Source organism: Pseudomonas bharatica (genome assembly GCF_048586865.1).
Classification (GTDB): domain Bacteria; phylum Pseudomonadota; class Gammaproteobacteria; order Pseudomonadales; family Pseudomonadaceae; genus Aquipseudomonas; species Aquipseudomonas bharatica.
In genome coordinates, this window is the sequence record NZ_JBMAWR010000027.1 from 1 (window position 1) to 54,371 (window position 54,371).

A 54,371-nucleotide genomic window follows, 5' to 3' on the forward strand; every position below is an offset into this window, starting at 1 on the left:
CAAATGTGGGAGCCGGCGTTGCCGGCGATGCGCCGCGCGGGCGGCGCTCGATCTCGAGGACGCCAGAAAACTCATGACAAGCACCTGCCAGCCCTGATGCGATCTACTGACGGGTCTTCTTACCTCAAAAGATGTGTAGATACCCATCAGCGAAGAGCCGAACGACCGCTGGCGTACTCGCGTTGAACCCCGTCCTCGCCACGGTGCTCCACCCTGTAGGTAGAGGAGGACGGCGATGAATGCAATCGATGAGTCGGTGTGGTGCACAAGCAATGGGGCCCGAGCCCTGGATGCCTGGTTTGCGATCTACGACGACCATCGCTTGCGCCGCGAGCGTCCGGACGACTACCACGATGAGCTGCTAAGACGTGCCGACGAGATGGACCGCCAGGGGCTGGTCGGCTGGCAGCAATGGCGCGACCTCAGGACCCTGGCCGATCGCAGTTACCTGCGGGCCGTGGCGGGAGACGACTTCGTCGCTCCCGCTGCGTCGTGTCACGGCTGTTGATAGTGGCCTGGCGTGGTGCCGGGCTCGTGGTCATGTTCCAGGCGTTGCACCTGCACATCGCTGAACGAGGCCGCATCGCCGCGCTGCAGGCCCTGCAAGTGGGCGGCGGCCTGTTCGGGCGTCAGGGTTTCCTCCTCGCTGTACAGCTCGCAGGTGCCGGGCTGGTTGTTCTGGATATAGCTGATCAGGAAAAGATGCCGGGCCATTTCGCTTGCCTCCTGGGGTGAGTGGGGTTGCCGTTCGAGGGCGCCACGGCCCTGCAGGTTCAGCCTTTTCGATGACCGGGGCGCACGGTTACCGCCTGTCGTTGTCAAGGACCTGCGCGCCTGGCCAGGCCTCTCAATTACTCCACCCATGGAAACAGGAGTCTTCCTTATGACCACCACACCACAGGAACACCTGCTGGACTGGCTGCGTGATGCCCATGCCATGGAGCAGCAGGCCGAAAGCATGCTCAAGGCCCAGGCCGAGCGCCTGGAACACTACCCATTGCTCAAGACCCGGATCGTCAAGCACATCGAGGAAACCCGCGGCCAGCAACGCCAGTTGGTGGGCTGTATCGAACGCCTGGGCGGCAGCACCTCGACCCTCAAGGACCTGGCGGGCAAGTTGATGGCTTTCGCTCAGGGCGTAGGTGGCATGACCATGAGCGACGAGGTGGTCAAGGGCGCCATGGCCGGTTACGTGTTCGAGAATCTGGAAATCGCCAGCTACACCGTGTTGATCGAAGCCGCCGAGGCGGCGGGAGACGTGGCCACCGCCGAGGTCTGCCGCTCGATCATCAAGGAGGAGATCGCCATGGCCGACTGGCTGAGGGAACACCTGCCGGAAGTGACCCGGGCCTTCCTTGAACGTTCGGCCGATCCGGATGCCGAGGCCAAGCGCTAAGCAGAAAAAAACCGCGCCGGGCCCCAGGGCCCGGCGCGGTTTTTTACGCCTCGTCGTTATTGACCTTGCCAAGATCAGCCGCGGTGATCGGCTGCGCATTGGGGTTGGACATGGTCCTGAGCTTCATGCTTTCGAGGGTGCTTGCGGAAAAATCGTCCAGTTCAACCGAGGCCGAACCGTCGCCACCATCCACCGCCGGTTGCGGCTCTTCCACGTATACCCAGTCTTCGCCCTCGTTCCACGGCCCGCGCATTTCGCCGCCGCTGGAGAGGTTGAAGTAGGTCCGGTTGAATTCCGGATGGCCGGGCAGCTTGCCTTGCGGGAAGTTCGGCTGGATCGAGTGCAGGGCCTTTTCGAAGGACTGCTGGTGGGCGATTTCCCGGCTCATGAGAAAGCCCAGTGCATCCTTGATGCCTGGATCGTCGGTGACGTTGATCAGGCGCTCGTAGACGATCTTGGCCCGGGCCTCGGCAGCGATGTTCGAACGCAGGTCGGCGGTCGGTTCGCCGATGGTGTCGATATAGGCCGCCGTCCACGGCACACCGGCGGAATTCACCAACGGTGCCCCGGCGCCGTACAGCAGGCTGGTGATGTGCGAGTCATTGCCTGCGCCGGTCAACGAGCGATACAGCTCGCCTTCCGCTTCCACCCCCTCGGCAAGCCGGCCCTTGGCGCCCTTGTTGAGCATCACCACGATGGAGCCGATGACTTCCAGGTGGCTCAGTTCCTCGGTGGCGATATCGAACAGCATGTCCTTGCGTCCTGGGTCATCCTCGCTGACCGCCTGGGTGAAGTAGCGCATCGCTGCGGCGAGTTCGCCCTGGGGGCCACCGAACTGTTCCAGCAGCAGGTTGGCCAATGCCGGATCCGGTGCGCTGACGCGCACGGTGTACTGCAATCGCTTGTTGTGCATGAACATGGGATTTTTCCTCGGCGAGCAGCCGGGGCGATTGCCGCCCCGGCAGGTTTACACGGTCTTGCAAGCTTCACTACCTACGCTTCAAGCACCGGTCAGCGATTGTCGTCATCGCTTTTGCGGCCACCGCCATGACTGTGCTGGCCGCCGACCCGTCCGGCCTCGGAGGCTTTCTCACGGTCGTTGGCGAAATTGCCACCGGAGGCCTGTCCGCCTTTGTGGCCGGCTTCGGAGGCACGCTGCGGGTCATTCTTGAAGTTGCCGCCGGAGACCTGGCCGCCTTTATGGCCGGCTTCGGAAGCACGCTCCGGGTCGTTCTTGAAATTGCCGCCGGAGGCCTGGCCACCTTTGTGGCCCGCCTCGGAAGCCTTCTCGCGGTCATTGGCGAAGTTGCCCGGGTTGGTATTGGCGTTGCCGCCCTGGTTGTCGCGTTTGTCCTGATTGTCAGCCATGATCTTTCACCTCGTATCTGTCACACAGGTTGGTCTGTGTTCAGTAATGACCGAGGGCAAGCGGCGAGGGTTTTTACTGTGTTCGACACTAGTGGACGAAGTGCATTAAGAGCATCAAGGCTAATTGCAGGGACCTTTTCGAATGCATGACCAATAGTTGGCGTGCGAGCCTTTATGTATAACTTTCTGAATAAGTTATACAGCGAGCAACTTCAGGTATAACTTTGTTAGGCCCGTCGGTCTGGATTGCCGTTTATTTGCGCAATAAGTTTCCAGTCGCTCAAACAAAGGGCTACTGTGTCGAGTGTCGTTTCATCAAACTTCAGGAGGACCCGATGAGAATTCGAGGAGAGGTATTCTGGGCGTGGGCGGATGCCGGCCTTCACCATCGCTCCTACGACGAAATACTCGATGATGGCAGCCATATTGATGTTCAAGTCAGGCTGTCGCGTACTGGCAATACGCAATTGTTCATCGGCATTTATGCCGCCGAAGGCCAGGCGCTATATGAAGAAGCCTACGATTCGCGTCCTGGCGAATCCATGTCCAAGGCCCTGGCGTTCGGCGTGGTGCATGCCAAGCGCCTGGCCGCGACCCGTCTGGCACGCGGCGGAAGGTACGCCAGCGTGGGGAAGGCTTGAAAGAAAAAGCCCGACCTGAGGTCGGGCTTTTGCTGCGGGCTCCTTCAGTCCGGCAGCGTGCTGGTCTCGGCGAACTTCTTCGGGTCCACGGGTGGTGGCTGGAAGGCCGGTCCGTCCCCGGCCAATCGCCAGCGTACATTCTCCAGGCCATAGCGTTCTGCCATCGGTTTGCTCACTTTCTTGATCTTATGTTGACCGAAACGCGGAATAACGCCTATTCCCGCATCGCAACTTGCCCAATGCCAGGCTTCGGCATTATCCATGCGTTCCAGCCTGATGATGAAAGTGCGAGGTTCGCCGCGCAGTTCATAATCGATTACATACAGTTGGGGTCCCTTCATGGCGATCTCCTTCATCAGATACCGGATACATGGAGAGGCGCGGTTCGGAAAAATTCAATTCAATTGAATGAGTGGAAGTGTTGGGCGGATTTACCCGCTTCACCTAGTGATCCATGTCATTGCCGTTACGCTGGTGATGGGGCGAGTGCGTCGCTCGCTCCGGCGTTGCTTAATGTTTCACCTTGAGCGCTAATAGCGGTTTCACCCGACACTGGACTGCGCATGTTCTCCTCCGAACGGCTCAAGGGCATCGATGTATTCGTCGCCGTTGCCGACCTGGGCAGCTTTACCGCTGCGGCACAACGCTTGAACCTGACCGGCTCCGCCGTGAGCAAAAGCGTGGCGCGCCTGGAAGGGCGCCTGGGCACTCGCCTGTTCAGCCGGACCACCCGCAGCCTGGCGCTGACCGAAGCCGGGCTGACCTTCTACCGCACCTGCACCTCGGTGCTGGCGGACCTGGAGGAAGTCGAGCAGGCCCTGGCCTGTGAGGGCAACGAGCCTCACGGGCGGGTACGGATCGAACTGCCGGCCTCCTACGGTCGCTTGCACGTGCTGCCGTTGATCATGGACTTCCTGCGCCTGCATCCACTGTTGCAGCCACATGTTTCCTTCTCCGACCACTTTGTCGATCCCGTCCAGGAGGGCATCGATATTGTCGTGCGCATCGGCGGTGCGGACGTCTGGCCAGCCAGTCTCGGCCATCGTTATTTCGGTGCCCAGCGCCAGATCTTCTGCGCTTCTCCCGACTACCTGGAACGCCATGGGGTGCCATGCACCGGGCAGGACCTGGAGCAGCATCAGTGCGTGGTCTACGGGCACAGCAACGGGCTGGTCAGCCCCTGGTTCTTCAAGGGGCGCCAACCCGGCGAGATGGAACGTCGGACCATGCAGGCGCGCATCGCGGTGGGCGATGGCGAGGGCGAGGTGGCTGCGGTGCTCGCCGGCCATGGCATTGGCCAGCTACCGACCTGGCTGACCCAGCGGCATGTCGATGCGGGCACCCTGGTCGAGGTGCTGCCGGACCTGGCCCACGATGGCTTGCCGATGCACCTGGTCTGGCTCAAGAGCCGGGAAAACCTGCCGAAGGTCCGCGCCTTGCTCGATTACCTGCTACCGCGCCTGGCTCCCCACGGAACCCGCGCCGAACCCTGATCAGCGTGCTGGATCGAGCCTGCGCACCAGCGGCACCATCAGCAGGGCCAGCAGCGCGACCAGCGCGGCCATATAGCCGATCCATTCGACCCCAAGGGCCGGGATGGTCAGCCCACCGATCACCGCACCGATGCCGATACCGGCGTTCGCGGCAGACACGTTGGTGCTGCCGGCCAGGGCCTGGGCGTGGTTGACCGAAGCCATGACCCGCACCTGGCTGATCGGGTACAGCGCCGTATTGGCGATACCCCAGAGCCCGAGCGCGGCAGCGAACAGCACGCCTGCATGGGCCAATGGGACGATTGCCGCCATGCCGATCGCCAGCAGCGCCAGGAACAGCGCGGTGGCCTTGATCGGCGAGCGGTCCACCGCCTTGCCACCTATCCAGTTGCCCACCAGGCCGATCGCGCCGAAGCCCATCAGCCACCAGCCCACCTGCGCCGCCGGGACCCCTGCGACCCGTTCGAGGATATCGGCGAGGTAGGTGTAGCCGATGAACATGGCGCTGAACACCACGACCGACAGCAGCACGTTCGCCAGGAACAACGGCTCCTTGAAGATCCGTGCCTGTTTCAAGAAATCGACCTTGGCGGTTCGCGCGACGCTGGGGATGCACAGCGTCACCGCCAGCGCCATCAGCAGCGACAGGCCCGCCAGCATCCAGAATGCGCCTCGCCAGCCGATGGCGCTGGCGGCCACCGTGCCCAGCGGGATGCCCAGCAGCATGGCCGCCGAGATGCCGAGGTAGATCCTGGAAATCGCCTGGCCGGCTTTCAACGGGCCCGCCAGATGCCCGGCGGTTTCGCTGGCAGTGCCCCAGAACACCGGCAAGGCCAGCGCCGGGATGATCCGTGCCAGGGCCAGGACCACGAAACTGTCCGAGGCGGCCGCCAGTGCGTTGGACGCGGCGAAGATCAGCAGGATGGCGATGAACAGTTTCTTGCGGTCGACATGGGAGAGGGCGGCGGTCAGCGGCGGGCCGAACAGCATCACGGTGAAGGCGAACAATGTGACCAGTTGTCCGGCCATGGAAATCGAGATGCCCAGGTCCCGGGACAGGGCAGGCAGCAGGCCGACGATGAGGAATTCGGTAGTGACGATCAGGAAGGCTGAAAAGGCGAGTATGGCGATGCTGATCCCGGTGGAGCGGGTAGATGCCAAGCGAGGGACGGGCTGGTGGACGGACATGAACGAGGGGCTCCAATGAACAGCGTCCCAGTCTATTTGTTAAAAGAGGTCTTATTTCTGGTGTTTTTTCTCTTGTTTGAGGAAATGGATTCATTAATTCGTCATTGCTTGAGTGAAGCCACTACCGTAATCGCTGGCTTCACATGACGGAACCCGAACAGGTCCATGGACACGACCCGGCTGACTCCGTACTGTGTGCGACCGCCGTTCCAGCCGAGTACACCGCCATGAATCGTCAAAAAAAGCTCCAGCAACTGTTCAAGGCCAAGGCCAAGAAGGCCAGTGCCAAGCTGGCGCCCAAGAACAGGAACACCTACGTCTCCAAGGCGGACCGGTTGAAGCTGGCGGCCGAGTCCAGTGAAGAGGTGAGTGCTACCCAGGCCAGCGAATCCGTTTGACCGGCGACAGTCGTTGGCCGTCCGTCGCTTTCAAGGCAACCCGCCGACGATGGGCTACATTTGGCCTACCGATGCCGGCTGAGGGAGTGTCACGCTGAGAAGGGCTGTTCAGCATGGGAGCCAGGCATTCGTTTACGACTGCCACGCAAGTGACTCCAGAACAAGGCGATGGCTCGCTGCGCGGGCGGATGGTCGCCGCCCATGAAGACCAGGATTACTTCTACGATACCGCCGAAAGCCGCAAGAACGTGCTCTACGGCATCCTCGAGTACGACCTCGGCGACCGCACCACGGTGGCGGCCGGCGCCAGTGTCGAAGACCTGCACGCCGTGCCGTTCTTCAGCGGCCTGCCGCGCAACAAGGACGGCAGTGCGGTGAACGCCGGGCGCTCGACCTTCACCGGCGCCGACTGGAACACATGGAACAACAAGCAGACCACCTACTTCGCCGACATCACCCATGACTTCAACGATGACTGGCGGCTGAAGGCCTCCGGTAGCTACATGCGCGAAACCAACTACATCCTCTACAGTTTCGGGCGCGGGGCGGTCGATCCGGCGACGGGCGACGGCATGCGTTCCCGGGCCTACCTGTACGACTTCGAGAACATCAACAAGGGTGCCGATATCAACCTCACCGGCAAATGGCGGGCGTTCGACCTGGAGCACGAGGTGGTGCTGGGGGCCAACGCCAGCGACCTGCAAACCGACGACCTGCAAGGCGGTCTGCTCAATCTGGGGGCGATCAACCTCTACGATCCGGTCTCGCCGCCGCGGCCGACCCTGGAGCAGTTGCTGGGCACCACCTATGCCGGGACGTCCAAGGGCAAGATCAGCCAGAACGGTATCTATGGCGTGGCGCGCTACAAGCTGGCGGAGCCGCTGACCCTGGTGCTGGGAGGGCGCAGCAGCAACTACCGCTACGACTATGACCTGCACCGTTTCAACGCCGCCTCGCCGGACCCCGCCCGGTCGCGGGAGAGCGGCGAGTTCACGCCCTACGGCGGTCTGATCTACGCGCTCAACGATCAGTGGTCCACCTATGTCAGCTACGCCGATATCTTCAAGCCGCAGACCGAGTTGACCGCACAGAGCACCACCCTCAAGCCGATCACCGGCTCCAACTACGAGCTCGGGTTGAAGGGCGAACTGCTCGACGGGCGAGTGAACACCAGCTTTGCGCTGTTCCGCGTCGAACAGGAAAACCGCGCCCAGGTGACCAATAACCCGGCGTGCAACAACGATTGCTATGTCGCCGGGGGCAAGGTCCGGGCGCAGGGCTTCGATGCCGAGGTCAGCGGCGAGGTGCTGGCGGGGCTGCAACTGTTCGCCGGGTACACCTACACCACCACCGAGTACCTCAACGACCCGAACGATGACGTGTCCACGGCCGGTTCCACCTTCAACAGCTACACGCCGCGGCACCTGCTGCGCTTCTGGGCGGACTACAACCTGCCGGGCCGACTGGAGCAATGGACGGTGGGAGGCGGGGCGAATATCCAGAGCGGCAACTACCACACCAACTTCGGCGGCACCGACGGCGTGGGGGATATCGAGCAGGCGGGGTATGCGGTGTGGAATGCGCGGTTGGCGTACCGGATCGACAAGCACTTCAGCGTGGCGCTCAACGGCAACAACCTGTTCGACAAGAAGTACTACTCGACGATTGGCTGGCTGCATGCGGCGAACCACTACGGCGATCCGCGCAACTACACGGTGACCTTGCGGGCTGATTTCTGATTCGGACCAGCTTGCCGCAGGCGTCCGCCCAGCCTTTCAGGCTGCGCTGTCGCGTAGAGAACAGGTTCGAAAGCACGACGCGTACCCTGTGGGAGCGGGTTCACCCGCGATTGCTATGGTGAATTCACTACCGCAATCGCGGGTGAACCCGCTCCCACAGGGTACGCGTTTTGCTGCTTTCTACACCTCGATGGTAACCGGTGAGGCCGACAACGCCACGCCCAGCAGGGCTTTGGCAATCCTCATTTCCAGCAGGATGCTGCTCAGTCTGGCTTCGTTGCGCGGAGTGGGCGTGTCAGGCAGTGAGCCTGCGCCGTGGATGGCTTTTTCGAGATGCTCGGCAGCCCTGGCGATGGCTTCGTTGTGGTAGAGGCCGGGGCCGACGCAGAGGACGGGAGGTGGATCGGGAACGACTTTCTTCATGGCATTTCTCCTATTTTCATCGGAGTCGCCAGACGTCGCTGCTAAACGAAGGGTGGCGACCGTGCGTGGGTTAGCAGACCGAGGCATAGGAGAAACCCGGCGCACCCGAAGGTGCCCGCACGCACAGCCGCCATGAAAGGAAACTGTTGGTCTTCTATGCATTCGGACTGCTAAGTCCGTGTCGTCGATTTGCGACGACCGACGAAGACTAGGCACCGTTTCCACCAGACGCAACCAGTTGGCAGGGCTGGGGAGTATGCTTGGGAAATTGCCTACAAGAAAGTCGGAAGTCGGGGAAGTTTCGCCCTCAAATGCAACATCTTTTTCCGACGCATTCGAGGGACGCGGGTTTCAAGGCGTGCCGTTTCGTCCGTGCAGCAGGTACCCGCTGCGTTCGCTCAGTCGCTCGTAGTACTCGCTCACCGCCGGCAGGTGCGGCCGCTCGAAGGGCGTTCCGAACCAGCGGTTGACCGACAGCCCCACGGGGATGTCGGCCAGGGTGAAGCGTTCGCCAGCGACGAAGGCGCCCGTACGGGCCAGTTGCTGGTCGAGGATGCCCATGTACCGCGACCATTCCGCCTGCCCGGCGGCAAGCGCCTCGGGCGATTGATGCAAGGGCGAATGGCGCACCAGCGACATGAAGGTGTAGCTCCACGACCGGTTGAGATCGGACGCCTGCCAGTCGATCCATTGATCGACCCGGGCCCGGGCCTGCGCCTCCAGCGGATACAGGGCTTCTTCGCCATAGCGGGTGGCCAGGTAGCGGATGATGCTGTTGGATTCCCACAGGATGAAATCGCCGTCCTGGATCACCGGGATCATGGCGTTGGGATTGAGGGCCAGGTATTCCGGAGTATCGAGGGCCCGGAAGCCCGAGCCCCAATCTTCGCGCTCGAAAGGAAGGCCGATTTCGGCGCAGGTCCAGAGGACCTTGCGCACGTTGATGGAGGTGGCTTTGCCTAGAATCCGTAGCATTTGTTCGTCCTTGTACAGGGAGCGGCCATCATCCATGGTGGCGATTTGTTGGTCAATGTGCAGGACGTGAAACCAGTAAGTTGCAGGTCGCGGTCAAAACGCTCCCTGCACCGTGACCATGAAATTCCGCGGTTCCCCGTAGTAGTTCCCCCATCCCGGTGCACCGATGGTGGCGTAGTACTTCTTGTCGAACAGGTTGTTGCCGTTCAGCGCCACCGTCCAATTCTGGTCGACGCGATATTGCACGCGGCCACTCCACAGGGTGTAGCCCGGCTGTTCGATCTTCAGGGTGCGGTTGTAGCGCGAGTTCTCGCTCTGGCTGCTGACCCCGGCACCGAGGCTCCAGCGTTCCAGCGCGCCGTCGAGCTGGTAATCACCCCAGACCCGCAGCATGTGCCTCGGTACGAAGCTGGAACTGAAGGTCAGGTCGTTGCTGTCGACCTCGTTGATGCTCTTGAGGAATTTGGTCTGGGTGTAGGTGTAGCCGGCCAGCACTTGCAGGCGCTCGACCGGCGAGCCGCTGATTTCCGCCTCGAAGCCCTGGGCGCGGACCTTGCCGTTGTCGGTGTAGCAATACTGGTCGCCGGAGCCCATGCAGGTGCCGACATAGTCGGTTTCGGCACGATGCTCCTCGATGGTCCGGAACAGGTTGAACGCGGTATTCAGTTCGCCATTGAACAGCTCGCCCTTGATACCGATCTCGTAGTTGGCACCGGTCTTGGGTTGCAGCGTCTGGCCGTCGGCGGTGACCTTGTTGCTTTGTGGCTGGAAGATATCCGCATAGCTGGCGTAGGCGGTCCACTGCTCGTTCAGGTCATACAGCACCGCGGCGAACGGGGTGACCTGGCCGTTTTCCTGGCTGCGGTTGGGCACCCAGTAGTCATAGGCCTGGGTATAGGAGTCGCTGTGGTTGCGGTACCAACTGACCCGGCCTCCGAGCACCAGGGTCAGCGGCTCGGCCAGCTTCAGGCGCACATTGGCGTAGGTGCCGAACTGGCGGGTGAGGGAGTCGGTCGGCACGCTGCCGCCCCGGGTCGGGTTGACCAGGTAATCGGCCTTGGAGGGATGAGGGAAGTCCGACGACGGATCGAACGGGTTCTGCGAGCCGCTCAGGCGCATCAGGGCAAAGTAGTCGTGGTTCTTCTGGCGGCTGGCGTTCATCCCGACGATGACCTCGTGCTCCAGGCCGAAGGCGCGGAATTTGCCGTCGAGGTAGGTATCGAAGCCGTAGTCGGTCTGGTCGTAGTCGAAGCGCCCGGCGTAGCGGCCCATGGCGGCAGTGCTGGCGCCCACGGCAACGGCACCCTCGGAGTAGCCGTATTCGATGTCCTGGTCGTTATGGGTATAGACCGAGGCGAAGTTCAGCGACCAGTCGTCGTTGAAGCGGTGCTTGAGGTCGGCGAAGCCGGTGATGCGCTGGCTTTGCAGGTCGTTCCAGCTGGCGCCGAGGCAGGTCGAGCGCGACAGCTTGAGGTCGCTGCCGTCGGCGTAGCGCGGCAGGCCGTGGTAGCAGGGTGAGGCATCGACGTCCTCGTAGGCCAGGCCGAAGCCGAGGGTGGTGTCCGGGCTGATGTCCCAATCGAGTGCGCCGTAAAGCACCTGGTCCTGGCGCTTGGCGTTGTCGTAGAAATACTGGCGGTCCTGCAGGGTGGCCACGGCGCGGCCGCGCACGCTGCCGGATTCGTTCAACGGGCCGCCAACGTCGATCTGGCCGCGGTAATCGTCCCAGCTACCGGCGGACATCGTCAGCTTGGTCGCCGCGGTTTCCAGCCCGCGCTTGCGCACGAAGTTGACGCCGCCAGCGGAGCTGCCCGAGCCCTTGAGCATGCCCGCCGCGCCCTTGAGCACTTCGACCCGGTCATAGAAGGCCATGTCGCTGGAGAAGCTGTTGGCCTGCACATAGTTGCCCCCCACATCCAGCGGCACGCCGTCGTACTGGTACTGGCCATCCATGTTGAAACCGCGGGAGAAGAAGTACTTGCCGCCCATGGGCGAGTCGTAAACGGTGATGCCCGGGGTCTTTTCCAGGACCTTTTCCAGGGTGTTGAGGTTCTGGTCGTCCATCATCCTGCGGGTGATGACGGTCAGCGACTGCGGGGTTTCCTTCAGGGTATGCACGCCCTTGCCGATGGTCACGGCACGGGCGGTGTAGGAGTCGGTGCCTTCGGTGGTGGGGTCGAGGCGCTGGCTGCTGATGGTGGTGGCGTCCAGTTCCATCGAGCCCTGCTCGTTGTGCAAGGGGCGCAGCGCGTAGGAGCCGTTGCTCTGCGGCACCGCTTGCAGGCCGCTGCCTTGCAGGAGGATGGCGAAGCCCTGGTCGACGCTGTAGGTGCCGTCTAGCCCGCCGGACTGACGGCCCTGGAGCAACGCCGCATCGAACGACAGGGCCGTGCCGGACGCCGAGGCAAAGGTGCTGAGGACGGTGGCCAGGCTGCCGGCCGGGATGTGCCAGGATTGCATCGCGCCGGCTTCGGCAGCGTGGGCCAGCCCCGGCAGGCTGAGCGCGCCGAGTGTGCAAAAGCCCAGGCGAATGGCTACGGCTACCGGTGTCAGCAGGCGTGCGTGCGGGTACTTCATGGTGTTCCTCCCCAAATGAAACCGTGCAAAACGGCATCTACTGAGGATTGGCCGAGCAGGGCGGGCAAACAGTGCAACCTGAATCTAAGTATTTTTCGTTCGCATCTTTCGGCGGCAATTCATCCCTATGCCGCCTGTACGCTGACCCAGTAGGCGGTGCGCCGCACGATGCGCAGGCCGAAGCCGCTTTCCAGGGCGGCGAGGGCGCGGTCGGTATCGTCCAGGGGGAAGGCGCCGGAAATCTTCAGGTCGGCGATGGCGGGATCGCAGCGCAGCCAGCCATGGCGATAGCGCGACAGTTCGTCGAGCAGATCGCCGAGGGGGCGCTGGATGGCGATCAGGCTGCCGCTGCGCCAGGAGGCGACGCTGGCATCACTCTGCCAGGGCTCGCCGAGGCGCAGGCGGTCGAAGCGCACTTGTTGCCCGGCTTCGACGCGCATGACGCGCTCACCGGCAGCCGGGCGGACCTCCACGGCTTTCTCCAGCACCGCCACTTCGCAGAACCGGGCTTCGGTCTGCACCGTGAAGCGGGTGCCCAGGGCGCGGACCTGTCCTTGCGCAGTCTCCACCACGAAGGGCCGGGCCAGGCCATCGACCGCCGTCTCCACCAGCAGCCGACCGCTGAGCAGGCGCAGCAAGCGGCGCTCGGCGTCGAAGTGCACGTCCAGGGCGCAATGGCTGTCGAGCAGCACCTGGCTGCCATCGGCCAGGGCCAGGCGGCGTTGTTCGCCCACGGCGGTACGGTGGCTGGCCATCAGCGCCGCGCGCCATTGGCTGTCCCAGCCGTTCCAGCCCACCACGCCGACCCCGGCCAGCAGCAACAACTGGCGCAGGACCCGGCGCCGGGATTCCCGCGCCTGGCGCAGGGCCGAAGCCGCCACATCGCCCGGCACGCCCTCGACCATCTGGCGTATCGACTCGACCTGTTGCCAGGCCCGACGGTGCAGCGGATCGGCGTTGTGCCAGTGCTGCCAGCCGAGACGGTCGGACTCGGTCTCGATACCGGACGACAGGCGCGCATACCACTGCGCCGCACTGCGCAGGGCCGCGCGTTCGGCAGGGTCCAGGGCAGGGCGGGCGCTGCTCACAGCAAGCCCATGCGGATCAGGCAGCAGTGCTCGATGGCCTTGGCCATATGGTTGTTCACCGTGCGCAGGGAGATGCCCTGGCGCTCGGCGATCTTCGGGTAACTCAGGCCTTCGAACTGCGACAGGATGAAGGTCTGGCGCACTTTGTCGCCAAGGCTGTCGAGCATGCGGTCGATTTCCATGAGGGTCTCGAGGACGATGGCCTGGGTTTCCTGGGAAGGCCAGGTTTCCTCGGGCAGGGCGGCGAGGGCTTCCAGGTAACTGTGCTCCAGGGCGCGGCGGCGGAACAGATCGATCATCAGGCCCTTGGCCACGGTACTCAGGTACTGGCGGGGCTGACGAATGTCCGTGGCCTGCCGCGCCTTGAGCACCCGTACGAAGGTGTCCTGGACCAGGTCGGCGGCATCGCTGTGGTTGTCCAGGCGCTTGCGCAACCAGCCACGCAGCCAGCCGCTGTGACTGCTGTACAGATCATGGACGGCGGAGCGCAGGGCGAAATCGTCGACAGACATGGGAAAGAGTCGCTAATGAGAATTTTTTGCAATTTCACCTTTTTGCAGCAGGTTTGGCAATCCCCGGATAAAAGCGGCTGCTTTCGGCGGCCTCCCAGGCTGCGGCGGCTCTCATTGAGCAAGACATAACTATTTGATTTGCAAGGACCTTGTGGGAGCGGGTTCACCCGCGATTGCTATGGTGAATTCACTACAGCAATCGCGGGTAAACCCGCTCCCACAGGGTACGCGTCCTGCTTTAGAACTGTTCTCTGCGCGACTCCCAAAGGATTTGCGGTGCACGCGGTCCCTGTGGGAGCTGGCGTTGCCAGCGATGAGGCCATCAGCGGTAGCGGAGATCTTTTACTCGCCGAGCACCAACTGCCGCGCCAGCCGGTTGTGCCGCTCCAGCACCCGCGGCAGGTCCACCGTGGTGATGCGCCCGTCCTTCACCACCACCCGGCCGTTGATCACGCTGGTATCGACATGGGTCGGGGTGCAGAACACCAGGGCCGCCAGCGGGTCGTGCAGGGCGCCGGCGTAGGCTACATGGCCGAGGTCGAAGGCGACGAAGTCGGCCACCATGCCCGGGGCGAGGGCGCCGATGTCGTTGCGGTTGAGCACCTTGGCGCCGCCCAGGGTGGCGATCTCCAGGGCTTCGCGCGCAGTCATCGCATCCGGACCGAAGCCGACCCGCTGCAACAGCAGGGCCTGGCGCACTTCGCCGATCATGCTGGCGCCATCGTTGGACGCCGAACCATCGACGCCCAGGCCCACCGGTACACCGTGATCGCGCATCTTGCGGATCGGCGCGATGCCCGAGGCCAGGCGCATGTTCGAGCACGGGCAGTGGGCGACCCCGGTGCCGGTGCGGGCGAACAGCTCGATGCCGTGCTGGTCGAGCTGCACGCAGTGGGCGTGCCAGACATCGTGGCCGACCCAGCCCAGGTCTTCGGCGTATTCGGCCGGGGTCATGCCGAATTTTTCGCGGCTGTAGGCGATGTCGTTGACGTTCTCCGCCAGGTGGGTGTGCAGCGAAACCCCATGCTCACGGGCCAGCACGGCGGCTTCGCGCATCAGGTCGCGACTCACCGAGAACGGCGAGCAGGGCGCGACCACGACCCGCAGCATCGAGCCATGGCTGGCATCGTGGTAGTCCTCGATCAGGCGCTGCGACTCCTTGAGAATGTCGCTTTCCTTTTCCACCACCGAGTCCGGCGGCAGGCCGCCCTGGCTGCGGCCGACGCTCATGCTGCCGCGGGCGGCATGGAAGCGCATGCCGATCTCGCCGGCGGCGTGGATGCTGTCGTCGAGCTTGCAGCCGTTGGGGTAGATGTACAGGTGGTCGCTGGACGTGGTGCAGCCCGACAGGATCAGCTCGGCCATGGCGGTCTGGGTCGAGACCGCGATCATCTCCGGGGTCAGCCGGGCCCAGATCGGGTACAGGTTGGTCAGCCAGTTGAACAGTTCGCCATCCTGGGCGGCCGGGACCACGCGGGTCAGGCTCTGGTACATATGGTGGTGGGTGTTGACCAGGCCGGGGATGACCACCTTGCCGGTCATGTCGAGGATCTCGTCGGCCTGTTGCGGCAGCGCGTCGCTGGGGCCGACCTGCTGGATCAGGTTGTCGACGATATACAGGCCGCCACCTTTGATTTCACGGCGTTCGCCGTCCATGGTGACCAGCAGCGTGGCGTTCTTGACCAGTAATGTCTTGGGCATGGGTATTCCTCTCCTGATGGGAGTGCGGTTTCGATGGGATGCCTTGGCGGCGATTCGATCAATGCGAAGGGGGCGAGAAGGCGGTCGGGGCGCGGGGCCTCGATGGGTCCAGGCTTTCGCGAGAACGGAGTTCATCGTCGGCGGCCAGGCGCACGACAAGCGACATCGGGAGAGGGCGCCCGAGTGGTTCGGGCAGGATCAGGTGTTGCATGGTGTCAGACCGTCGCTATACGCATGGGCGATTGCCAATGTCGTAGGCGCCGGAGGATTGTAGTTGTATTTATATTTTTTTGTATACAGTTCCGGCGCTACGGTCCCTGCCGTTGCGCCGGGTGTTCAGTGGCCAGCGGCCCTGAGGCGTTTGGCATCGATCGCGCAGACCAGATTGCGCAGCTCCCCGAGGATCGATTGGCGCTGCAGGGGCTCCCACTGTGGGGTCTCGTCCCTGCGCGCGATCTCTTCGCCGCTGGCGAAATAGTCGGTGAAATAAACCCGGCCGAACTGGGCCGTTTCGTCCCGTTCGCAGTTGATCACCCGCAAGGCGCTCGAACTGCGCACATAGGTCTTGCCAGCGCCGATCTGCTCGGGCTTGCCGTAATTGTGAACCAGGTTGAACTGGCGCAACTGCGGCTTGCCCTGGTAAAGGGCGACGGAGTTGGCCGCGAAGAAAGTGGCCACTTCGGGCGTGGACATGATTTCGAACATGCCCGCAGGCTTGGCCGGCGGGGCAGCCGGCGTCGCTTCGGGTTTCGCCCCGTCATGGGCGCAGCCGGCCAGGAGCAGGGCTGCGGTCAGGCACAGGACAGGTTTCATTGCCCGGCTCCTGGTACGACATCCGGGCGCTCGCGCTGCAGCAACGCGGTATCGATGCTGCCTTGCAGCGAGCACAGCAGGCGGGTCTTGCCGTCCTCGGTGCTGAGCATCAGCAGCTTTTCCGCAGAGCCTGCCGCCGGCGCGATGCCCGATGCCGCGTTCGGGTTGTCCTGCCAGGCGTCACTGCCGCGCGGTTTGATCTGCGGCCGGGAAATGAAATATTCCCCGGCTTCTTCCCAGTGGGCCTGGGGCAGTTTCGCCATGACCTCCTCGCGGCTGGCCACGGTTTCGAAGCCCCAGAAGTAATAGGTACCTTGCGCGCCCAGGTCGAAGGCCCGGTCATACCAGGCGGTCAACGGCAGGCCGTTGTCATCCACGGGATGGGCAAAGGTCAGCAGCGCACCCTCCGGGCTCGTGCGGTCGGCGACCGATATCCAGGCCACGCCGGCCTTGTCGTCCTGGCTCAGCTTCACCTGACGGGCCAGTTCGCCACGTTGGGCATGCAGGTTCTTGAAGAACGAAGGCTGGCATTGCAGCAGCCCTTCGGCCAGGCCGGTCGCCAGCGAGTTGCCGGCCCACAGGCCGAGCAGCAGGGCGAGGGCGGGTTTGATCGTGCGGGGGGAAATGCGGGTCAGTTCCATTGAGACGGATATCCTGGACGGGTGGGAAACTACGGATGCAGGGCCGGGAAATCCACTTCGTAGATGCCTCGCTCGGCCCGCATCGGCACCGGTGCTGTGATCGCCCTCAGGTCGGTGAGTTCCCAGGCGAGCCAGCCTTCTTCGTGATAACTCGCACAGGCCGCCTCGATATCGCCGACTTCGAAGGGGCGAACCGCCTTTACCCGCACGATGGCGACGGCAACTCCATCGTCCTGCTCACCGTCGTTATGCAAAAAGCGCTTGTTCTCGACGATCAGCAGGTCCTCGGAGGGCTCAAGGCCAGGCTGCCAGCGACGGATTTCGAGGGTTTTCTGCCCGCAGGCGATCCTCGTGCCGCCGGGGCTGACGATGGACAGGGCTTTCATGCGCATTCCGGTTATTCCTCCAACGGGCCACCACGGCACTGCTGTCATGCCTGTGTGGCGGCCCGTGCCGGGATGGCGGCAAGGATAACTAGATTTGAACCCGCCTGCGCAGCTCTCGTGCCGCAGCCACCATGTTCACCAGTGCCGCTTCGGTTTCCGGCCAGCCGCGGGTCTTCAGGCCGCAGTCCGGATTGACCCAGAGTCGCTGGGCCGGAATGCGCCGCGCGGCCTTTTCCAGCAGCTTGATCATCTCGTCCTTGCCCGGCACCCGCGGCGAGTGGATGTCGTAGACCCCGGGGCCGATCTCGTTCGGGTAGTCGAACTTCTCGAAGGCGTCGAGCAGTTCCATGTCCGAGCGCGAGGTTTCGATGGTGATCACGTCGGCGTCCATGGCCGCGATCGATTCGATCACGTCATTGAACTCGCTGTAGCACATGTGGGTGTGGATCTGGGTTTCGTCGCGCACGCCAGCGGCACACAGGCGGAAGGCTTCGGTGGCCCATTCCAGGTAATGCCCCCAGGCGCTGCGACGCAGCGGCAGGCCTTCGCGGAAGGCCGCTTCGTCGATCTGCACGATGCGGATGCCCGCGGCTTCCAGGTCCTGCACTTCGTCGCGGATGGCCAGGGCCAGTTGCCGGGCCTGGACCTCGCGGCTCACGTCTTCGCGCGGGAAGGACCACATCAGCATGGTCACCGGGCCGGTCAGCATGCCTTTCATGACCTTGCTGGTCAGGCCCTGGGCATAGCTGATCCAGTCCACGGTCATCGCCTGCGGACGGCTCAGGTCGCCGAAGATCACCGCCGGTTTCACGCAGCGCGAGCCGTAGCTCTGGACCCAGCCGAAGCGGGTGAAGACGTAGCCGTCCAGTTGCTCGGCGAAATACTCGACCATGTCGTTGCGTTCGGCTTCACCGTGCACCAGCACGTCGAGCCCGAGGTTTTCCTGGATTTCCACGGCGTGGCGAATTTCGCTGTGCATGGCTTCGACGTAGTCGGCCTCGGTCAGCCGGCCTTGCTTGAAGGACTGGCGCGCCAGGCGAATGGCGGCGGTCTGCGGGAACGAGCCGATGGTGGTGGTGGGGAACGCGGGCAGGTCGAGGTGGGCGCGCTGTTTGCCGATACGCTGGGCGAACGCCGAATGACGCTGGCTGTCGGCCGGCTTTATCGCTGCCAGGCGAGCCTGCACGGTGGGCTTGTGGATGCGAGGCGAGGCAGCGCGGCTGGCCTGCACGGCGCGGCTCTGCTCCAGCGCACTGCGCACGTCGGCGGCGTCTGGCTGGTCGATGGCCTTGGTCAGCAGGGCGACTTCCCGGCATTTCTGCACGGCGAAGGCCAGCCAGCTTTTCAGTTCGGCATCCAGCTGGTCTTCACGCTCCAGATCCACCGGGCTGTGCAGCAGCGAGCAGGATGGCGCAATCCACAGGCGATCGCCCAGGCGCTCGGCGGCGTGACGCAGCACCTCCAGGGCTTTTTCCAGGTCGCAGCGCCAGACGTTGCGGCCGTTGACCACGCCCAGGGACAGGATCTTGTAGGCCGGCAGGCGGTCGAGGATGGTCGGGTACTGCTCGGGGGCGCGCACCAGGTCGATATGCAGGCCGTCCACCGGCAGGTTGGCGGCCAGGCCGAGATTGTCCTCCAGGCCGCCGAAGTAGGTGGCGACCAGCTTCTTCAGCGGTTCACGCTGGATCAGGTTGTAGACGCGCTCGTAGGCGTTCTTCCAGTCCTGGGGCAGGTCGAGGGCCAGGATCGGTTCGTCGATCTGCACCCATTCCACGCCTTGCGCGGCCAGGCGCTGGAAGATCTGGCCGTACAGCGGCAGCAGGCGGTCCACCAGCTCCAGTTTGTCGAAGTCGCCACCCTTGGCCTTGCCCAGCCACAGGTAGGTCAGTGGCCCCAGCACCACCGGCTTGACCGCATGGCCCAGCGCCAGGGCTTCATCGACTTCCTCGAACAGCTGTTCCCAGCTCAGTTCGAACTGCTGGTCGGCCGTGAATTCGGGGACCAGGTAGTGGTAGTTGGTGTCGAACCACTTGGTCATTTCCTGGGCATGGGCGCCGCAGCACCCTTCGCTGACGCCGCGGGCCATGGCGAACAGGGTGTGCAGGGTCGGCTTGCCGGTGTGGTTGCGGAAGCGCTCGGGGATCACGCCGAAGGTCAGCGAATGGGTCAGGACCTGGTCGTACCAGGCGAAGTCGCCGACCGGCAGCAACTCGATCCCGGCATCCTTCTGCACCTGCCAATGGCTGGCACGCAGCGCGCGGCCCACGGCGCGCAGGCCGGCTTCATCCAGCTCGCCTTTCCAGAAGGCTTCCTGGGCCTTTTTCAGTTCACGGTCGCGTCCGATGCGCGGGAAACCGAGGTTGTGTGCCAGTGCCATGCTGCAATCTCTCCATCGAAAAAATCAGTGGAGGGATTTTCGGGATTGCGCTGTGGTGAGACAAACTCATTTTATTCGCGAAGAACTTTAGGTTTGCTCATGGTCTTTAAGCCTGCCCGAACGCCGCTCCGCGCTCGGGAAGCTGCTGCGCCTGGATTTCCTGTGGCAGTGCCGTGACCTTGATCGCCCGCACCGGCACGGCGAACTTTGCGCCGATCCTGGAGAAGCGCTCGAGCAGGTGGAAATTGATCGCCTGCTGGATATCCATGTACAGGTTGTAGCCCGGGTCCTTGACGATATACACGCACTCGAACTCCAGCGCTTCCTTGCCGAAGCCGCGCAGGTGGGCACGGTCGAAGCGCACCTGGTCCTGCGCGCGAATGGCCTGCTCGACGATCTCCGGTGCCTGCTTCACTGCCTCGGTCGGGGTGTCGTAGGACAGGCCGAACTCGAACACGATGCGCCGCTCCTGCAGGCGCTTGTAGTTCTGGATGGTGCTGCTGATCATGCTGGCGTTGGACATGACGATCTGTTCGCCACCCAGGCTGCGGATTCGCGTGGTCTTCAGGCCGACGTTCTCGACGGTCCCGGCCAGCGGGCCGATGACGATGAAGTCGCCGACCTCGAACGGTTTATCCACGGCGATCGCCAACGAGGCGAACAGGTCGCCGAGGATGTTCTGCACCGCCAGGGCCACGGCGATCCCGCCCACGCCCAGGCTGGCGACGAAGGCGGTGATGTTCACCCCCAGGTTGGACAGCATCGCCAGCAGTACCACCGACCACAACAGCACCCGCGCACCCCAGGCCGACAGGGTGGCCAGGGCACCGCGCTGGTACAGGCCGTCGCTGCTCTGCCGGGCGAAGTAGCGCGACAGGCCGAGGGCGATGGCACGGTTGGCCCACAGGCCGATCTGCAACGCCGCGACCACGAACCACAGGCTGCCGACCCGGTTCAGCCAGCGCTCGGGCAGGTCGAGCATGCCCAGGCCGACCAGCAGCGAGGCAAGGAACAGCAGCAGGTTGCTGGTGCCGGCCAGGACTTTGGCCAGCACCTGGCTCAGCGCGCCGTCATGCTCCGACCAGCGCCGTACCCGGCGCAGCAGGAAGCTGATGGCGGCGCGCGAGACGAGGAAGGTCAGCAACGTCACGCACAGCGCCAGGAGCAGGTTGAGAAGGGAAATGCCGAACAGCGTGGTGTCGGTGAACAGTCCGATGATGCGCTCGTTCATGGGTGGTCAGCCTCCGGGTTGTCCTCGGGTGGTTTGCTCAGGGTCCTTCTTATGGGGTGCCCTGCGACCGTCACAGTTCGATCCGATTTCACAAACCCAGCATATTGGCGTGCACGTAGTACATGATCCACAGCGACAGCCCCACCAGCAGGGCGATGATCACCACGCTGAACACCAGCGCCACCAGGCTCCAGCGTTGCTCGCGGGCGGTGGTCAGGTGCAGGAAGAAGACCACGTGCACCAGGATCTGCAACACCGCGCAGCCAAGGATCACCGCGAAGGTGACCCGCCGCGACATGCTCGGGTACAGGGCCAGGGCAAAGGGAACGAGGGTCAGGATGGCTGCCAGCAGGAAGCCGATGTTGTACGACCTGGCGCTGGACTGGCTGGCGCCGGCGCTGCTGTGAACCTGGCTTTCACTGGACATCAGATCACCCCGAACAGATAGACGACGGTAAACACGCAGACCCAGACGATGTCCAGGAAATGCCAGAACAGGCTCAGGCAACTCAGGCGCGTGGAATTGACGCAGCACAGGCCGCGCTGCCGGACCTGGAGCATCAGCAGCGCCATCCACACCAGGCCGATCAGCACATGCAGGCCGTGGGTACCGACCAGGGTGAAGAAACCGGTAAGGAAGGCGCTGCGCTGCGGGCCGTTGCCCTCGGCGATCAGCGTATGGAACTCGTTGAGCTCCATGGCGATGAAGCCCAGGCCGAGGACGAAGGTCACCCCCAGCCATTGCAGGACCCGGCGCTTGTCCTTGCGGTGGTTGGCGAGCATGGCGTAGCCGTAGGTGATGCTGCTGAACAGCAGCAGGAAGGTTTCGCCGAGTACGTAGGGCAGTTCGAAGATGTCCGCCGCGCTCGGTCCGCCCGCCGTGGCCTGGCCCAGTACCGCATAGGTGGCGAACAGCGTGGCGAAGAGGATGCAGTCGGTCATCAGGTAGATCCAGAAGCCGAACAGGCTCAGCGAGCCGGCATCCTCGTAACCGTGCTCCTGCTGGTGGGCGGTCTCGTTCAGGACGATCTGCGACATGGTTCAGGCCTCCGCCATCAGTTGGCGCCGTTCGGTTTCCAGGCGTTCCACTTCCCCGGCCTCGACGTAGTACTCGGTGTTCTGGTCGTAGCTGCGCACGATCAGGGTTGCGACGGTCGCCAGCAGGCTTGCGATCACCAGCCACCAGATATGCCAGACCAGGGCGAAGCCCAGCACCGTGCTGAGGGCACCGATGACCAGGCCCAGGCTGGTATTGCACGGCATATGGATCTTGCGGAAATCGGCCTTGGCCAGGGTTTCCACACCGCGCTCCTTCATTCCCCAATAGGCGTCGATGCCATGTACCACGGGCTGTTCGGCGAAGTTGTAGAACGGCGGTGGCGAGGCGGTGGCCCACTCCAGGGTGCGGCCGTCCCAAGGGTCGCCGGTATAGTCGCGGTTCTCGTGGCGCTTGCGGATGCTCACCACCAGCTGCGCGACCTGGCAGGCCACGCCGCACAGGATGATGCACACGCCGAACATCTCCAACAGCAGCAGCGGGCGCCATTGCGGTACGTCGAAGTGGTTCAGGCGCCGGGTCATGCCCATGAAACCGAGGAAATACGACGGCATGAAGGCGAAGTAGAACCCCGCCAGCCAGCACCAGAACGCTGCCCGTCCCAGCGGGTCGTAGAGCTTGAAGCCGAAGGCCTTGGGGAACCAGTAGGTCAGCCCACAGAGATAGCCGAACACGGCGCCGCCGATGATCACGTTATGGAAATGGGCGATCAGGAACAGGCTGTTATGCAGCAGGAAGTCGGCGCCCGGCACTGCCAGCAGCACGCCGGTCATGCCGCCGATACTGAAGGTGACGATGAAGCCCACCGTCCACAGCATCGGCGTTTCGAAGCGTACCCGGCCGCGGTACATGGTGAACAGCCAGGTGAAGATCTTCACCCCGGTGGGCACGGCGATGATCATGGTCATGATGCCGAAGAAGGCGTTGACGTTCGGCCCGGCGCCCATCGTGAAGAAGTGGTGGACCCAGACGATGAACGACAACAGGGTGATGACGATGGTCGCCCAGACCAGCGAGTAATAGCCGAACAGGCGCTTGCGCGCGAAGGTCGAGGCCACTTCGGAGAAGATCCCGAAGGCCGGCAGGATCAGGATGTACACCTCCGGGTGGCCCCAGGCCCAGATCAGGTTGACGTACATCATCGGGTTGCCGCCCAGCTCGTTGGTGAAGAAATGCATGCCCAGGTAGCGGTCGAAGCTGAGCATGAACAGGGTCGCGGTGAGGATGGGGAACGCCGCGAGGATCAGGATCGAGGTGCACAGCACCGTCCAGGTGAACACCGGCATGCGGAACAGGGTCATGCCGGTGGTGCGCATCTTGAGGATGGTGACGAAGAAATTCAGCCCCGTGAGCAGCGTGCCGACCCCGGATATCTGCAGCGACCAGATGTAGTAATCGACGCCGACCCCGGGGCTGTAGCCGATCCCCGACAGCGGCGGGTAGGCCACCCAGCCGGTGCGGGCGAACTCGCCGATGCCCAGGGAGATATTCACCAGCAGCGCGCCGGCGACGAACAACCAGAAGCTCACCGCGTTGAGGAACGGATAGGCCACGTCGCGGGCGCCGATCTGCAGCGGGACCACGATGTTCATCAGGCCGACCACGAAGGGCATGGCCATGAAGAAGATCATGATTACCCCGTGGGCGGTGAAGATCTGGTCGTAATGCTCCGGTGGCAGGTAGCCTGGCGAGCCGTCGGAGGCCATGGCCTGCTGGGTACGCATCATCAGGGCGTCGGCGAAGCCCCGCAGGAGCATGACAAGGGCGACGACGATGTACATTACCCCGATGCGCTTGTGGTCCACCGAGGTGAACCACTCCTTCCACAGGTAGGTCCACTTGCGCTTCCAGGTGATCGCGCCCACCCCGGCGAAGCCGATCAGGCCAACGATGGCCAGGGTGTACATGATGATGGGCTCGTCGACGGGGATGGCGTCCCAGCTCAGCTTTCCGAACATATCCATTACTCCTGGCTGCCTTGCGCCGACGCGTTCCCGGACATATCGAGACGCCGCTCGACCTCGCGGGAGCGGTTGACGCCCTGGTATTTATCGATCAATGACTGGAACAGGTGCTCGTCCACGCTGGCGTAATGCTCTACCGGGTGGGCAACGCTGGGCCGGGCCAGGCGCGTGTAGCCGGCCTGGTCCAGGGTCTGGCCCGAGGCGCGCACCCTGGCTACCCAGGCGTCGAAGCCGGCCCGGTCGAGGGCCAGGGTCTGGAAGTGCATGTCGGAAAAACCCGGGCCGTTGTAGTTGGCGGCGATGCCGGTGTAGGTGCCGGCGTGATCGGCAATCAGGTGCAGTTGCGTCTGCATGCCGGCCATGGCGTAGATCTGCCCGCCCAGGGCCGGGATGAAGAACGAGGTGATGGCGCCGTCGGAGGTGACGCGGAAATCCACCGGCGTCCCTACCGGCATGGCCAGTTCGTTGACCGAGGCGATGCCCAGTTGCGGGTAGACGAACAGCCATTTCCAGTCGGTGGCGATCACCTGGACCTGGATCGGCGGCACATCGGCCTGCAACGGACGGTAGGGGTCAAGGGCATGGGTCGAGCGCCAGGTGACCACGCCCAGAACGATGATGATCGCCAGCGGTACGCCCCACACCACCGCCTCGATAACCCGCGAATGGCTCCACTCGGGCTCGTAGCGGGCCTTGTGGTTGGAGGCGCGGTAATGGATGGAAAACACCAGGGCCATGACCATCACCGGTATCACCACGATCAGCATCAGGGCCGTGGCAAGGATGATCAGGTTGCGTTGCTCGAGCCCGACCTGGCCCTTGGGGTTGAACAGCACCATGTCGCAGCCCGACAGCAGCAGGGCGAGGGTGCCCAGTACCATCAGGCCGGCCAGCCTGGCGAGGTTGCGGTATCGCTGCAGCATGTCCCTGTCCTGTAGTTGTATCCGGATGTTTACATCTGCAGGGTTAGAAGCAGGGCAAGCGGACAGGGGTTGCGCAAAGTTCCGAATAACGCGACGAATGGTCCAGGGAGTGAAAGGCCCCGCGCGGTTCGACAGCCGGGGCCGAGGGCTCAGGCCGGATCCCGGGTCTCGCCGGCTGCGCTGGAGGCCGTGCCGCCCGCTTCTTCATGCAAGGAGATGCGGCTGGTCTCCGGCAGCGCCAGCCCGCCGATCAATGCCACCAGGGCGATCACCACCAGGTAGAACGCCGGTGCCAGGCTGCTGCCGCTGAGGCCGATCAACCAGGTCGCCATGAGTGGTGCGGTGCCGCCGAACAAGGTGTAGGCGATGTTGTAGGTCATGGCCGAGGCGGTGTAGCGGGTGCGTGTGGGGAAGGTTTCCGAGAGCAGGGCAGCCGTCACCACGCCCGACGACACGGCGCCTACGGCCAGCAGGATCACGCCGATCACCGCCGCCGCCACATTGCCGGAACTGGCCAGCCAATAGGCCGGGAATACCGCGACGATCACCCACAGACAGGTCAGGCCGATGGTCCGCCGCCGGCCGAAACGGTCGGCGAAGGCACCCGCTGCCGGGCAGGCGCCGGCGGCGAAGAGCAGGGCGATGGTCGAGACCATCAGCGCCTGCGCCCGGGTCAGGTGGCCCACCACCTGCAGGTAGGTCGCGAAGTAGGTGGTGAACATGTAGAACGACAGCGCCGTCAGCGAGATGAACGCGCCCAGGCGCAGCATCGCGCCTTTCTGCTGGGTCAGGGTTTCCCGCAGCGGCGAATGGGCGTGCTCCTTCTGTTCCGCCAGGGCCAGGCGGAAGGCCGGGGTTTCTTCCATCCGCCAGCGCAGGTACAGGCCGACGATACCCAGCGGCGCGGCCACCAGGAACGGTACGCGCCAGCCCCACTGGGCCATGGCCTCTGGCGACAGGCTGGCTTCGACCAGATAGGCGATCACCGCAGCGCTGGCGAAGGCCGAGAAGGTCGATACCGGCAGGAAGCTGCCATACCAGGCGCGCTTGTGGTTGGGCGCGTGCTCCATCAGGTAGGCACAGGCGCCGGCGTATTCGCCACCGGCGGAAAACCCCTGGACGCAGCGGGTCAGGGTCAGCAGCACCGGCGCCATCAGGCCGATGTTGGCGTAGGTCGGCAGCAGGCCGATCAGGGTGGTGGCGGCGGCCATCATCAAGACCGTGGCCGACAGCACCCGCTTGCGTCCAAGGCGATCGCCCAGGGCGCCGAACACGATGCCGCCCAGGGGCCGCAGGGCGAACGCCACGGCGAATACGGCGAAGGTCTGCAGCAGGGCGGCGTTGGGGTCGTCGCTGGCGAAGAACTGCTTGGCGATGACGGTGGCGAGGAAGCCGTACACGGCAAAGTCGAACCACTCGACGAAATTGCCCACGGCGGCGGCGGCGGTGACCTTGCGCAATGTGGCGGGGGGGACGCTGATCGTTTCGTTCATGACCGATGCTCTCCTGGAACCTTTCAAGGGCAAAAGGGAAGGGCAGTGGAGGAAGGGGCGCCGTGCGGCGAATGCTTTTTTCCGCACGATGCAAGGCGCACGTGGCGGTCGGCAAGGCAGGTGTCTTGATCGGAAAGGTGGGGGTCGTATTCGGTGAGGGTGGGGCGTTTTTTGCTCTCGCCGCCGCTTGCAGGGACGTAGCGGTTGATATGGTTGCTTTTAGCAACTATATTTTTGCCAAAAGCAATTAACCGGATTTCTCACCATGAATACGACCTTGCAAACCGCCGACGCCATCCGCCGTTTCAACCGCTTCTATACCCGGCAGATCGGCGCCCTGGACGAGCACCTGGCGCGCACCGAGTTCTCCCTGAGCGAAAGCCGCATCCTCTACGAGCTGGGCAGCGCGCCTGGCCTGACCAGCGCCGAGCTGCGCCAACTGCTGGGGCTGGACGCCGGCTACCTGAGCCGGATCATCGCCGGATTCGAGCGCAAGGGCCTGGTCAGCAAGTCGCCTTCGCCCAGCGATGCGCGGGCCACGGTGCTGCGGCTTACCGAACAGGGCTCGGCGGTGCTGGCGTCCCTGGAACAGGCCGCTCGCGAGGAAGTCGCCGGCCTGCTCCAGGACATGCCGCCGGCCCGCCAGCAACGGCTGGTGCAGGCGATGGAGCAGATCCAGGCGTTGCTCGGCGAACGCGACGGCGCCTATATCCTGCGACCGCCGCAGGCCGGCGATATGGGCCGGGTCGTCCAGCAGCAGGCGCAGCTGTACACCCGCGAGTACGGCTGGAATTCGGAATTCGAAGCCATGGTGGCGGAGATCGTGGCGAAGTTCCTGCGCGAATCCGATTCGTCTGCGCAGCGGTGCTGGATTGCGGAAAAGCATGGCGAGATCATCGGCTCGGTGTTCGTGACCCGCCACGACGACAGCACTGCCAAGCTGCGCATGCTCTACGTGGATGCCAGCGCCCGCGGGCTGGGCATCGGCCAGCGGCTGGTCGAGGAGACCCTGCGCTTTGCCCGCGACAGCGGTTACACGCGCATCATGCTGTGGACCGTGAGCGTGCTGACGGACGCCCGGCGCTTGTACCAGAAGGCGGGATTCCAACTGGTCGAGGAGGCACCGGTGCATCAATTCGGCAAGGACCTGCTCAGCCAGACCTGGGTGCTGGAGCTGTAGGGAGCTGCCCACGCCTATCGATAACACTGATGATTACTATCGAACGGGCTGCCTGTCTTGCCGGCAAAACCGGCTCCTATAATCGCCTCCTGTTTTTTCCCCGCTCCCTGCGCCTGCCACAGGCGCCATCTCCCTTTGGAATCCATACCCATGTCAAGCGCCAGCCAGGCCCACCAGGGCCGTCCCGAACATGATCAGCAAAGCGTCAGCCAGCAGTGGCTGGCGATCCTTTCGGTCGCCGTGGGCGCCTTCGCCCTGGTGACCAGCGAATTTCTTCCGGTAGGCGTGCTCAACGACGTCGCCAGCGACCTGGGCATCAGTGCCGGGCGTGCCGGCCTGATGGTGACCCTGCCCGGGATCATGGCCGCACTGGCCGCGCCCTTGCTGTCGGTGGGTATCGGCGCGATGGATCGCCGCTATCTGCTGGTCGGCCTGACGCTGATCATGATCATCGCCAACTCGGTGGTGGCCCTGGCCAGCGACTTCAGCCTGCTGCTGTTCGGCCGCGTCCTGCTGGGCATCAGCATCGGCGGCTTCTGGGCCACCGCCATCGCCCTCAGCGGCCGGCTGGCGCCGAGGGGTGTCGGGGTAGCCCAGGCGACCTCGATCATCATGGCCGGGGTGACGCTCGCTACCGTACTGGGCGTCCCGGTCGGGACCTGGCTCAGCGACCTGATGGGCTGGCGCATGACCTTCCTCGCCACCGCGGTGCTGGGAGTTCCGGTATTGCTGGCGCAGGTCTTCCTGCTGCCGCGGCTGACCCCGGACAAGGCCATTCGCATCCATGACCTGCCGGCACTGTTCATCAATCCGCTGGCACGGGTCGGCCTGATCGCGGTGCTGCTGATCGGCCTGGCGCACTTTGCCGCGTACACCTATGTGGCGCCGTTCTTCAAGCAAAGCTCCGGTTTCGATGCCCCGACCATCGGCTCGCTGCTGTTGCTGTACGGTGTGGCCGGCGTGATCGGCAACCTTTTCGCCGGCTTCGCGGCCAACCAGAGCGTGCGCTACACCCTGTTGCTGGTGGCCTTGATGATCGGCACCAGTACCGCGCTGTTCCCCCATTTCGCCACCGGCCTGACCGGTGCGGTGATGCTGATCGCCCTGTGGGGCTTCGCCTTCGGCGCCTTCCCGGCCTGCGCCAGCATCTGGATGTTCGTCGTCGCACCCAAGGACGTGGAACGTGGCATGCCGCTGTTCGTCGCCATGTTCCAGGTGATCATCGCCCTGGGTTCGTTCTTCGGCGGGCGCATCGTCGACCAGTTCGGCAGCGCCTTGCTGCTGAGCCTGGCCACGGCGCTGGTGGGTTGCGGCTTCGTGACCGTGCTGGTGCTCGGGCGCAATGTCAGCAACAGCCTGGCGGCGCAGGCGGGCTGACTTAACTCCCGCGAATCTGGGCAGGGCTGCCCGCAGGTTTGCAGCCCTCGTCAGCGACCGCCCAGGGCCTGAACACCAGCAGGCTTGCCAAGGCCGCGAGGCAGACGCTGGCGACGCCGTACAAGAGCACCCAACTGAAGCCTTGATCCAGAGCGGCCTGGAAACTTGCGTCGGATACGTTGCGCCTGCCGGCGGCTATCCCTTGGGCCGCCGCCTGCAGGGCCGCCTCATCGAGCGAGCCGGGCAGGCTACTGCGCAGCCTGCTGGCAACGCCTTGCACCAAGAGCCAGCCCATCACCGCAATATTGATGGACAGCGAGATCATCCTCGCACTCATGTCCATGCCCGAGGCCATGCCGGCGCGCTCAGCAGGGACGGAGGCCGTGCTGGTGTTGGTCACCGGCGTGTTGATCAGCCCCAGTCCGGTGCCGGCCAGCACGCAGCCGGCGGTCATGCCGGGTATCAGCAGTTCAGCGGCGCCGATCGACAGGCACATCAGCAACAAGCCCGCGCCGATCGCCAGCAGGCCTGCCGGAATCAATACGCCCGGCTGCAGCCTGAGTGCCAGCCGCTCGCCCACTGGCGGTGCAAGCAGTGTCGGCAGGGTATAGGCCAGGAGCAGGATGCCTGCTTCGCTACTGTCCAGCCCCATCCCCGCCTGGACATAGATCGGCAGGTAGATCATCAACGGCCAGAAACTGAAGTTCATTCCTGCCGAAGCCAGCAAGGCCGCGGAAAAACCACGAATGCGGAACACCGAGAAATCCATCATCGGATGTGGCACCAGCCTTTGCGATACGACGAAAGCAACGAACGCCATCCCGGTCAGGAGGCTGGTCGCGCTGACCATTACGCGCGACATCCCGGGTCCTTCGATGATCACGTAGGTGAGGCCGAACACCGCCGATGCCATTAACAGGATGCCCAGGCCGTCGAGCTTGCCGTTTGCCGGGTCCTTCGACGCTTGCACCCCGGTGCTGGCCAGGATGCAGGTGAGCAGGGCGAGTGGGGCGTGCACCAGGAATACCCATTTCCAATCGGCCAGCTCAAGGATGAACGTACCGATCAGCGGGCCCAGCCCGAGGCCTGCGCCGAACACGATTCCCCAGAATCCGAACGCCTTGCTGCGTTCATCGGCCTGGGTGAACTGCCGGGACAGGATCGAAACCTGGCAGACCAGCATGGCACCTCCAGCTGCGCCTTGCAGCGCGCGGGCGATGATCAGCAGCGTGGCGTCCTGCGCCAGGCCGCAGGCCAGCGAGGCCAGGCCGAACAGGGCGACGCTGGCAAGAAACAGGGCCTTGCGCCCGTAACGGTCCACCAGCGTGCCCACGGCCATCAGCACCGTAGTGCAGGCCAGGGTGTAGGCATTCATGATCCATTGCAGATCGCTGAATCCTGTATCGAGCAGGGTTTCGAGCGTGGGCAGTATCACCGGGACGCTGGAGATCTCCAGGCCGAACATCATCGCCGCGAGGCAGACGGCGGCCAGTGCCTTTGTCGAGTCCTTCATGTTGCACCTTTTCCTTGAGTACGAATCAGGGCAGGGATGATCGGAGTTGCAAGGAATCATGGAAATCGGCACGCAGGCCAAGTATCGTCAACTTCATGCCAAACCACTCTGTTGACCCGACCTCCTTTGACTCGCGCCTGGTCGTATTGGCCTACGACCAGTTGTGCACCTTCGAATTCGGCACCGCCATCGAAGCTTTCGGGCGCGATGACCTGTTGCTGGGAAAACCGCTCTATGACCTGCGTATCGCTGCCGTCGAGCCGGGGCCATTGCGGGCCTTCGGCGGTTTCCAGATCAACGTGGAAGGCGGCCTGGAACTGCTGGAGCAGGCGGGAACCATCGTCATTCCCGGCTGGCGCGACCTTGCCGCAGAGGTCGACAGCGATTTGCTCGATGCCCTGAGGGCGGCCAGCCAGCGGGGCTGCCGTATCGTTACCATTTGTGCCGGCACCTTTGTCCTGGCCGCCACCGGCTTGCTGGCCGGCAAGCGTGCGACCACCCATTGGTTCCATCACGAGGAACTGGCCAGGGCTTATCCGCAGGTCCGGGTCGAGGCATCGGTGCTGTACGTGGACGAGGGCGATATCCTGACCTCGGCAGGCTGCGCCTCCGGGCTGGACACCTGCCTGCACCTGATCCGCCGCGATTTCGGCCCGGAAGCGGCCAATCGAGCGGCGCGGCGCATGGTCACGCCGCCCCATCGCCTGGGTTGCCAGGCGCAGTACATCGAGCAGCCGGTCACCGTGCGCCCCGGCAGCAGCCTTGCGCCGTTACTCGATCGCCTGCGGGCCAATCCGGATAGCGAGATCGATATCGAGTACCTGGCGCGCACGGCGCATATGAGCCGGCGCACGTTCCTGCGGCGTTTCCATGATGCCACCGGCACCACCCCGGCCAACTGGTTGCTGGGCGTGCGTCTGGAGCGGGCCAAGGACCTTCTGGAGACGAGCGGGTTGTCGATCCCGTTGATTGCCGAGCGTTGCGGGTTCGGCACCGCAGCGACGATGCGACATCATTTTCGCAAGTACCTGGAGAGCAGCCCGAGCTGTTATCGCAAGCAGTTCGGGCGCGTAGAGCGCATGTCCTGACTTCGCTCGCAGGCGGTGCTCCTTCATCTGCTTGAACCAAAAACCCCCGCAAAGCCTCCATCAGATGGCAGACTCTCCCGACCATCACCTGTGCAGAGATTTTCCATGCTTCGTGTGTTCGAACGACGCCTCGACCCATTCCCGCCCGACGAACTGCCGCCGCCCCCGGTCGGCCTGCTGCGTTTCCTCTGGGCCTGCACCCGCGGCGCCCGTGGCTACGTGCTGGTGTTCGCGCTGCTGAGCGCTGCCGTGTCGATCTACGAAGCCTGGCTGTTTTCCTTCCTTGGCCAGGTGGTCGACCTGCTGGCCGCGTGGCAGGCCGGCGGCGCCGTGAGCGAGCAGGAGCGCCGGGTGTTGTGGGGCATCGGCCTGGTGCTGGTGACCAGCATCGGCCTGGTGGCGCTGCGCACCATGGTCCAGCACCAGGTACTGGCGATCAACCTGCCGCTGCGCCTGCGCTGGGACTTCCACCGCCTGATGCTGCGCCAGAGCCTGTCGTTCTTCTCCGACGAGTTTTCCGGGCGGGTTACCACCAAGGTGATGCAGACCGCGCTGGCGGTGCGCGAGGTGCTGTTCACCCTGATCGAGATTCTTCCCGGCATCGGTGTGTACTTCATCGCGATCATCGCCCTGGCCGGTGGTTTCGCCCTCAAGCTGATGCTGCCGTTCATGGCCTGGATCGTCCTGTTCGGCCTGGCCATGCTGTATTTCGTGCCGCGCCTGGGCAAGGTCGGCCAGGAGCAGGCCCATGCCCGCTCCTCCATGACCGGGCGGGTATCGGATGCCTACACCAACATCACGACCGTGAAGCTGTTCTCCCATTCCAAACGCGAGGCGCATTTCGCCCGTGCGGCAATGGAAGACTTCAAGGAAACCGGCTTCCGCCAGATGCGCCTGGTCAGCCAGTTCGAGATCGTCAACCAGGCGCTGGTGGTGGGCCTGATCATCGCTGCCGGCGGCTACTCGCTGTGGCTCTGGCACCAGGGCGATGTCGGCACCGGCGCGGTGGCGGCGATCACGGCCATGGCCCTGCGCATCAATGGCATGTCGCACTGGATCATGTGGCAGATGACTTCGCTGTTCGAGAACATCGGCACCGTGCAGGACGGCATGCAGACCCTGACCCAGGGCCCCAAGGTGGTGGACGCGCCGGATGCCGGGCAACTGGTAACGTCCGGCGGCGCAGTGAGCTTCGATAACGTCAGCTTCAACTACAACGGCGAGCGCCAGGTGCTCGATGGCCTGAGCCTGGATATCCGTGCGGGCGAGAAGATCGGCCTGGTGGGGCGCTCCGGCGCCGGCAAGTCGACCCTGATCAACCTGCTGCTGCGCTTCTACGATGTCGACAGCGGCACCATCCGCATCGACGGCCAGGACATCGCCAAGGTCACCCAGGACAGCCTGCGCAGCGCCATCGGCATGGTCACCCAGGACACCTCGCTGCTGCATCGTTCGATCCGCGACAACATCGCCTATGGCCGCCCCGAGGCGAGCGAGGCGCAGATCCGCGCTGCCGCGAAAAATGCCCAGGCCGACGCGTTCATCATGCAGTTGAGCGACCGCCAGGGGCATAGTGGCTACGACACCCTGGTCGGCGAGCGTGGCATCAAGCTCTCCGGTGGCCAGCGCCAGCGCATCGCTATCGCCCGGGTGATGCTGAAGAACGCGCCGATCCTGCTGCTCGACGAAGCCACCAGCGCCCTCGACTCGGAAGTGGAGGTGGCGATCCAGGAAAGCCTCGACGAGATGATGCAGGGCAAGACCGTCATCGCCATCGCCCACCGGTTGTCCACCATCGCCGCCATGGACCGGTTGATCGTCATGGACAACGGCCAGATCATCGAACAGGGCACCCACGCCGAACTGCTGGCGAGGAATGGCACCTACGCACGGCTCTGGCAGCACCAGAGCGGCGGCTTTCTCGGCGAGGACCAGGGCGTGGCCGAGGCGCAGGAATGATCACAGGTTCAAAAGGAGGAGCAATGAAACTGATTGCCGCACAGATCGCCTCGGTTGCCGGAGCGGTGGAGCACAACCTCGACAAGCATGTCGATGTGATCGAGATCGCTGCCAGCCTGGGAGCCGATGGCATCGTCTTCCCGGAGCTGTCGTTGACCGGCTATCAACCGCGGCTGGCCGACGTACTGGCGATGCCGGTGGAAGACGAGCGGCTGGAGGTGTTCCAGTGGCTGAGCGATCGCTTCGGCCTGCTGATCGCCGTCGGCGCGCCGATCCGCAAGGCCGGCGGCAACCGCATCGGCATGCTGGTGTTCCAGCCGGAACTGCCGCGCAGCCTGTACTGCAAGCAGCGCCTGCACCCGGACGAATACCCGTTCTTCCTGCCGGGCAGCGGGCAGAGCCTGTTCAGCCGCGGCGAGGTGCTGCTGGCACCGGCCATCTGCTACGAATCGCTGCAGGCGGAGCATGCGCAACAGGCAGCGCAGGCCGGGGCGCAGGTGTATTTCGCCAGTGTCGCCAAGTCGCAGCGCGGTGTGGAAACAGGCTACGGGCACTATCCCATGGTTGCCCGTGAACACGGCATGACCGTCCTGATGGCCAACTGCGTGGGACAGGCCGACGACTATGTCGCCGCCGGGCAGTCGGCGGTGTGGAATGCCGACGGGACGCTGGTGGCGGCGGCCGATGTGACCGGCGAAGCGCTGGTGGTGTACGACCTGGGGACCGGGGAGGGCGAAGTGGTGGCGCTGGCCTGAACAGGAAACCATGGGCAGGACGGCGCGGCATCGGTGCATTCACCTGGCTGTTCGGCTATCGTCAGCCGTTCCGATCCCCCGCCTGGACCTGCCCCTATGCGTATTGTCATTCCCGACGACTACCAGAACGCGATCCGCAGCCTCGATTGCTTCGCCCTGCTTGCCGGGCATGAGGTGACCCTCCATCACGACGTGCAGCCCGCCTCTCTCGACGAGCTGGTCGCCCGCTTCATCGATGCCGATGCGCTGGTGCTTACCCGCGAACGCACCCGGATCGACGCCGCCTTGCTCGCGCGCCTGCCCAGGCTCAGGTTGATCAGCCAGACGGGCAAGGTGTCCGCGCACCTCGATCTGGCGGCGTGCACGGCGCATGGCGTGGTCGTCACCGAAGGTCGCGGCTCGCCGGTGGCGCCGGCGGAACTGGCCTGGTCGTTGATCCTCGCTGCGCGGCGGCAACTGGTGCCGGCGATCGACGCCTTCAGGCAGGGGCGCTGGCAGGTCAACCTCGGCCAGGCCGTGGCCGGGCAGACCCTGGGTATCTGGGGCTACGGCAAGATCGGCCAGCGCCTGGCGCGCTACGCCCGGGCGTTCGATATGCCGGTGCTGGTGTGGGGCAGTGCGGCCAGTCGCGAGGCTGCCGAAGCCGATGGACACCGGGCTGCGCCATCGCGCGAGGCGTTCTTCGCTGAGGCGGATATCCTCAGCCTCAACCTGCGGCTGTCCGACAGCACTCGCCATGGCGTCACCCTCGAAGACCTTGGCCGGATGAAGCCCGACGCCTTGCTGGTGAACGTCAGTCGCGCCGAGCTGATCGCGCCGGGAGCGCTGTTGCAGGCCCTGGATGCCGGGCGGCCGGGATTCGCCGCAGTGGACGTCTACGAGCAGGAACCGCTCCTCGATCCACGCCATCCCTTGCTCACTCATCCCCGGGTACTGGCGACCCCGCACCTGGGATACGTGGAGAAACAGGGCTACGAGCTGTATTTCGGCGATGCGTTCGAGAATGTCGTGGCGTTTTTCGATGGCGCGCCAAAGAACGTGGCAAATCCGGCAGCCCTGTGAGCGCGGGGCCCGTTACCGACCAGGCCTACGCTGCGCCCGCTCACGGCAGGCGCTGCCGAATGCCTTGAAGATCGCCAGGTAATCCGCATTGGCCGTCACTTGCCACTCCGGATGCCATTGCACCCCGAGTGCGAAGCTGCGGCTACCCGTCACCGAAAGCCCTTCTACCAGGCCGTCCTCGGCCACGGCCTCGATGCGCAGCCCTGGGCCGATTTCGGCGATGCCCTGTCCATGGACGGAGTTGACCTCGAGCCTTCCGGCCAGCCCCAGCCGTTCGAGCACACCGCCCGGCCGTATGGTCAGGGCGTGGGTGCGCGAGTACTGCGCTTCGAGGGGTTCATTGTCCGGTGGCTCATGTTCGGCGCCCGAACCGGCCAATTGCTGGTGCAAGGTGCCGCCAAAGGCGACGTTCAGCTCCTGGAACCCGCGACAGATGCCCAAGGATGGCAGGCCGGCTTCGACAGCGGCCCGCCACAGCGGAAGCGCCAGACCGTCGCGGGCGCGATCGTGTGGGGTTCGCGGTGGGCTCGGCGGCCCGTCGTAGTGGTGCGGCTCGATGTTGGACGGCGAGCCGGTGAAGAGCACGCCATCCAGGCTCTCGATGATGTCCGGCAATTGCACTAGGTCGGGGAACACCGGCAGGACCAGCGGCAGCCCGCCGGCTGCGGTGGCCACGGCCTGGCCGTACTTGTCGTCGAGGATCTGCACCGCGTGCGGACCGATCTTCCACGAGCTTGCAATGATGCCGATAAGGGCAGGGCCGGACATGCAATACATCCTTTTGAACCGGGATATATCGAATGACTGAAGTACGGTCGCGCTTGTTCAATTCTTTTGATTGGCAAGGTTGGTCAATCAACAGGCATGTAAAACCGGCGAAAGACCATTCGTCGAGCGGACTGCGATTAAAAAAGAAACTTGCCTGATAACCCCTATCGAACGTTACGCAGGGTTCGCTCAGACCCTCCACATCAGGTCCTTGCCCGTCTTCGGACGGGCTTTTTTCATAGGCTCCGTACCAAAAGCCTTATCGAACGATAATGGCCTGGTTCAGGTCGATGGACGGTACCGGTACGACGCCGCGACGCACTTCCAGCCATTCGCGCATCTTCGTCGAATCGAAGATCTGGCCCTCGTTCATCATCAGCAGTACCAATGACTGGGACATCCGGTAACACCCGCATTGCGGGCAACTGCGTTGTTCCCACCCCGGCGAACATTCGATGGATTCGGCAAGACCTGCGCAGATCAGACAACTCATGGAACCCCCTTTCGCTTTTATTGGGTGGGGAAGATGAATGCGTAATTGTGTTCCTGGATATCGCTGAACGTTAGCATGAGAATTTCATGCCAGATTCATAATGCTCTGGCTCGCAACTTCGCTGATCGTTCCATTGCGATCATGGCCGAGTATCGGATGTTGAAGTCCGGACGGGGTGGTCCGCTTCAGGGCGGTTCCGTATGATGCCCTGCCATCATCGACGACAAGGACATGTTCATGACTGCAACCGCTGCCAGCCCCGCCATTCGCCTGGAGCGCGCCATTCCCATCCTGCGCATGTTCGACGAAGCCAAGGCCCGGGAGTTCTACCTGGACTTCCTGGGCTTCAACGTGGAATTCGAACACCGTTATGAAGCCGATCTGCCGTTGTACCTGGGGATTCGCCGCGATGGTCTGCAGCTGCACCTGTCCGAACACCATGGCGATGCCAGCCCGGGGGCGACGCTGTTCGTGCCGGTGGAGAACATCGAGCAACTGCGCGACGAACTATTGGCCAAATGCTACGGCTATGCGCGTCCGGATATCACCGAACAGGGCTGGGGCAGGGTGCTCGAAGTGCATGACCCGTTCGGCAACCGGATCAGGTTCTGCGAGGGCTGAGCCGCCTCGCGCTTAGCCTCGATCCAGGGCGAGCAGATCTCTGATCCAGGTGATCTGCTGTACCAATGCCCGGCTTTTCTCTTCGGCTACTGCCTGGCGGGCCTGGCCCAATCCCGCCAGGGTCTTCTCCTTCAAGTGCAACAGGCGCCGCCATTTGGCGAGAAACGCCTCGCTGCGCTCGCGCATCAGCAACGGGCCGAAATACAGCTCCTCGGCGCTGTAGCTCGCTGGCCCGTCGGGCAGGGCGACGATGATTTCGTAGTCGAAACGATTTTCCCGCAGTACTTCTTCCGCCACGATCCGGTAGCCGTGCTCCATCAGCCATGAACGCAGCGGTTGTCCGCCGCCGTTGGGCTGCAGCACCAGTCGCTCGTGGCCGCCGAGCCGGGCCTGGTCCGCCTCGAGAATGTCGCGGATGGTCTCGCCGCCCATGCCGCACAGGGTAATCACATCGATAGCGTCATCCGCCTCGATCGCTTGCAGGCCACTGGCCAGGCGCACGCTGATCGACCCTTCCAGACCGTTCTCGCGCACGTTGCGCCGGGCGGCATGGAAGGGCGTCAGCGCCACATCGCCGGCCACCGCCGCGGCCAACTGGCCACGGCGCATCAAGGCGACCGGCAGGTACGCATGGTCCGAACCGATGTCGGCCAGGCGCGAACCGCCTGGTATATGGGCAGCCACGCGCTCCAGGCGCAGGGAAAGTGTCTGTTCGTTCAAGCAGGAGGCCTTGTCAGCAGTACGCAGGACGGATTGGCCGGCGATTCTGGCGGGCATTGCCGGGCATTACAAATCCTGATGAACGTGAAGCGGCATCAGTGACGATGCCGCTTCGCTCATTGCTGGCGCCAGATCAGCTCACTGACGTCATAGCCTTGTTCGCGGGCGATGCCCAGCAGCTTGTCACGAGTGGCGCTGTCGATCTGCGGCGAGCGCGACAGCAGCCACAGGTATTCACGGTTCGGGTGGCCGACCAGGGCCACCTTGTAGTCCGTGTCGTGATAGAGCACCCAATACTCGCCCTTGGTCATGTCCGGCGCGATGCGGCTGAACCAGTTATCGAAACGCACCCAGAGCTTGTCGGTCTTGCCCGGTACCTGGGCTTCGGCAACACCGCGGGCTTCACTCCACTCTCCGTTCTTTTCCTTGCAGCGATTGGTCACGTCGATCTTGCCGTCGTCGCGCAGGGTGTAGTGCGCCTCCGACTGCACGCAGTTGCGCTGGAAGAACATCGGTAGGCGCGCCTGCTCGTACCAGAGGCCCTGGTAACGCTGCAGGTCCACTTGCACGGTGGCCGGGGGCGGGCTGCCACGATCGGTACTGGAACAGCCGGCCAGCGCCAGCATCAGGCAGGAGAACAGCAGGGGTTTGCGCAGGGTCATGTCGGGCTCCGCTGGTTTGCGAGGTCTGTTGAAGCTTGGAGAAGCGCTTGCTGAAAAAGTTGTACAAACTTTCCGCGAAAAAATTGTACAAAGAAATATACTTGTACAACATTTGTGCGTTTGAGGGTCGGTCGATGACAGCAGGTGACGCTATTCGCAGGTTGTCCCGTACTGCGCTGTGCCTGGCGCTGGTGCTGGCACAGCCGGCCCTGGCGGACTGGCGCCCGGCCTTGCAGGATGGCCGGCTGGTCGGTAGCGGCGACTTCACCTGGTTCGGCCTGCGCTTGTACAGCGCCCGTACGTTCAGCCCGGTCACGCCATTGGCGTGGTCGCAGCCGTTCGTTCTGGAGCTGACCTACCACCGCAGCCTGTCGCGCGACACCCTGGTGGAGGCCAGCCTCGACGAGATGCGCCGCCTCGGTGGGCCGGACCTGTCCGAGGCTACCCTGGCCCGTTGGGCCGCGTTGATGCGTGAAGCGTTCGTCGATGTACGACCCGGCACACGCATCGCAGGCCTGTACCAGCCCGGAAAGGGCGGCAGTTTCTACGTCGATGGCCAGTTGCGCCGGCAGTTCGACGATGCCGCGTTCGCCCGTGGATTCTTCGCCATCTGGCTGGACCCGCGTGCCCGTGATCCCCAACTGCGCCAGCGCCTGTCCGGCCTGTCCGCAAACGATCGAGGAGAGTGACGATGCGTATCCTGCTGGCTGTACTGGGCTGCCTGCTGCTCGCGGCGTGCGGCAATGTCGAGGTCGACCATTATGCCAAGGAGCAACCCAGGCTCGACCTGGCGGCTTATTTTTCCCGGCCGGTGGAAGCCTGGGGCATTTTCCAGAAGCGCTCGGGCGAGGTGGTCAAGCGCTTTCATGTGCGCGTCGACAGTCGCCGGGAGGGTGAAAAACTGATTCTCGACGAGCGTTTCGTCTACAGCGATGGCACCCGCCAGCAACGCACCTGGACCCTGGTGCCGGACGGGCCCGGACGCTGGCGTGGCACCGCCGGCGACGTGGTCGGCGAGGCCGTCGGCGAAATTGCCGGCAACGCGCTGCATTGGCGCTACCGCCTTGACCTGCCGGTCGATGGACGCAACTGGGTGATGGACATGGACGACTGGATGTACCTGATGGACGAAGACACCCTGGTCAATCGCACCCGCATGAGCAAGCTGGGGGTCGAGGTCGGGCAGATTTCCCTGTTCTTCCGCCGCCTGCCACAGGGCGCGCCATGAGCGGGCTGCAGGCCCCGCGGCTGGGTTTGCTGCTTGGCGACCAGTTGTCGTTCGATCTCGATCTGCTGCGCGCCCTCGACCCTGCCCGCGATGTGCTGCTGATGGCCGAGGTCCGCGACGAGGCGCGCTATGTCCCGCACCACCCGCGCAAGATCATCCTGGTCTTCAGTGCCATGCGCCATTTTGCCGAAGCACTGCGCGAGCAGGGCTGGCGCGTGGAGTACGTCAAGCTGGACGCGCGCGGCAACAGCGGCAGCATCGTCGGCGAGCTGCGCCGCTGGTGCAGGAAACTCGGTGCCGAGCAGGTGCATGTCACCGAATGCGGCGAGTGGCGGCTGGAGCAGGCGATGCGCGAGTCCGGCCTGCCGCTGGCCTGGCATCGCGACCGCCGCTTTCTTTGTTCCCGCGAGGCTTTCGCACGCTGGGCACAAGGCCGCAAGCAACTGCGCATGGAGCACTTCTACCACGGCATGCGCAAGCGCAATCGCCTGTTGCTGGAGCCCGATGGCAGCCCGGCGGGAGGTTCGTGGAACTACGACAAGGACAACCGCAAGCCACTGCCGGGCAAGATCCACGGCCCGTTCGCCCTGGCCTTCAAGCCGGACGCGATCACCCGCGAGGTGGTGGCGCTGGTGCCCGAGCGCTTCGCCGATCACTACGGCACTGTCGAAGGCTTCGACTACCCGGTGACCCACGCCGAGGCCCAGGCGTTGTGGCAGCACTTTCTCGACTTCGGCCTGGGTGCCTTTGGCGATTACCAGGACGCCATGGCCGAGGGCGAGCCGTACCTGTTCCATGCACGGATCAGCGCCGCGCTGAACATCGGCTTGCTGAACGTTCGGCAGCTGTGCGAGGACGTGGAGGCGGCCTGGCGGCGCGGTGCCGTGCCGCTGAATGCCGCCGAAGGCTTCATCCGCCAGTTGATTGGCTGGCGCGAATACGTGCGTGGCATCTACTGGCTGCGCATGCCCGAGTACGCCGGGCTCAATGCCTTCGGCAACCACCGCGCCCTGCCGGCGTTCTACTGGAACGGCCAGACCCGCATGCGCTGCATGGCCCAGGCCATCGGCCAGACCCTGAAACTGGGCTACGCCCACCATATCCAGCGGCTGATGGTCACCGGCAATTTCGCCCTGCTCGCCGGGATCGAGCCGGAGCAGATCTGCCAGTGGTACCTGGCGGTGTACATGGATGCCTACGACTGGGTCGAACTGCCCAACACCCTGGGCATGGTGATGCACGCCGATGGCGGATACCTCGGTTCCAAGCCGTACTGCGCCAGCGGTGCCTATATCCGGCGCATGTCCGATCATTGCGGGCACTGCGAGTACCGTGTCGATCATGCGGTAGAAGAGGATGGTTGTCCGTTCAATGCCCTCTACTGGCATTTCCTGATGCGCCACCGCCAGCAACTCGGCAAGAACCCGCGCATGGTCATGCTCTATCGCAATCTCGAGCGGATGAAGGAAGCCCGGCGCGAAGCGCTGTGGCACAGGGGCGAGGCGTTGCTGGCGCGGCTGGACGCCGGCGATCCCTTATGATCCAGCGCTGACGCTCCTACCGGGTGGGGCGGTGCCCGCTGGCCTGGGCCCGGACCAGACACAGTGGAAACCACAGCGCCCAAATCGGCGCCAGCACCAGCAACGTCCCCACCGTCCCCAGCGGCAACCCGACCCCCGCCAGCTCCGCGCCGGCAAGATAGGCCAGGGGCCCGCCGAACATGCCCGCGACCACCCCCAGCCACAGCGGCGATCGCGCCCAGGCCAGGCTGTGGCGCAAACCGCTCGCCAGTACCAGCCAGAGCAGGGCGAGCCACAGCGGCAGCGGTTTCTGCTCGAAGTCGAAGACGCCCAACATGCCCAGTGTCGTGTCGAGCAGGCAGCCGGCGAGACCGATACCGAATACGGCGCGACATTCGTTGCGCCGGTCCGGGCATAGCCGCAAATGCAGGAGCAGTCCGGCCAGCACCGCTACCAGCATCCAGGGGTGGCGGGCGCCAAGCACGCATCCCCACCATCCGGCCTGCAGCCACAGGGCATTGCCGACCAGCCACGCCCGCCGCGACACCCTCAGGCCTCCAGTGGCGCCCGGCGTGCCTTGGGTGCGGCCCAAAGCAATTGCGCCACGCCGATTGCCCGCTCTTCGAAGCCGCCCTGGCAATAGCACAGGTAGAACTCCCACAGGCGCTGGAACGTCTCGTCATAGCCCAGCTCCATCAGCGCCGCGCGGGAGCGGTGCAGGTTGTCGCGCCAGTGTTGCAGGGTGCGGGCGTAGCCCTGGCCGAAGTCTTCCATGTGCACCAGGTTCAGGTCGGTCTGGCGGCTGGCGGTGTCCAGCAATACGCTCAGCGAGGGCAGGGCGCCGCCGGGGAAGATGTAGCGCTGGATGAAATCCACCGAGCGCCGTGCCTGGTCATAGCGCTGGTCGCGGATGGTGATCGCCTGCAGCAGCATCAGGCCGTCGTCCTTGAGCAGGGCGCCGCACTGGCGGAAATAGGTCGGCAGGTAGCGGTGCCCGACTGCTTCGATCATCTCGATGGACACCAGCTTGTCGAAGCGCCCGCTCAGGTCACGGTAGTCTTCGCGCAGTACCTGGATGCGCTGCTCCAGGCCCAGGGCCCGTACCCGTTGCAAGGTGTGGGCATGTTGCGCGTCGGACAGGGTGGTGGTGGTCACCCGGCAACCGAACTGGCTGGCGGCATGGATTGCCAGGCTGCCCCAGCCGGTGCCGATTTCCAGCAGGTGGTCGTCGGGCTTGAGTTCGAGCTTTTCGCAGATCCGCTGGAGCTTGTTCAACTGGGCCTGTTCCAGGCTCTGCTCGGCGCTGTCGAAGTGCGCTGCGGAATACATCATGCTCGGGTCGAGCAGGCGCTCGAAGAGCGCGTTGCCGAGGTCGTAGTGGGCGAGGATATTGCGTCGCGAACCACGCCGGTCATTGCGGTTGAGATGGTGCAACAGGCGCAATGCCGGGCGTCCGAGTCGCGCCAGTCCGCCCTCCAGTGCGTCCAGTACTTCGAGATTGGCCACGAACAGCCGGGTTACCGCGGCCAGGTCGGGGCTGCGCCAGTAGCCGTGGATATAGGCCTCGCCGGCACCGATCGAACCGTTGCCGGCCACCAGGCTCCAGGTCGCTTCGTCGAGCACCTCGACCTCGGCCTGCAACGCCGAGGTGGCATCACCGAAGGTCCATTGCCGGCCCTTGCACAGCAGGCGCAGGTGACCGTGGCGCAGCTTGCGCAATTGCGCGGTCACGGCGTGCCGGGCCAGGCTGCCGAGTACGGGCGCCAGGCCTGCCGACTTGCCGATGCTAAGGGTGGGGTTGGACATGATCTGACTCCTCGTTGAGGGCTTTGCCCAGGCCCAGGTTGCCCTGGAGGGGTTGGTGGTCGTGGATCGGCGTGCGTTTGCACAGCAGGCGCAGGGCCTGCCAGTAGATGGCACCGACGGTGCGCAGGCTCATCCACGGAAAGCGGCGGATGTGCCGGTGTACGGCGGCGCGGTCGAGGGGCTGGCGGACCAGGGCCAGGTCGGCCTCGAACACCCGCTGCCCGTCGCGCCAGTTCTCCATATGGATGCGCAGGTGTTGCCCGGCGAGACGGAAGTCCAGCCGGTAGTCCATGTCCAGCGGCATGAACGGCGACACATGGAAGGCCTTGCGCAGGGCGAAGCGTCCGGCCTGGCCGTCCTGCACCGGCAGCACATAGTGGAAACGCTCGCGCCAGGGCGTGTTGCGCACTTCCAGGAGGATCGCCGCCAGTTGGCCGTCCGCCTCATGGCAGAAATAAAAGCTCACCGGATTGAACGACAGCCCCCAGCACCGGGGCTGGGTGAGCAGTTGCACCGGGCCGGCAGGTACCTGCCCGGTCGCCTCGCCGACCAATTGGCGGGCTGCATCGGCCAGCGCCAGGCCGCTGCGAGTCAGTGCCGGCAGGTAGTCGCGTTCGCGCCAGCACAGGGGCGCCAGCCATGCGCTGCCGAGCCAGGGTGACAGCGCCAGCAGTTCGCGCTGTTCGTCCAGATCGACCAGCAGCATGCCGATCGGATAGCGAAAGCCATGGACCCTGGGTGCCAGGCGCCGATGGCTGACCCAGCCGTGGCACAGGCTGCTGTTCACAGGCGTTCTCCAAACAGTTCGGCGACCTGCAGCGCGCTGACTACGCCGTCTTCGTGGAAGCCGTTGGCCCAGTAGGCGCCGCAGTAGTAGCTGTGCTGCGGACCCTGGATTTCGCTGCGCCGGGCCTGGGCCGCGAGGGCAGCGAGGCTGTACTGCGGATGGGCATAGTCGAAGCGCGCGAGCACCTTGTCCGGATCGATCAATGCGCTCTGGTTGAGGCTGACGCAGAAGGTCTCGGGGGCGTCCAGGCCCTGCAGGATATTCATGTCGTAGGTCAGCGCGGCCGGCGCCTGCTCCGGTCCGCCCAGGCGGTAGTTCCAGCTGGCCCAGGCCTTGCGCCGCACAGGCAGCAGGCGGGTATCGGTGTGCAGCACCACCTCGTTGCTGGCGTAGCCGATGGCGCCGAGGATCTGCCGTTCCGCCGCGCTGGGCGCTTCGAGCAGGGCCAGGGCCTGGTCACTGTGGCAGGCGAAGACCACGCGGTCGAAGCGTTCGCTTGCGCCCGCGCTGAAGACGGTGACCCCGCTGGCGTCGCGAGACACTTTCTGCACCGGGCAATCCAGGCGGATACGGCCGATGAAAGCGCGGCACAGCGGTTCCACATAGCTGCGCGAGCCACCCTCGATCACCCGCCATTGCGGGCGCCGGGTGATCGACAGAAGCCCGTGGTTGCGGCAGAAGCGCACGAAGAACTGCAAGGGAAAGCCGAGCATGTCGGCCCGCGACATCGACCAGATCGCCGAGCCCATGGGCACGATGTAGTGATCGATGAAACGTTGGCCATAGCCGTGCCGGTGCAGGTACTCGCCCAGGGTGGTGGTTGGCTCGATGCGCTGCCGGTCGAGGTCGGCGAGGGCCTGGCGGTTGAAACGCAGGATGTCCCGCAGCATGCCCCAGAAGCCGAGCGACAGCAGGTTGCTGCGCTGGGCGAACAGGCTGTCGAGATCGTGACCGTTGTATTCCAGGCCGCTGTGCGGGTCGTGTACCGAGAAGCTCATCTCGGTGGGGCGGGAGGCGACGCCGAGGTGCTCGAGCAGGCGGATGAAGTTGGGGTAGGTCCAGTCGTTGAACACGATGAAGCCGGTGTCCACCGCATAGCTGCGCCCCTGGCACTGCACATCGACGGTATGGGTGTGGCCGCCGATCCAGCTGGCGGCCTCGAATACCGTGATCTCGTGCTGGCGCGAGAGCAGGTGGGCACAGGTAAGGCCGGCAATGCCGCTGCCGATGATCGCGATACGCATGGTGTTTCAGTCCTGTTCGCGGCGGGCCATGCGCTGGCCCAGCTTCAGGCGCCAGCGCCCCGGCAGTGCGCCGAGCAGGCGCAGTACCAGGATGAAAAGGGTCGGGAAGGTGATCTGCAGGGGCCGCTTGGCCAGGCGCTCGGCGATATGCCGGGCGGCGCGTTGCGCACTCCATAGTTGCGGCATGGGGAAGTCGTTGCGCCGGGTCAGCGGGGTGTCGACGAAACCGGGGCTGACCAGGGTGACGTCGATGCCGGCGCTGGCCAGGTCGATACGCAGGGATTCCATCAGGTAACGCACGGCGGCCTTGGATGCGCCATAGGCACCGGCGCGCGGTAGCGCCAGCCAGTCCACCGAACTGCCGGTCACCACCAGGTGCGGGTTGCTGCCACGGTGCAACAAGGGCAAGGCCACTTCCAGGCAGTAGCCGAGGCCGATCAGGTTGGTGCGCAGCACCCGCTCCAGCAGGGCGGCGTCGAAATGGCCGGGCTCCAGGTATTCGCAGGTGCCGGCGTTGAGGATTGCCAGGTCGATGGCGCCCCAGGTCGCTTCCAGAACCTGGCCGATCGCCGCAACGTCGTCGCGGTTGCCGATATCGCCCGGGGCGACCACCACCCGGTCGGGGAAACGGCTGCGCAGCGCCTCCAGCGGCTCGCGCTGGCGCCCGCTGACCACCAGGCTATGGCCGTGCTCCAGCAGGTGCAGGGCCAGGGCGGCGCCGATGCCGCTGCTGGCGCCGGTCAGCCAGCAACGGATCATGCCAGGCGTCCCTTGAGCCAGCCGATCACGCGCCCGAGCACCGGCACATGCTCGTAGAGCAGGGCGCCGGCGTCGAAATAATCCTGATGGCTGTACACGCGCTCACGCCAGTGCAAATGGCTGACGCCGTCGAGGCTGATCACTTGGCCAGCGGCCAGGCGCGGGTGGCGAAAATGCAGGGTCCAGCGCAGGTAACCCTGCCCGGGGCGGGTTTCGCTGGCGTCGTGGAAGTCATAGCGGATGTCGCTGGCGTTGGCGTACATCCGGGCGAAATAGTCGTGCAGTGCCGGCAGGCCCTGGACCCTGTGCAGAGGATCGCGGAAGGTGATGTCATCGCTGTACAAGTTTTTCAATGACTGCAGATTCGTCGAATCCAGCATGGCAAAACGATCCGCGAAGGTTTCCAGGTACTTCGACATGCCAAGGCTCCCGAGCAATCTTGTACAAGATGTATTTGTTGTACAGGTATTACTGATCCTACGACAAAACTTGTACAAGTCAAATGGCCACGGGTATTTGTTTGCGACGTTGGCCGGGGCACTAGGGAACCTGGCGACGCCTGGGGTAGGCTATGGCCTTTTGACAGGAGCACTGCGGATGCTTGGTGTAACCGACTACGGCGCCTTCGTGATCGCCTTCATCATCGTCCTGGCGATCCCCGGGCCCGGTAATTTCGCCCTGATCACCGCCACCGGCAAAGGCGGGATCAAGGCCGGGCTGGCGGCGACCTGCGGCGTGATCCTCGGCGACCAGGTGCTGCTGTGGCTGGCGGTGGCCGGGGTGGCCACCTTGCTGGCGGCCTATCCGGCGGCCTTCCATGTCGTGCAATGGGCCGGTGCGGCGTACCTGTCCTACCTGGGGATGCGCATGCTGTTGAGCAAACCTGGCGGCGAACCGCGCAAGAGCCGCATGGACAACGGCCATTACCTGCGCCAGACCATGATGATCACCTTGCTCAACCCCAAGGCGATCATGTTCTACATGGCGTTCTTCCCGCTGTTCGTCGATCCGGTGAAGCACCAGGGGTTGATTACCTTTGGCTTCCTGGCGGCCACCGTTGCCGTGGTGACCTTTCTTTACGGCCTGATCGCCGTGGTGCTGACCCAGCAGCTGGCCGAGCGCATGCGCGCCAATCCAAGGATTTCCAACCTGTTCGAGCGCCTGGCGGGGGCCTGCCTGGTAGGCTTCGGTATCAAGCTGGCTGCCATGCGCTGACCTGAAAGGAGTGCACAAAGCCCTACTCTTTGATTTGCAGGGACCTTGTGGGAGCGGGTTCACCCGCGATGACGTTAGTGAACCCACCATCCTAATCGCGGGTGAACCCGCTCCCACAGGATGCTTCGTGCTTTGGAATTGTTCTCTGCGCGACAGCGCAGCCTGAAAGGGATCGGGCCGTTCCTGTTCCTACGACACCGCCGAAAACACCGACCCGGTAATCCGCTCGCTCAACAGCTCCAGTGCCCGCAACCCCGCCAGCGAGTTCCCCGACGCATTCAACGCCGGCGACCACACGCAGATGCTGTAGCGCCCCGGCACCACCGCGACGATCCCGCCGCCGACGCCGCTCTTGCCCGGCAACCCGACCCGATAGGCGAAGTTGCCAGCCTCGTCGTACAGCCCGCTGGTGGCCATGATCGCATTGACCTGCTGGGCCTGGCGCGGGCTGAGGATCTGCTCGCCGCTGTGCGGGCAGTAGCCGCTGTTGGCCAGGAAGGCGAAGCCGCGCGCCACGTCGGCGCAGCTCATCGACAACGCGCAGTGATGGAAGTAACTGCGCAGTACCGCATCCACGTCGTTGTGGAAATTGCCGAAGGCCGTCATCAGCCAGGCCATCGCCGCATTGCGCGCACGGTGCTGGTACTCCGACTCGGCCACCACCGCATCGCTGACGATGCGCCGATTGCCCGCCAGGCGCCGGACGAAATCGCGCATCGACAGCGCCGGCGTGGCAAAGCGCGACTGGTTGATATCGCAGATCACCAGGGCCCCGGCGTTGATGAAGGGATTGCGCGGCCGGCCCTTTTCCACTTCCAGCTGCACTAGCGAATTGAAGGCCTGCCCGGACGGCTCGTAGCCCAGCCGGGTCCAGATGTCTTCGCCGCTGTGGCTGATCGCCTGGACCAGGCTGAACACCTTGGAAATACTCTGGATCGAGAAGGGCGTAAAGGCATCGCCGGCGCAGTGCAGATGGCCGTCGAGGCTGTAGACGGCAACGCCGAGCTGGTTCGGCTCGACCTGGGCGAGGGCGGGAATGTATTGCGCGACCTGGCCCTGGCTGAGCAGGGGGCGAACCTGGTCGAGGATCTCTTGCAGCATGTCTTGCATCGCGACGGCCTTGGGTGCGGGGCGGGGAGTAATCACAGACGATGCGCCACGCGCCCAAGGCACGTATTCAGTGTCCGCTCGGCGCGGCGCTGCCCGGCGCTCTCGGCCCGGGCGTGAAGCCATGGCGACGGGCGCTCCAGGCAATCAGCAGGCCAACGCCGATCAGGGCCAGCATCGCCCACGGAAAGGCCGCTGCACCCCAGCGATCCAGCAGCACCCCGCCGACCACCCCGCTGCCGGCGATGGCGCTGTTCCAGGCCACCACATTGAGCGACAGGGCGACATCCGCACCGTCCCCGGCGGCGTCGGCCAGGGCCGTCTGCAGCAGGGTCGCGGCACCGCCGAAACTCAGGCCCCAGGCGGCCACGCCGAGGTAGACCACCAGCGGCTGGGCGGCGAACAAGGCGAAGATCAGGGTAACGGCGGCAAAAGCGACCAGGCTGGCCAGGGTGGTTGCCCGCAGCGCCGGCTCGACCCGTTTCGCCGTGAGCCAAATGCCCGCCAGGGCGAAGGTGCCGAACACCAGCAGCACTAGGTCGACCCGTGTCTCCAGCCCGGCCGGGGCCACGAACGGAGCGATGTAGGTGTAGAGGATGTTGTGCGCCAGCATCCAACTGATCACCACCGCCAGCACCGGACGCACGCCGGGCGTGGTCAGCACCTGGCGCAGAGACTGGCGCTGGTGCGCAGGCTGCGGCGGATAATCCGGCACTTTCAACAGCACCCAGGCGATCAGCACCAGGGTCAGGGCCGACATCAGGCCGAACGTCGCGCGCCAGCCCATGGCACTGCCCAGCCAGGTGCCCAGTGGAACGCCCAGGGACAGGGCGATCGGCGTGCCGACCATCGCCACCGCCAAGGCCTTGCCCTGTTGGTGCGCTGCGACCATGCGCCGGGCGTAGCCGGCCAGCAGGCTCCAGGCCAGACCCGCACAGACCCCGGCGCAGAAACGGGCGACCAGGGTTAAGCCGTAGTGAGCGGAGAGGGCGGTGATGGAGTTGAACAGCAGGAAGCCGACGATAGTCAGGAGCAGCACATTGCGCCGCCGCCAGCCGCGGGTGGCGATGGTCATGGGAATGACCGCCAGCACCGAGCCGAGCGCGTAGGCGGTGACCATCTGCCCGGCCATGGACGGGGAAATCTCCAGGCCAGCGCTGATCAGCGGCAGCAAACCGGCAGGCAGGGTTTCGGTAACGATGCAGAGAAAGCCGGTCATGGCCAGGGCGAGCAGGGCGCCTATGGGCAGGCGCTGGTCGGGCGTCAGAAGGGAGGGCGAGGCGGTCACGGTAACACTCCTTGAGTTAGATATCGATCGGTACAAATGTTGGCGACTCCTTCGTCGCGTTGTCAATGACTTATGTATCGATTAGTATCCAAGTCCTGTCCCGAGGAGGTTCCCCATGGCGCGAATGGGCCGCCCACGTACTTTCGACCGTGACCAGGCGCTGGAGCAGGCGCTGCACCTGTTCTGGCAGCACGGTTACGACGCCACCTCCCTGGCCCAGCTCAAGGCCGGGTTGGGGGGCGGTATTTCCGCACCGAGTTTCTATGCCGCCTTCGGTTCCAAGGAGGCGCTGTTCAACGAGTGCGTCGAGCGCTATCTGGCGACCTACGCCCAGGTTACCGAATGCCTGTGGGATGAAAGCCTGGCGCCGCGGCAAGCCATCGAGACCGCGCTGCGCCAGTCGGCCCGGATGCAATGCGAGGACGGTCACCCCCGCGGCTGCATGGTCGCGTTGGGGGTGATGAGCGCGCCCAGTCCGGAAAATGCACGGGTGACGCAAGCGCTGACCCGGTCTCGCCAGCGCACCCGGGCGGGGCTGGTGCACTGCGTCGAGCGCGGGATCGAGGCGGGCCAATTGCCCCGGGAGACCCAGGCCGAGGTGCTGGGAACGGTGTTGGACAGCTTCCTCCAGGGCATCTCGATCCTGGCCCGCGACAACACGCCGCATGCCGTGATCGATGCGGCGATCACCCGGGTGATGCGGGTGTGGGATATCGCCAGCGACTGATCCAGTCGTGCACCAGGAATAGAACTACCGATGACGGACCACAACCCCACCCTGATTTTCGCCGCCGCCCTCAGCCTGCTCGCCGCCCTCGCACACCTCTGGTGCATTCACCAGGGCCCTGCAGGCTATCGCCTGCTCGGCGCTGGCGAACGCATGGTGCGCGCCGCCGAGAAAGGCCGGAAGTTCCCGACCCTGATCACCCTGTTCATCGCCGCAGTGCTGACGGTCTGGGCGTCGTATGCCCTGTCCGGCGCCCGGGTGATCGGCCCGCTGCCCCTGCTGCGTCCGGCCTTGTGCCTGATCACTCTGGTCTATCTGCTGCGCGGCATCCTCGGTCCTTTGCTTCTGCGCCATACGGGACACTCGACGCGCTTCATCACTGTCAGCTCGTTGATCTGCACCGGCTATGGCCTGGTTCATCTGCTCGGGCTCGCTCAGGTCTGGAACCGGATTTGAACCAAAAAGCTGACTTCATGGTCAGTTAGTTTCATTCTAAAGCCATTGCCCAGGAGCACCCCATGACCCATTTCACCCTCGATTACCTGTTCAACGACACCCCGCAAACCCGCAGCTTCGAGCTGGAGCAGGCCGAACTGCCGCTGCACGAAGCTGCGATGCACCTGCTGGTGCTGCATTTCGGCGACAGCGAGAACAGCCTGGTCATGCCGTCGGCGGATGCCACGCCGCAGGAGATCCTGGAACAGGCCGAACGGCTGGGGTTAACGCGGATCGAAGTGGCTGGCCGCTAACGTCTAGAACTCGTACCGCCCACTCACCCCCAACGTCCTCGGCGACCCGAGCACCCCGGTGTAACCGCCATTCGGCGAGTTCCACAGTGTCGTGTAGTAGGTCTTGTCGAAGGCGTTGCGCAGCCAGAGCGACAGGTCCCATAGCCCGTCGCCGAGGTCGCCGCGTACGCCGGCGGAGAGGTTGACCAGCGCGTAGCCAGGCAATTGCGCGTAGCGTGAGTCGTCCACCGTGCCGACCGCATGGGAGCGCAAGGCGTAGCTGGCGTTGATATACGGGCGCAGTGCGCCGGCCTGCCATTCATAGCTGCCGCTGGCGTTGGCGATCCATTTCGAGGCGCCGACCACGGCATGCCCGCCCAGGTCGCAGGAGGCCGGGGCGCCGGGTTGCAGGGCGACCTCGGCCGGGCAGGGGGCGTTGTCGTAGTCGCGGTAGCGCACATCGTTCCACGAGCCGTTGAGGTTCAGGGTCAGGCCGCGCAACGGCAGCAGGGTGGATTCGAATTCGACGCCGCGGCTGCGTACATTGCCGGCGTTGGTCAGGTAGCTGGTGAGGGTGGCGTCGTCGTAGGCGTTGGTCTGGTAGCCGTGGACCTCGGTCCAGAACAGGTTGGCGTTGAGCAGCAGGCGCTGGTCCAGGAGGGTGCTCTTGAGTCCCAGTTCGGCATCGTTGGCCCGCTCGCTGCCGATCAGCAAGGAGTCGGCGCCGGCTACCGGGGCGCTGGCCACGCCAAGGTTGACCCCGCCGGACTTCTCGCCGTGGGACAGCGAGGCGTAGCCCATCAGCTCGTCGTTGAAGCGCCAGGCCAGGCTGAGCAGGGCCGAGGGGCTGAAGCTGTAGAGGTTGAGGTCGCCGGAGTCGTAGGCACCCAGGCGTGCCTGGCGCACGTTCGCTGCAGCTCCGCCGACCGTCGCCCCGCCCAGCGGCGCATAGCGTGCGACACGGGCCTGCTTGGCTTCGTAGGTGCCGCGCAGGCCGGCACTGAAATCGAGGCGGTGGGTGAGGTGCCAGGTGCCCTGGGCGAACAGGGCGAAGCTGTCGGTATCGATATGCCCCTTGCCCAGGCTGTAGACATCGTTCAACGCGCCCTGCGGCGTGCCGTTCCAGGTGTCTGCCAGCGGTCCGTAGTCGGTGAACACCGAGTTGCGCATTTCCTGGCGGAACCCGTAACCGCCCAGCACGTAGTCGAAGAACTCACCGGCCGGCGAGGCCAGGCGCAGCTCCTGGGAATACTGCTGGTCGCGAGCCGACTGGCCGACGTTATACATCACCGGCACATTCAGCTCGTCGTCGTTGCGCGGGGTGAAATCCCACCAGCGCCAGGCGCTGATCGACGTCAGGGTGTAGTCGCCCGGCAGGTTCCAGTTGGCCTCCAGCGAAGTCCCGCCCTGGAACACCTTGACACTCTGATCGCCGTCCAGGTTCACATGACGCCCGCGGGCCAGGCTGGCGCCGACGGCGGCGGCACGTTGTTCGTAGCGATTGACCCCGTTGATGGTCGGGCCGCTGCTGAACAGCGAGCGGGTGCCGGCGCTGGAGTCTTCCTCGTTGTAGTCGGCAATCCAGCGCAGGTTGAAGCGCTCCGTGGGCTCGAACAGCAGTTGCCCGCGAAATCCCTGGCGGGTGCCGCCACCCAGGGTGTGGCCGTCGTGATCGTTGTGCACATAGCCGTTTTCGCGGGTGCGGTAGGCGGAGAAACGTCCGGCCAGTTGGCTGTTCAACGGCCCGCCGAATGCGGCCTGGGTTTGTACGTAGCCATCCTCGCCGAGCGAACTGGAAAGGCTGCCCTCGGGGTTGAAGGAGGGACGCCGGGTACTGATGTTGAGCACCCCGGCGGTGGTGTTCTTGCCGAACAGCGTGCCCTGGGGACCGCGCAGCAGTTCCAGTTGCTCGATGTCGAGCAGGTCGAACACGGCCATGCCGGGGCGACCCAGGTAAACGTTGTCGAGGTAGATGCCGGCGCTGCCTTCCAGGCCATCGCTCGCCGGGTTGTTGCCCAGGCCGCGGATCGACAGGCTGGACTGGCGCGCATGCATGAAAGCGACGTTGACGCTTGGCAGCGCCTGTTGCAGGTCCTGCACCCGGTACAGGCGCTGGTTCTCCAGGGCCTGGGCGGAAAGCACGGTCATTGCCGTGGGTACGCTCTGGGCGTCCTCGGTGCGGCGTCGGGCATTGACGGTTACCGTCTGCAACGTCGAATCATCGGCCCGCGGGCCTTCGCCCGGTGTGGCGGCAAAGCCGGGCGTGCAGGCCAGGGCCAGCACGCCGGGAACCAGGTGGGGCCAGACGCACGCGCGGGCGGGGCGGGGCAACGGCTTGGTCATCGGAAACTCCTGTGATGAAGAAAGCTCTCGCTGCGCGTGGTCTGCGTAAGCGCGATAGGTTAGGCAAGCTGGAGGTCAGTCGCGCAGCCAGGGAATGTCCTTGGCCTGGTAGCGGTGGGCGCGGAAGATCGCGTTGTTTTCTCCCGGCAGATAGGCCCGCGAAGCGGCATCCGGGTAGGCGGCGAAATGCGGGTTGATGTATTCCCAGACCACCTCGCCGGCGCGGGTCACCTCGAACAGGCGGCCGAAATTGGCTTCGGTGATCAGGGTGTTGCCGTTGTGCAGACGCTGCGCGCCGCCCATGAACGGCGTAAAGAAGGCATAGCCGGGGGTATCGGCGTACTGCCATTCGATGCGCTGGGCATGGGGATCGACCTCGATCACCCGCGAGTGCGGCATGGACACATGGGGCCGCGAGATGCCGTTGTCGAACACCAGGATCCGGCCGTCCTCCAGTTCGCTCGGGCAATGCTGCTGTGCCACAAGGTCATGCCCGAGGCGCCACAGCACGCGATCGCTGGCCTTGTCCACGGCGATCACCGACGACACGCTGCGCAGGCTGAGGATGACCTTGCCATCGCGGCCTGGCGTCACGGAATTGGTCATCGGCCAGTGGTAGCGCTCGAAGCAGGCGTGCAGGGGATAGTCCTCCGGTGCGAGGTGCTCCCAACTGCGCCATTCCCAGACCAGCGTGCCGGCGCGGTCGACCTCCTTGATCACGTCACCGTAGATCACCCCGCCCGGGGCCTCGCTGCCCGGGATGCCGCCTTGCACCCGCGCGGCGATGGCCGCGGGCAGCGGCTCGGCGGTGCTGTAGAGCAGGTTGCCGTTGTCCAGCCATTGAGCGTCGTGATGATGGCCCAGGTCGGTGTATTCCCAGACCACCTCGCCGTCGGCGGTCACTTCGCTGAAGGCGCCGCCATGCCACACCGACCAGCCCGGAAACAGCTCCGGGGAGTCCGGATGGTTGCCGTTGTAGCCGAGGTTGCCGTTGCCGAGGATCACCGCATCGCGGCCGGGGCGTTGCGGCAGTTGCC

At 64.5% G+C, this 54,371-nt stretch carries 56 protein-coding genes (1 of these 56 running past the window's edge); 20 read left to right on the forward strand and 36 right to left on the reverse strand.

Annotated features, from left to right (window positions below):
- The first annotated feature begins 235 nt into the window (after positions 1–235).
- The gene (locus ACKLLE_RS23195; protein WP_009406411.1) at positions 236–508 is read left to right on the forward strand and encodes a hypothetical protein; all 273 of its coding nucleotides are present in this window, start codon (positions 236–238) and stop codon (positions 506–508) included.
- On the opposite strand, the gene ACKLLE_RS23200 is transcribed toward ACKLLE_RS23195, so the two are convergent.
- The gene (locus ACKLLE_RS23200; protein WP_009406412.1) at positions 496–714 is read right to left on the reverse strand and encodes a hypothetical protein; all 219 of its coding nucleotides are present in this window, start codon (positions 712–714) and stop codon (positions 496–498) included. The genes ACKLLE_RS23195 and ACKLLE_RS23200 overlap by 13 nt on opposite strands.
- A 169-nt stretch (positions 715–883) precedes the next feature.
- Here ACKLLE_RS23200 and ACKLLE_RS23205 point away from each other — a divergent pair, with 169 nt between their 5' ends.
- Positions 884–1,396, forward strand: coding sequence for a ferritin-like domain-containing protein (locus tag ACKLLE_RS23205; RefSeq protein WP_009406413.1), 513 nt, complete (start codon positions 884–886; stop codon positions 1,394–1,396).
- Between the two features lie 43 nt (positions 1,397–1,439).
- Here the strand turns inward: ACKLLE_RS23205 and ACKLLE_RS23210 are convergent, their stop codons facing one another.
- Positions 1,440–2,315 carry a manganese catalase family protein gene (locus ACKLLE_RS23210; protein ID WP_009406414.1) on the reverse strand — a complete coding sequence of 292 codons (876 nt, stop codon included), beginning with the start codon at positions 2,313–2,315 and terminating at the stop codon, positions 1,440–1,442.
- A gap of 92 nt (positions 2,316–2,407) precedes the next feature.
- Positions 2,408–2,764, reverse strand: coding sequence for a con-10 family general stress protein (locus tag ACKLLE_RS23215; protein WP_420059175.1), 357 nt, complete (start codon positions 2,762–2,764; stop codon positions 2,408–2,410).
- Between the two features lie 335 nt (positions 2,765–3,099).
- Here ACKLLE_RS23215 and ACKLLE_RS23220 point away from each other — a divergent pair, with 335 nt between their 5' ends.
- Entirely contained in the window at positions 3,100–3,405 is a 306-nt protein-coding gene (locus tag ACKLLE_RS23220) for a hypothetical protein (protein WP_420059176.1), read from the forward strand.
- A gap of 44 nt (positions 3,406–3,449) precedes the next feature.
- Here the strand turns inward: ACKLLE_RS23220 and ACKLLE_RS23225 are convergent, their stop codons facing one another.
- Positions 3,450–3,746: a DUF6555 family protein gene (locus ACKLLE_RS23225; protein ID WP_009406423.1), complete on the reverse strand. Its 297-nt coding sequence runs from the start codon at positions 3,744–3,746 to the stop codon at positions 3,450–3,452.
- Between the two features lie 222 nt (positions 3,747–3,968).
- Here ACKLLE_RS23225 and ACKLLE_RS23230 point away from each other — a divergent pair, with 222 nt between their 5' ends.
- The gene (locus tag ACKLLE_RS23230) at positions 3,969–4,898 is read left to right on the forward strand and encodes a LysR family transcriptional regulator (protein ID WP_420059177.1); all 930 of its coding nucleotides are present in this window, start codon (positions 3,969–3,971) and stop codon (positions 4,896–4,898) included.
- On the opposite strand, the gene ACKLLE_RS23235 is transcribed toward ACKLLE_RS23230, so the two are convergent.
- Entirely contained in the window at positions 4,899–6,086 is a 1,188-nt protein-coding gene (locus ACKLLE_RS23235; RefSeq protein ID WP_420059178.1) for an MFS transporter, read from the reverse strand.
- Positions 6,087–6,313: 227 nt separating this feature from the next.
- On the opposite strand from ACKLLE_RS23235, the gene ACKLLE_RS23240 reads away from it, so the two are divergent.
- Positions 6,314–6,484 (forward strand): DUF2986 domain-containing protein, encoded by a 171-nt coding sequence (locus tag ACKLLE_RS23240; protein ID WP_420059179.1) that lies wholly within the window; start codon positions 6,314–6,316, stop codon positions 6,482–6,484.
- 113 nt (positions 6,485–6,597) lie between these two features.
- On the forward strand, positions 6,598–8,223 hold the full coding sequence (locus ACKLLE_RS23245; RefSeq protein WP_420059180.1) for a TonB-dependent siderophore receptor: 1,626 nt from the start codon (positions 6,598–6,600) through the stop codon (positions 8,221–8,223).
- A gap of 180 nt (positions 8,224–8,403) precedes the next feature.
- On the opposite strand, the gene ACKLLE_RS23250 is transcribed toward ACKLLE_RS23245, so the two are convergent.
- From ACKLLE_RS23250 to ACKLLE_RS23325, 16 genes are all read right to left on the reverse strand, one after another.
- The gene (locus ACKLLE_RS23250; protein ID WP_064304008.1) at positions 8,404–8,646 is read right to left on the reverse strand and encodes a hypothetical protein; all 243 of its coding nucleotides are present in this window, start codon (positions 8,644–8,646) and stop codon (positions 8,404–8,406) included.
- A 351-nt stretch (positions 8,647–8,997) separates the two neighbouring features.
- On the reverse strand, positions 8,998–9,621 hold the full coding sequence (locus ACKLLE_RS23255) for a glutathione S-transferase family protein (protein ID WP_420059181.1): 624 nt from the start codon (positions 9,619–9,621) through the stop codon (positions 8,998–9,000).
- Between the two features lie 93 nt (positions 9,622–9,714).
- Positions 9,715–12,198 (reverse strand): TonB-dependent siderophore receptor, encoded by a 2,484-nt coding sequence (locus tag ACKLLE_RS23260; protein ID WP_420059182.1) that lies wholly within the window; start codon positions 12,196–12,198, stop codon positions 9,715–9,717.
- A gap of 125 nt (positions 12,199–12,323) precedes the next feature.
- Positions 12,324–13,286, reverse strand: coding sequence for a FecR domain-containing protein (locus ACKLLE_RS23265; RefSeq protein WP_420059183.1), 963 nt, complete (start codon positions 13,284–13,286; stop codon positions 12,324–12,326).
- Positions 13,283–13,798, reverse strand: a complete 516-nt coding sequence (locus tag ACKLLE_RS23270) for a sigma-70 family RNA polymerase sigma factor (RefSeq protein ID WP_420059184.1) — start codon at positions 13,796–13,798, stop codon at positions 13,283–13,285. Before ACKLLE_RS23270 ends, ACKLLE_RS23265 begins: the two co-directional genes overlap by 4 nt.
- Before the next feature lie 342 nt (positions 13,799–14,140).
- Complete coding sequence (locus ACKLLE_RS23275) at positions 14,141–15,499, reverse strand: 8-oxoguanine deaminase (protein ID WP_420059185.1); 1,359 nt, start codon at positions 15,497–15,499, stop codon at positions 14,141–14,143.
- A gap of 336 nt (positions 15,500–15,835) precedes the next feature.
- Positions 15,836–16,312, reverse strand: a complete 477-nt coding sequence (locus ACKLLE_RS23280; protein ID WP_420059186.1) for a surface-adhesin E family protein — start codon at positions 16,310–16,312, stop codon at positions 15,836–15,838.
- A complete protein-coding gene (locus ACKLLE_RS23285; protein ID WP_420059187.1) occupies positions 16,309–16,953 on the reverse strand; it encodes a hypothetical protein in 645 nt (214 codons plus the stop codon). Before ACKLLE_RS23285 ends, ACKLLE_RS23280 begins: the two co-directional genes overlap by 4 nt.
- Before the next feature lie 29 nt (positions 16,954–16,982).
- Positions 16,983–17,345 (reverse strand): ASCH domain-containing protein, encoded by a 363-nt coding sequence (locus ACKLLE_RS23290; RefSeq protein ID WP_420059188.1) that lies wholly within the window; start codon positions 17,343–17,345, stop codon positions 16,983–16,985.
- Positions 17,346–17,427: 82 nt separating this feature from the next.
- Positions 17,428–19,716 carry a 5-methyltetrahydropteroyltriglutamate--homocysteine S-methyltransferase gene (metE, locus tag ACKLLE_RS23295; protein ID WP_420059189.1) on the reverse strand — a complete coding sequence of 763 codons (2,289 nt, stop codon included), beginning with the start codon at positions 19,714–19,716 and terminating at the stop codon, positions 17,428–17,430.
- A 106-nt stretch (positions 19,717–19,822) separates the two neighbouring features.
- Positions 19,823–20,947, reverse strand: a complete 1,125-nt coding sequence (locus ACKLLE_RS23300) for a mechanosensitive ion channel family protein (protein ID WP_064304016.1) — start codon at positions 20,945–20,947, stop codon at positions 19,823–19,825.
- An 88-nt stretch (positions 20,948–21,035) separates the two neighbouring features.
- Entirely contained in the window at positions 21,036–21,374 is a 339-nt protein-coding gene (cyoD, locus tag ACKLLE_RS23305) for a cytochrome o ubiquinol oxidase subunit IV (protein WP_009406455.1), read from the reverse strand.
- Complete coding sequence (gene cyoC / locus ACKLLE_RS23310; RefSeq protein ID WP_037062104.1) at positions 21,374–21,985, reverse strand: cytochrome o ubiquinol oxidase subunit III; 612 nt, start codon at positions 21,983–21,985, stop codon at positions 21,374–21,376. The genes cyoD and cyoC overlap by 1 nt, the downstream gene beginning before the upstream one ends.
- A gap of 3 nt (positions 21,986–21,988) precedes the next feature.
- The gene (cyoB, locus tag ACKLLE_RS23315) at positions 21,989–23,962 is read right to left on the reverse strand and encodes a cytochrome o ubiquinol oxidase subunit I (protein WP_420059190.1); all 1,974 of its coding nucleotides are present in this window, start codon (positions 23,960–23,962) and stop codon (positions 21,989–21,991) included.
- Positions 23,963–23,967: 5 nt separating this feature from the next.
- Positions 23,968–24,891 (reverse strand): ubiquinol oxidase subunit II, encoded by a 924-nt coding sequence (gene cyoA / locus ACKLLE_RS23320; RefSeq protein WP_279898551.1) that lies wholly within the window; start codon positions 24,889–24,891, stop codon positions 23,968–23,970.
- 149 nt (positions 24,892–25,040) lie between these two features.
- Positions 25,041–26,384 carry an MFS transporter gene (locus ACKLLE_RS23325; protein WP_420059191.1) on the reverse strand — a complete coding sequence of 448 codons (1,344 nt, stop codon included), beginning with the start codon at positions 26,382–26,384 and terminating at the stop codon, positions 25,041–25,043.
- Positions 26,385–26,649: 265 nt separating this feature from the next.
- On the opposite strand from ACKLLE_RS23325, the gene ACKLLE_RS23330 reads away from it, so the two are divergent.
- Both ACKLLE_RS23330 and ACKLLE_RS23335 read left to right on the forward strand, forming a co-directional pair.
- Entirely contained in the window at positions 26,650–27,564 is a 915-nt protein-coding gene (locus ACKLLE_RS23330) for a bifunctional helix-turn-helix transcriptional regulator/GNAT family N-acetyltransferase (protein ID WP_420059192.1), read from the forward strand.
- 150 nt (positions 27,565–27,714) lie between these two features.
- Positions 27,715–28,941, forward strand: coding sequence for an MFS transporter (locus ACKLLE_RS23335; protein ID WP_064304020.1), 1,227 nt, complete (start codon positions 27,715–27,717; stop codon positions 28,939–28,941).
- A gap of 1 nt (position 28,942) precedes the next feature.
- Here ACKLLE_RS23335 and ACKLLE_RS23340 read toward each other — a convergent pair whose 3' ends face one another.
- Positions 28,943–30,454, reverse strand: coding sequence for an MFS transporter (locus tag ACKLLE_RS23340; protein WP_420059193.1), 1,512 nt, complete (start codon positions 30,452–30,454; stop codon positions 28,943–28,945).
- 95 nt (positions 30,455–30,549) lie between these two features.
- Between ACKLLE_RS23340 and ftrA the strand changes: the two genes are divergently transcribed.
- From ftrA to ACKLLE_RS23360, 4 genes are all read left to right on the forward strand, one after another.
- Entirely contained in the window at positions 30,550–31,542 is a 993-nt protein-coding gene (ftrA, locus tag ACKLLE_RS23345) for a transcriptional regulator FtrA (protein ID WP_064304022.1), read from the forward strand.
- Positions 31,543–31,647: 105 nt separating this feature from the next.
- On the forward strand, positions 31,648–33,501 hold the full coding sequence (locus tag ACKLLE_RS23350; RefSeq protein ID WP_064304023.1) for an ABC transporter ATP-binding protein: 1,854 nt from the start codon (positions 31,648–31,650) through the stop codon (positions 33,499–33,501).
- A 23-nt stretch (positions 33,502–33,524) separates the two neighbouring features.
- Positions 33,525–34,256 carry a carbon-nitrogen hydrolase family protein gene (locus ACKLLE_RS23355; protein WP_420059194.1) on the forward strand — a complete coding sequence of 244 codons (732 nt, stop codon included), beginning with the start codon at positions 33,525–33,527 and terminating at the stop codon, positions 34,254–34,256.
- A gap of 96 nt (positions 34,257–34,352) precedes the next feature.
- Positions 34,353–35,318 (forward strand): D-2-hydroxyacid dehydrogenase family protein, encoded by a 966-nt coding sequence (locus ACKLLE_RS23360; RefSeq protein ID WP_009406475.1) that lies wholly within the window; start codon positions 34,353–34,355, stop codon positions 35,316–35,318.
- 12 nt (positions 35,319–35,330) lie between these two features.
- Here ACKLLE_RS23360 and ACKLLE_RS23365 read toward each other — a convergent pair whose 3' ends face one another.
- Together ACKLLE_RS23365 and ACKLLE_RS23370 are read right to left on the reverse strand one after the other, a co-directional pair.
- The gene (locus ACKLLE_RS23365) at positions 35,331–36,086 is read right to left on the reverse strand and encodes a gamma-glutamyl-gamma-aminobutyrate hydrolase family protein (protein WP_420059195.1); all 756 of its coding nucleotides are present in this window, start codon (positions 36,084–36,086) and stop codon (positions 35,331–35,333) included.
- 259 nt (positions 36,087–36,345) lie between these two features.
- Entirely contained in the window at positions 36,346–36,486 is a 141-nt protein-coding gene (locus ACKLLE_RS23370) for a hypothetical protein (RefSeq protein ID WP_009406479.1), read from the reverse strand.
- Between the two features lie 330 nt (positions 36,487–36,816).
- Here ACKLLE_RS23370 and ACKLLE_RS23375 point away from each other — a divergent pair, with 330 nt between their 5' ends.
- On the forward strand, positions 36,817–37,200 hold the full coding sequence (locus ACKLLE_RS23375) for a glyoxalase superfamily protein (protein WP_167654051.1): 384 nt from the start codon (positions 36,817–36,819) through the stop codon (positions 37,198–37,200).
- Positions 37,201–37,212: 12 nt separating this feature from the next.
- Here ACKLLE_RS23375 and ACKLLE_RS23380 read toward each other — a convergent pair whose 3' ends face one another.
- Entirely contained in the window at positions 37,213–37,920 is a 708-nt protein-coding gene (locus tag ACKLLE_RS23380; RefSeq protein ID WP_420059196.1) for a tRNA (adenine(22)-N(1))-methyltransferase, read from the reverse strand.
- Positions 37,921–38,036: 116 nt separating this feature from the next.
- Entirely contained in the window at positions 38,037–38,582 is a 546-nt protein-coding gene (locus tag ACKLLE_RS23385) for a lipocalin family protein (protein WP_420059197.1), read from the reverse strand.
- Positions 38,583–38,716: 134 nt separating this feature from the next.
- Between ACKLLE_RS23385 and ACKLLE_RS23390 the strand changes: the two genes are divergently transcribed.
- Genes ACKLLE_RS23390 through ACKLLE_RS23400 form a run of 3 tightly spaced genes read left to right on the forward strand, consistent with a single transcriptional unit; the run spans position 38,717 to position 41,351 of the window.
- Complete coding sequence (locus ACKLLE_RS23390; RefSeq protein WP_064304029.1) at positions 38,717–39,271, forward strand: chalcone isomerase family protein; 555 nt, start codon at positions 38,717–38,719, stop codon at positions 39,269–39,271.
- Positions 39,272–39,273: 2 nt separating this feature from the next.
- A complete protein-coding gene (locus ACKLLE_RS23395) occupies positions 39,274–39,810 on the forward strand; it encodes a DUF3833 domain-containing protein (protein WP_009406489.1) in 537 nt (178 codons plus the stop codon).
- Entirely contained in the window at positions 39,807–41,351 is a 1,545-nt protein-coding gene (locus tag ACKLLE_RS23400; RefSeq protein ID WP_420059198.1) for a cryptochrome/photolyase family protein, read from the forward strand. The genes ACKLLE_RS23395 and ACKLLE_RS23400 overlap by 4 nt, the downstream gene beginning before the upstream one ends.
- 16 nt (positions 41,352–41,367) lie before the next feature.
- Here the strand turns inward: ACKLLE_RS23400 and ACKLLE_RS23405 are convergent, their stop codons facing one another.
- The 6 genes from ACKLLE_RS23405 to ACKLLE_RS23430 are packed head-to-tail and all read right to left on the reverse strand — an operon-like array spanning position 41,368 to position 46,345.
- Positions 41,368–41,877: a DUF2878 domain-containing protein gene (locus ACKLLE_RS23405; protein ID WP_420059199.1), complete on the reverse strand. Its 510-nt coding sequence runs from the start codon at positions 41,875–41,877 to the stop codon at positions 41,368–41,370.
- A 2-nt stretch (positions 41,878–41,879) separates the two neighbouring features.
- Positions 41,880–43,136, reverse strand: a complete 1,257-nt coding sequence (locus ACKLLE_RS23410) for a class I SAM-dependent methyltransferase (protein WP_420059200.1) — start codon at positions 43,134–43,136, stop codon at positions 41,880–41,882.
- Positions 43,117–43,923 (reverse strand): DUF1365 domain-containing protein, encoded by an 807-nt coding sequence (locus ACKLLE_RS23415; protein WP_420059201.1) that lies wholly within the window; start codon positions 43,921–43,923, stop codon positions 43,117–43,119. Before ACKLLE_RS23415 ends, ACKLLE_RS23410 begins: the two co-directional genes overlap by 20 nt.
- The gene (locus tag ACKLLE_RS23420; RefSeq protein WP_420059202.1) at positions 43,920–45,167 is read right to left on the reverse strand and encodes an NAD(P)/FAD-dependent oxidoreductase; all 1,248 of its coding nucleotides are present in this window, start codon (positions 45,165–45,167) and stop codon (positions 43,920–43,922) included. The genes ACKLLE_RS23415 and ACKLLE_RS23420 overlap by 4 nt, the downstream gene beginning before the upstream one ends.
- A 6-nt stretch (positions 45,168–45,173) precedes the next feature.
- The gene (locus ACKLLE_RS23425; RefSeq protein ID WP_420059203.1) at positions 45,174–45,926 is read right to left on the reverse strand and encodes an SDR family NAD(P)-dependent oxidoreductase; all 753 of its coding nucleotides are present in this window, start codon (positions 45,924–45,926) and stop codon (positions 45,174–45,176) included.
- Complete coding sequence (locus ACKLLE_RS23430) at positions 45,923–46,345, reverse strand: nuclear transport factor 2 family protein (RefSeq protein ID WP_420059204.1); 423 nt, start codon at positions 46,343–46,345, stop codon at positions 45,923–45,925. Before ACKLLE_RS23430 ends, ACKLLE_RS23425 begins: the two co-directional genes overlap by 4 nt.
- Before the next feature lie 178 nt (positions 46,346–46,523).
- On the opposite strand from ACKLLE_RS23430, the gene ACKLLE_RS23435 reads away from it, so the two are divergent.
- Positions 46,524–47,141 (forward strand): LysE family transporter, encoded by a 618-nt coding sequence (locus tag ACKLLE_RS23435; RefSeq protein ID WP_420059205.1) that lies wholly within the window; start codon positions 46,524–46,526, stop codon positions 47,139–47,141.
- A 189-nt stretch (positions 47,142–47,330) separates the two neighbouring features.
- On the opposite strand, the gene glsB is transcribed toward ACKLLE_RS23435, so the two are convergent.
- Complete coding sequence (glsB, locus tag ACKLLE_RS23440) at positions 47,331–48,251, reverse strand: glutaminase B (protein ID WP_064304037.1); 921 nt, start codon at positions 48,249–48,251, stop codon at positions 47,331–47,333.
- Positions 48,252–48,318: 67 nt separating this feature from the next.
- Positions 48,319–49,536: an MFS transporter gene (locus ACKLLE_RS23445; RefSeq protein WP_420059206.1), complete on the reverse strand. Its 1,218-nt coding sequence runs from the start codon at positions 49,534–49,536 to the stop codon at positions 48,319–48,321.
- A gap of 115 nt (positions 49,537–49,651) precedes the next feature.
- Here ACKLLE_RS23445 and ACKLLE_RS23450 point away from each other — a divergent pair, with 115 nt between their 5' ends.
- The 3 genes from ACKLLE_RS23450 (at position 49,652) to ACKLLE_RS23460 (ending at position 51,012) form a co-directional block, all read left to right on the forward strand.
- A complete protein-coding gene (locus ACKLLE_RS23450; protein ID WP_064304039.1) occupies positions 49,652–50,263 on the forward strand; it encodes a TetR/AcrR family transcriptional regulator in 612 nt (203 codons plus the stop codon).
- 30 nt (positions 50,264–50,293) lie between these two features.
- On the forward strand, positions 50,294–50,719 hold the full coding sequence (locus ACKLLE_RS23455) for a hypothetical protein (protein ID WP_420059207.1): 426 nt from the start codon (positions 50,294–50,296) through the stop codon (positions 50,717–50,719).
- A gap of 62 nt (positions 50,720–50,781) precedes the next feature.
- Positions 50,782–51,012, forward strand: coding sequence for a hypothetical protein (locus ACKLLE_RS23460; RefSeq protein WP_064304041.1), 231 nt, complete (start codon positions 50,782–50,784; stop codon positions 51,010–51,012).
- Positions 51,013–51,015: 3 nt separating this feature from the next.
- Here the strand turns inward: ACKLLE_RS23460 and ACKLLE_RS23465 are convergent, their stop codons facing one another.
- A complete protein-coding gene (locus ACKLLE_RS23465) occupies positions 51,016–53,334 on the reverse strand; it encodes a TonB-dependent receptor (RefSeq protein ID WP_420059208.1) in 2,319 nt (772 codons plus the stop codon).
- 75 nt (positions 53,335–53,409) lie between these two features.
- Positions 53,410–54,371, reverse strand: the 3' portion of a protein-coding gene (locus ACKLLE_RS23470; protein WP_009406383.1) for an aryl-sulfate sulfotransferase. The gene runs 157 nt beyond the window's last position; 962 of the gene's 1,119 nt are visible here — the last part of the coding sequence; its start codon lies beyond the right edge, outside the window; its stop codon occupies positions 53,410–53,412.

Coding starts and splice junctions, on each gene's coding strand:
- ACKLLE_RS23365 (WP_420059195.1), bottom strand. CDS start 36,086: ATGTCCGGCCCTGCCCTTATCGGCATCATTGCAAGCTCGTGGAAGATC.
- ACKLLE_RS23325 (WP_420059191.1), bottom strand. CDS start 26,384: ATGAACGAAACGATCAGCGTCCCCCCCGCCACATTGCGCAAGGTCACC.
- ACKLLE_RS23195 (WP_009406411.1), top strand. CDS start 236: ATGAATGCAATCGATGAGTCGGTGTGGTGCACAAGCAATGGGGCCCGA.
- ACKLLE_RS23255 (WP_420059181.1), bottom strand. CDS start 9,621: ATGCTACGGATTCTAGGCAAAGCCACCTCCATCAACGTGCGCAAGGTC.
- ACKLLE_RS23235 (WP_420059178.1), bottom strand. CDS start 6,086: ATGTCCGTCCACCAGCCCGTCCCTCGCTTGGCATCTACCCGCTCCACC.
- ACKLLE_RS23200 (WP_009406412.1), bottom strand. CDS start 714: ATGGCCCGGCATCTTTTCCTGATCAGCTATATCCAGAACAACCAGCCC.
- ACKLLE_RS23290 (WP_420059188.1), bottom strand. CDS start 17,345: ATGCGCATGAAAGCCCTGTCCATCGTCAGCCCCGGCGGCACGAGGATC.
- ftrA (WP_064304022.1), top strand. CDS start 30,550: ATGCCAAACCACTCTGTTGACCCGACCTCCTTTGACTCGCGCCTGGTC.
- ACKLLE_RS23435 (WP_420059205.1), top strand. CDS start 46,524: ATGCTTGGTGTAACCGACTACGGCGCCTTCGTGATCGCCTTCATCATC.
- ACKLLE_RS23335 (WP_064304020.1), top strand. CDS start 27,715: ATGTCAAGCGCCAGCCAGGCCCACCAGGGCCGTCCCGAACATGATCAG.
- ACKLLE_RS23400 (WP_420059198.1), top strand. CDS start 39,807: ATGAGCGGGCTGCAGGCCCCGCGGCTGGGTTTGCTGCTTGGCGACCAG.
- cyoB (WP_420059190.1), bottom strand. CDS start 23,962: ATGTTCGGAAAGCTGAGCTGGGACGCCATCCCCGTCGACGAGCCCATC.
- metE (WP_420059189.1), bottom strand. CDS start 19,716: ATGGCACTGGCACACAACCTCGGTTTCCCGCGCATCGGACGCGACCGT.
- ACKLLE_RS23240 (WP_420059179.1), top strand. CDS start 6,314: ATGAATCGTCAAAAAAAGCTCCAGCAACTGTTCAAGGCCAAGGCCAAG.
- ACKLLE_RS23410 (WP_420059200.1), bottom strand. CDS start 43,136: ATGTCCAACCCCACCCTTAGCATCGGCAAGTCGGCAGGCCTGGCGCCC.
- ACKLLE_RS23280 (WP_420059186.1), bottom strand. CDS start 16,312: ATGAAACCTGTCCTGTGCCTGACCGCAGCCCTGCTCCTGGCCGGCTGC.
- glsB (WP_064304037.1), bottom strand. CDS start 48,251: ATGCAAGACATGCTGCAAGAGATCCTCGACCAGGTTCGCCCCCTGCTC.
- ACKLLE_RS23215 (WP_420059175.1), bottom strand. CDS start 2,764: ATGGCTGACAATCAGGACAAACGCGACAACCAGGGCGGCAACGCCAAT.
- ACKLLE_RS23205 (WP_009406413.1), top strand. CDS start 884: ATGACCACCACACCACAGGAACACCTGCTGGACTGGCTGCGTGATGCC.
- ACKLLE_RS23355 (WP_420059194.1), top strand. CDS start 33,525: ATGAAACTGATTGCCGCACAGATCGCCTCGGTTGCCGGAGCGGTGGAG.
- ACKLLE_RS23245 (WP_420059180.1), top strand. CDS start 6,598: ATGGGAGCCAGGCATTCGTTTACGACTGCCACGCAAGTGACTCCAGAA.
- ACKLLE_RS23460 (WP_064304041.1), top strand. CDS start 50,782: ATGACCCATTTCACCCTCGATTACCTGTTCAACGACACCCCGCAAACC.
- ACKLLE_RS23450 (WP_064304039.1), top strand. CDS start 49,652: ATGGCGCGAATGGGCCGCCCACGTACTTTCGACCGTGACCAGGCGCTG.
- ACKLLE_RS23455 (WP_420059207.1), top strand. CDS start 50,294: ATGACGGACCACAACCCCACCCTGATTTTCGCCGCCGCCCTCAGCCTG.
- ACKLLE_RS23430 (WP_420059204.1), bottom strand. CDS start 46,345: ATGTCGAAGTACCTGGAAACCTTCGCGGATCGTTTTGCCATGCTGGAT.
- ACKLLE_RS23300 (WP_064304016.1), bottom strand. CDS start 20,947: ATGAACGAGCGCATCATCGGACTGTTCACCGACACCACGCTGTTCGGC.
- ACKLLE_RS23425 (WP_420059203.1), bottom strand. CDS start 45,926: ATGATCCGTTGCTGGCTGACCGGCGCCAGCAGCGGCATCGGCGCCGCC.
- cyoD (WP_009406455.1), bottom strand. CDS start 21,374: ATGTCCAGTGAAAGCCAGGTTCACAGCAGCGCCGGCGCCAGCCAGTCC.
- ACKLLE_RS23385 (WP_420059197.1), bottom strand. CDS start 38,582: ATGACCCTGCGCAAACCCCTGCTGTTCTCCTGCCTGATGCTGGCGCTG.
- cyoC (WP_037062104.1), bottom strand. CDS start 21,985: ATGTCGCAGATCGTCCTGAACGAGACCGCCCACCAGCAGGAGCACGGT.
- ACKLLE_RS23395 (WP_009406489.1), top strand. CDS start 39,274: ATGCGTATCCTGCTGGCTGTACTGGGCTGCCTGCTGCTCGCGGCGTGC.
- cyoA (WP_279898551.1), bottom strand. CDS start 24,891: ATGCTGCAGCGATACCGCAACCTCGCCAGGCTGGCCGGCCTGATGGTA.
- ACKLLE_RS23370 (WP_009406479.1), bottom strand. CDS start 36,486: ATGTCCCAGTCATTGGTACTGCTGATGATGAACGAGGGCCAGATCTTC.
- ACKLLE_RS23210 (WP_009406414.1), bottom strand. CDS start 2,315: ATGTTCATGCACAACAAGCGATTGCAGTACACCGTGCGCGTCAGCGCA.
- ACKLLE_RS23420 (WP_420059202.1), bottom strand. CDS start 45,167: ATGCGTATCGCGATCATCGGCAGCGGCATTGCCGGCCTTACCTGTGCC.
- ACKLLE_RS23220 (WP_420059176.1), top strand. CDS start 3,100: ATGAGAATTCGAGGAGAGGTATTCTGGGCGTGGGCGGATGCCGGCCTT.
- ACKLLE_RS23465 (WP_420059208.1), bottom strand. CDS start 53,334: ATGACCAAGCCGTTGCCCCGCCCCGCCCGCGCGTGCGTCTGGCCCCAC.
- ACKLLE_RS23390 (WP_064304029.1), top strand. CDS start 38,717: ATGACAGCAGGTGACGCTATTCGCAGGTTGTCCCGTACTGCGCTGTGC.
- ACKLLE_RS23260 (WP_420059182.1), bottom strand. CDS start 12,198: ATGAAGTACCCGCACGCACGCCTGCTGACACCGGTAGCCGTAGCCATT.
- ACKLLE_RS23250 (WP_064304008.1), bottom strand. CDS start 8,646: ATGAAGAAAGTCGTTCCCGATCCACCTCCCGTCCTCTGCGTCGGCCCC.
- ACKLLE_RS23225 (WP_009406423.1), bottom strand. CDS start 3,746: ATGAAGGGACCCCAACTGTATGTAATCGATTATGAACTGCGCGGCGAA.
- ACKLLE_RS23350 (WP_064304023.1), top strand. CDS start 31,648: ATGCTTCGTGTGTTCGAACGACGCCTCGACCCATTCCCGCCCGACGAA.
- ACKLLE_RS23285 (WP_420059187.1), bottom strand. CDS start 16,953: ATGGAACTGACCCGCATTTCCCCCCGCACGATCAAACCCGCCCTCGCC.
- ACKLLE_RS23230 (WP_420059177.1), top strand. CDS start 3,969: ATGTTCTCCTCCGAACGGCTCAAGGGCATCGATGTATTCGTCGCCGTT.
- ACKLLE_RS23275 (WP_420059185.1), bottom strand. CDS start 15,499: ATGCCCAAGACATTACTGGTCAAGAACGCCACGCTGCTGGTCACCATG.
- ACKLLE_RS23270 (WP_420059184.1), bottom strand. CDS start 13,798: ATGTCTGTCGACGATTTCGCCCTGCGCTCCGCCGTCCATGATCTGTAC.
- ACKLLE_RS23330 (WP_420059192.1), top strand. CDS start 26,650: ATGAATACGACCTTGCAAACCGCCGACGCCATCCGCCGTTTCAACCGC.
- ACKLLE_RS23375 (WP_167654051.1), top strand. CDS start 36,817: ATGACTGCAACCGCTGCCAGCCCCGCCATTCGCCTGGAGCGCGCCATT.
- ACKLLE_RS23340 (WP_420059193.1), bottom strand. CDS start 30,454: ATGAAGGACTCGACAAAGGCACTGGCCGCCGTCTGCCTCGCGGCGATG.
- ACKLLE_RS23360 (WP_009406475.1), top strand. CDS start 34,353: ATGCGTATTGTCATTCCCGACGACTACCAGAACGCGATCCGCAGCCTC.